Annotated in this window: 61 protein-coding genes and 4 pseudogenes (1 of these 65 only partly in view); 26 read left to right on the top strand and 39 right to left on the bottom strand. The window is 73.9% G+C overall.

Annotation, left to right across the window (positions count from 1 at the left end):
* The 6 genes from ACIQ8B_RS22765 to ACIQ8B_RS22740 all read right to left on the bottom strand — a co-directional run.
* On the bottom strand, positions 1–724 hold the 5' portion of the coding sequence (locus ACIQ8B_RS22765) for a GH12 family glycosyl hydrolase domain-containing protein (protein WP_290010520.1). It extends 410 nt beyond the left edge of the window; only the first 724 of its 1,134 coding nucleotides appear in the window; its start codon is at positions 722–724; its stop codon lies beyond the left edge, outside the window.
* Between the two features lie 265 nt (positions 725–989).
* The gene (locus tag ACIQ8B_RS22760) at positions 990–2,012 is read right to left on the bottom strand and encodes a LacI family DNA-binding transcriptional regulator (protein WP_403549239.1); all 1,023 of its coding nucleotides are present in this window, start codon (positions 2,010–2,012) and stop codon (positions 990–992) included.
* Between the two features lie 278 nt (positions 2,013–2,290).
* Complete coding sequence (locus ACIQ8B_RS22755; RefSeq protein ID WP_403549118.1) at positions 2,291–3,298, bottom strand: TIGR01777 family oxidoreductase; 1,008 nt, start codon at positions 3,296–3,298, stop codon at positions 2,291–2,293.
* Between the two features lie 104 nt (positions 3,299–3,402).
* Positions 3,403–3,795: a VOC family protein gene (locus ACIQ8B_RS22750; protein ID WP_403549116.1), complete on the bottom strand. Its 393-nt coding sequence runs from the start codon at positions 3,793–3,795 to the stop codon at positions 3,403–3,405.
* A complete protein-coding gene (locus ACIQ8B_RS22745; RefSeq protein WP_106416103.1) occupies positions 3,792–4,094 on the bottom strand; it encodes a helix-turn-helix transcriptional regulator in 303 nt (100 codons plus the stop codon). The genes ACIQ8B_RS22750 and ACIQ8B_RS22745 overlap by 4 nt, the downstream gene beginning before the upstream one ends.
* 104 nt (positions 4,095–4,198) lie before the next feature.
* Positions 4,199–4,621: a DoxX family protein gene (locus ACIQ8B_RS22740; RefSeq protein ID WP_403549114.1), complete on the bottom strand. Its 423-nt coding sequence runs from the start codon at positions 4,619–4,621 to the stop codon at positions 4,199–4,201.
* Positions 4,622–4,791: 170 nt separating this feature from the next.
* Between ACIQ8B_RS22740 and ACIQ8B_RS22735 the strand changes: the two genes are divergently transcribed.
* Positions 4,792–5,238, top strand: coding sequence for a DUF2809 domain-containing protein (locus tag ACIQ8B_RS22735; RefSeq protein WP_403549112.1), 447 nt, complete (start codon positions 4,792–4,794; stop codon positions 5,236–5,238).
* Positions 5,239–5,285: 47 nt separating this feature from the next.
* On the opposite strand, the gene abc-f is transcribed toward ACIQ8B_RS22735, so the two are convergent.
* From abc-f to ACIQ8B_RS22705, 6 genes are all read right to left on the bottom strand, one after another.
* A complete protein-coding gene (gene abc-f, locus ACIQ8B_RS22730) occupies positions 5,286–6,935 on the bottom strand; it encodes a ribosomal protection-like ABC-F family protein (protein WP_403549110.1) in 1,650 nt (549 codons plus the stop codon).
* A gap of 444 nt (positions 6,936–7,379) precedes the next feature.
* Entirely contained in the window at positions 7,380–8,897 is a 1,518-nt protein-coding gene (locus ACIQ8B_RS22725) for an FAD-dependent oxidoreductase (RefSeq protein ID WP_403549108.1), read from the bottom strand.
* A gap of 45 nt (positions 8,898–8,942) precedes the next feature.
* Complete coding sequence (locus ACIQ8B_RS22720) at positions 8,943–9,857, bottom strand: diiron oxygenase (RefSeq protein WP_290010506.1); 915 nt, start codon at positions 9,855–9,857, stop codon at positions 8,943–8,945.
* A 176-nt stretch (positions 9,858–10,033) separates the two neighbouring features.
* The gene (locus ACIQ8B_RS22715; protein WP_403549106.1) at positions 10,034–11,602 is read right to left on the bottom strand and encodes a mucoidy inhibitor MuiA family protein; all 1,569 of its coding nucleotides are present in this window, start codon (positions 11,600–11,602) and stop codon (positions 10,034–10,036) included.
* A 7-nt stretch (positions 11,603–11,609) separates the two neighbouring features.
* Positions 11,610–13,715: a DUF4139 domain-containing protein gene (locus ACIQ8B_RS22710; protein ID WP_403549104.1), complete on the bottom strand. Its 2,106-nt coding sequence runs from the start codon at positions 13,713–13,715 to the stop codon at positions 11,610–11,612.
* Positions 13,716–13,778: 63 nt separating this feature from the next.
* Positions 13,779–14,051: a hypothetical protein gene (locus ACIQ8B_RS22705; RefSeq protein ID WP_403549102.1), complete on the bottom strand. Its 273-nt coding sequence runs from the start codon at positions 14,049–14,051 to the stop codon at positions 13,779–13,781.
* A 1,031-nt stretch (positions 14,052–15,082) separates the two neighbouring features.
* On the opposite strand from ACIQ8B_RS22705, the gene ACIQ8B_RS22700 reads away from it, so the two are divergent.
* Together ACIQ8B_RS22700 and ACIQ8B_RS22695 are read left to right on the top strand one after the other, a co-directional pair.
* A complete protein-coding gene (locus ACIQ8B_RS22700) occupies positions 15,083–15,433 on the top strand; it encodes a DUF1330 domain-containing protein (RefSeq protein WP_403549100.1) in 351 nt (116 codons plus the stop codon).
* 137 nt (positions 15,434–15,570) lie between these two features.
* Positions 15,571–15,789, top strand: coding sequence for a hypothetical protein (locus ACIQ8B_RS22695; protein ID WP_403549098.1), 219 nt, complete (start codon positions 15,571–15,573; stop codon positions 15,787–15,789).
* Positions 15,790–15,822: 33 nt separating this feature from the next.
* Here the strand turns inward: ACIQ8B_RS22695 and ACIQ8B_RS22690 are convergent, their stop codons facing one another.
* On the bottom strand, positions 15,823–15,978 hold the full coding sequence (locus ACIQ8B_RS22690; protein WP_403549096.1) for a hypothetical protein: 156 nt from the start codon (positions 15,976–15,978) through the stop codon (positions 15,823–15,825).
* 194 nt (positions 15,979–16,172) lie between these two features.
* Between ACIQ8B_RS22690 and ACIQ8B_RS22685 the strand changes: the two genes are divergently transcribed.
* Positions 16,173–16,502 carry a transglycosylase family protein gene (locus ACIQ8B_RS22685; RefSeq protein WP_403549237.1) on the top strand — a complete coding sequence of 110 codons (330 nt, stop codon included), beginning with the start codon at positions 16,173–16,175 and terminating at the stop codon, positions 16,500–16,502.
* A 73-nt stretch (positions 16,503–16,575) separates the two neighbouring features.
* Here ACIQ8B_RS22685 and ACIQ8B_RS22680 read toward each other — a convergent pair whose 3' ends face one another.
* Complete coding sequence (locus tag ACIQ8B_RS22680; RefSeq protein ID WP_403549094.1) at positions 16,576–17,322, bottom strand: DUF4328 domain-containing protein; 747 nt, start codon at positions 17,320–17,322, stop codon at positions 16,576–16,578.
* Between the two features lie 220 nt (positions 17,323–17,542).
* On the opposite strand from ACIQ8B_RS22680, the gene ACIQ8B_RS22675 reads away from it, so the two are divergent.
* From ACIQ8B_RS22675 to ACIQ8B_RS22660, 4 genes and pseudogenes are all read left to right on the top strand, one after another.
* The gene (locus ACIQ8B_RS22675) at positions 17,543–18,316 is read left to right on the top strand and encodes an SDR family oxidoreductase (RefSeq protein ID WP_106410969.1); all 774 of its coding nucleotides are present in this window, start codon (positions 17,543–17,545) and stop codon (positions 18,314–18,316) included.
* A 38-nt stretch (positions 18,317–18,354) separates the two neighbouring features.
* Positions 18,355–18,702, top strand: coding sequence for a nuclear transport factor 2 family protein (locus ACIQ8B_RS22670; RefSeq protein ID WP_403549092.1), 348 nt, complete (start codon positions 18,355–18,357; stop codon positions 18,700–18,702).
* Between the two features lie 75 nt (positions 18,703–18,777).
* Entirely contained in the window at positions 18,778–19,614 is an 837-nt protein-coding gene (locus ACIQ8B_RS22665) for a MerR family transcriptional regulator (RefSeq protein ID WP_403549090.1), read from the top strand.
* 73 nt (positions 19,615–19,687) lie between these two features.
* Positions 19,688–20,086: pseudogene (locus ACIQ8B_RS22660) on the top strand (cytidine deaminase family protein); the annotation flags it as partial.
* Positions 20,087–20,255: 169 nt separating this feature from the next.
* Here ACIQ8B_RS22660 and ACIQ8B_RS22655 read toward each other — a convergent pair.
* The 3 genes from ACIQ8B_RS22655 to ACIQ8B_RS22645 form a co-directional block, all read right to left on the bottom strand.
* Positions 20,256–20,474 (bottom strand): hypothetical protein, encoded by a 219-nt coding sequence (locus ACIQ8B_RS22655; RefSeq protein ID WP_403549254.1) that lies wholly within the window; start codon positions 20,472–20,474, stop codon positions 20,256–20,258.
* Positions 20,475–20,540: 66 nt separating this feature from the next.
* Positions 20,541–20,681 (bottom strand): hypothetical protein, encoded by a 141-nt coding sequence (locus ACIQ8B_RS22650; protein WP_403549252.1) that lies wholly within the window; start codon positions 20,679–20,681, stop codon positions 20,541–20,543.
* A 9-nt stretch (positions 20,682–20,690) separates the two neighbouring features.
* Entirely contained in the window at positions 20,691–21,704 is a 1,014-nt protein-coding gene (locus tag ACIQ8B_RS22645) for a LacI family DNA-binding transcriptional regulator (RefSeq protein ID WP_290010464.1), read from the bottom strand.
* A 302-nt stretch (positions 21,705–22,006) separates the two neighbouring features.
* On the opposite strand from ACIQ8B_RS22645, the gene ACIQ8B_RS22640 reads away from it, so the two are divergent.
* The 4 genes from ACIQ8B_RS22640 (at position 22,007) to ACIQ8B_RS22625 (ending at position 26,854) form a co-directional block, all read left to right on the top strand.
* Positions 22,007–23,314 carry an ABC transporter substrate-binding protein gene (locus tag ACIQ8B_RS22640; RefSeq protein ID WP_403549088.1) on the top strand — a complete coding sequence of 436 codons (1,308 nt, stop codon included), beginning with the start codon at positions 22,007–22,009 and terminating at the stop codon, positions 23,312–23,314.
* A gap of 82 nt (positions 23,315–23,396) precedes the next feature.
* Positions 23,397–24,392, top strand: coding sequence for a carbohydrate ABC transporter permease (locus ACIQ8B_RS22635; protein WP_403549086.1), 996 nt, complete (start codon positions 23,397–23,399; stop codon positions 24,390–24,392).
* 12 nt (positions 24,393–24,404) lie between these two features.
* Positions 24,405–25,328 carry a carbohydrate ABC transporter permease gene (locus tag ACIQ8B_RS22630; protein WP_290010459.1) on the top strand — a complete coding sequence of 308 codons (924 nt, stop codon included), beginning with the start codon at positions 24,405–24,407 and terminating at the stop codon, positions 25,326–25,328.
* 86 nt (positions 25,329–25,414) lie between these two features.
* A complete protein-coding gene (locus ACIQ8B_RS22625) occupies positions 25,415–26,854 on the top strand; it encodes a GH1 family beta-glucosidase (protein ID WP_290010458.1) in 1,440 nt (479 codons plus the stop codon).
* Positions 26,855–26,915: 61 nt separating this feature from the next.
* Here ACIQ8B_RS22625 and ACIQ8B_RS22620 read toward each other — a convergent pair whose 3' ends face one another.
* Positions 26,916–27,587, bottom strand: coding sequence for a maleylpyruvate isomerase family mycothiol-dependent enzyme (locus tag ACIQ8B_RS22620; protein WP_403549084.1), 672 nt, complete (start codon positions 27,585–27,587; stop codon positions 26,916–26,918).
* Positions 27,588–27,769: 182 nt separating this feature from the next.
* Here ACIQ8B_RS22620 and ACIQ8B_RS22615 point away from each other — a divergent pair, with 182 nt between their 5' ends.
* Complete coding sequence (locus tag ACIQ8B_RS22615) at positions 27,770–27,904, top strand: hypothetical protein (RefSeq protein ID WP_403549082.1); 135 nt, start codon at positions 27,770–27,772, stop codon at positions 27,902–27,904.
* Positions 27,905–27,922: 18 nt separating this feature from the next.
* Here ACIQ8B_RS22615 and ACIQ8B_RS22610 read toward each other — a convergent pair whose 3' ends face one another.
* The 3 genes from ACIQ8B_RS22610 to ACIQ8B_RS22600 form a co-directional block, all read right to left on the bottom strand.
* Positions 27,923–28,663 carry a class I SAM-dependent DNA methyltransferase gene (locus ACIQ8B_RS22610; RefSeq protein WP_403549080.1) on the bottom strand — a complete coding sequence of 247 codons (741 nt, stop codon included), beginning with the start codon at positions 28,661–28,663 and terminating at the stop codon, positions 27,923–27,925.
* Between the two features lie 88 nt (positions 28,664–28,751).
* Entirely contained in the window at positions 28,752–29,351 is a 600-nt protein-coding gene (locus ACIQ8B_RS22605; RefSeq protein ID WP_403549078.1) for a DUF4291 domain-containing protein, read from the bottom strand.
* A gap of 40 nt (positions 29,352–29,391) precedes the next feature.
* Positions 29,392–29,916 (bottom strand): GNAT family N-acetyltransferase, encoded by a 525-nt coding sequence (locus ACIQ8B_RS22600; RefSeq protein WP_403549076.1) that lies wholly within the window; start codon positions 29,914–29,916, stop codon positions 29,392–29,394.
* A 176-nt stretch (positions 29,917–30,092) separates the two neighbouring features.
* Here ACIQ8B_RS22600 and ACIQ8B_RS22595 point away from each other — a divergent pair, with 176 nt between their 5' ends.
* From ACIQ8B_RS22595 to ACIQ8B_RS22585, 3 genes are all read left to right on the top strand, one after another.
* Positions 30,093–31,496 carry an amidohydrolase family protein gene (locus tag ACIQ8B_RS22595; RefSeq protein ID WP_403549074.1) on the top strand — a complete coding sequence of 468 codons (1,404 nt, stop codon included), beginning with the start codon at positions 30,093–30,095 and terminating at the stop codon, positions 31,494–31,496.
* Between the two features lie 100 nt (positions 31,497–31,596).
* The gene (locus ACIQ8B_RS22590) at positions 31,597–32,466 is read left to right on the top strand and encodes a helix-turn-helix transcriptional regulator (protein ID WP_403549072.1); all 870 of its coding nucleotides are present in this window, start codon (positions 31,597–31,599) and stop codon (positions 32,464–32,466) included.
* Between the two features lie 76 nt (positions 32,467–32,542).
* Positions 32,543–33,400, top strand: a complete 858-nt coding sequence (locus ACIQ8B_RS22585) for a helix-turn-helix domain-containing protein (protein WP_290010450.1) — start codon at positions 32,543–32,545, stop codon at positions 33,398–33,400.
* A 54-nt stretch (positions 33,401–33,454) separates the two neighbouring features.
* Here the strand turns inward: ACIQ8B_RS22585 and ACIQ8B_RS22580 are convergent, their stop codons facing one another.
* Positions 33,455–33,754, bottom strand: coding sequence for an Atu4866 domain-containing protein (locus ACIQ8B_RS22580; protein WP_106410954.1), 300 nt, complete (start codon positions 33,752–33,754; stop codon positions 33,455–33,457).
* Positions 33,755–33,936: 182 nt separating this feature from the next.
* On the opposite strand from ACIQ8B_RS22580, the gene ACIQ8B_RS22575 reads away from it, so the two are divergent.
* Complete coding sequence (locus ACIQ8B_RS22575; RefSeq protein WP_365415196.1) at positions 33,937–34,704, top strand: Atu4866 domain-containing protein; 768 nt, start codon at positions 33,937–33,939, stop codon at positions 34,702–34,704.
* Between the two features lie 137 nt (positions 34,705–34,841).
* Here the strand turns inward: ACIQ8B_RS22575 and ACIQ8B_RS22570 are convergent, their stop codons facing one another.
* From ACIQ8B_RS22570 to ACIQ8B_RS22550, 5 genes are all read right to left on the bottom strand, one after another.
* The gene (locus ACIQ8B_RS22570) at positions 34,842–35,282 is read right to left on the bottom strand and encodes a hypothetical protein (protein WP_403549069.1); all 441 of its coding nucleotides are present in this window, start codon (positions 35,280–35,282) and stop codon (positions 34,842–34,844) included.
* The gene (locus ACIQ8B_RS22565; RefSeq protein ID WP_403549067.1) at positions 35,266–35,757 is read right to left on the bottom strand and encodes an RNA polymerase sigma factor; all 492 of its coding nucleotides are present in this window, start codon (positions 35,755–35,757) and stop codon (positions 35,266–35,268) included. Before ACIQ8B_RS22565 ends, ACIQ8B_RS22570 begins: the two co-directional genes overlap by 17 nt.
* Positions 35,758–35,898: 141 nt before the next feature.
* Positions 35,899–36,522, bottom strand: a complete 624-nt coding sequence (locus tag ACIQ8B_RS22560) for a class F sortase (RefSeq protein ID WP_403549065.1) — start codon at positions 36,520–36,522, stop codon at positions 35,899–35,901.
* Complete coding sequence (locus tag ACIQ8B_RS22555; RefSeq protein WP_403549063.1) at positions 36,519–36,893, bottom strand: sortase-dependent protein; 375 nt, start codon at positions 36,891–36,893, stop codon at positions 36,519–36,521. The genes ACIQ8B_RS22560 and ACIQ8B_RS22555 overlap by 4 nt, the downstream gene beginning before the upstream one ends.
* A gap of 130 nt (positions 36,894–37,023) precedes the next feature.
* The gene (locus tag ACIQ8B_RS22550) at positions 37,024–37,434 is read right to left on the bottom strand and encodes a Rid family hydrolase (protein WP_290010441.1); all 411 of its coding nucleotides are present in this window, start codon (positions 37,432–37,434) and stop codon (positions 37,024–37,026) included.
* 79 nt (positions 37,435–37,513) lie between these two features.
* On the opposite strand from ACIQ8B_RS22550, the gene ACIQ8B_RS22545 reads away from it, so the two are divergent.
* Together ACIQ8B_RS22545 and ACIQ8B_RS22540 are read left to right on the top strand one after the other, a co-directional pair.
* Positions 37,514–37,894, top strand: a complete 381-nt coding sequence (locus ACIQ8B_RS22545) for a winged helix-turn-helix transcriptional regulator (protein ID WP_403549060.1) — start codon at positions 37,514–37,516, stop codon at positions 37,892–37,894.
* Between the two features lie 424 nt (positions 37,895–38,318).
* Complete coding sequence (locus ACIQ8B_RS22540; protein ID WP_290010438.1) at positions 38,319–38,807, top strand: VOC family protein; 489 nt, start codon at positions 38,319–38,321, stop codon at positions 38,805–38,807.
* A 21-nt stretch (positions 38,808–38,828) separates the two neighbouring features.
* Here the strand turns inward: ACIQ8B_RS22540 and ACIQ8B_RS22535 are convergent, their stop codons facing one another.
* Together ACIQ8B_RS22535 and ACIQ8B_RS22530 are read right to left on the bottom strand one after the other, a co-directional pair.
* Positions 38,829–39,728, bottom strand: a complete 900-nt coding sequence (locus tag ACIQ8B_RS22535) for an NAD-dependent protein deacetylase (RefSeq protein WP_403549058.1) — start codon at positions 39,726–39,728, stop codon at positions 38,829–38,831.
* 216 nt (positions 39,729–39,944) lie between these two features.
* A complete protein-coding gene (locus ACIQ8B_RS22530; protein ID WP_403549056.1) occupies positions 39,945–40,556 on the bottom strand; it encodes a TetR/AcrR family transcriptional regulator in 612 nt (203 codons plus the stop codon).
* Positions 40,557–40,654: 98 nt separating this feature from the next.
* On the opposite strand from ACIQ8B_RS22530, the gene ACIQ8B_RS22525 reads away from it, so the two are divergent.
* Positions 40,655–41,563, top strand: coding sequence for an alpha/beta fold hydrolase (locus tag ACIQ8B_RS22525; RefSeq protein WP_403549054.1), 909 nt, complete (start codon positions 40,655–40,657; stop codon positions 41,561–41,563).
* Positions 41,564–41,566: 3 nt separating this feature from the next.
* Here ACIQ8B_RS22525 and ACIQ8B_RS22520 read toward each other — a convergent pair whose 3' ends face one another.
* Positions 41,567–42,061 carry a DinB family protein gene (locus ACIQ8B_RS22520; protein WP_403549052.1) on the bottom strand — a complete coding sequence of 165 codons (495 nt, stop codon included), beginning with the start codon at positions 42,059–42,061 and terminating at the stop codon, positions 41,567–41,569.
* 11 nt (positions 42,062–42,072) lie between these two features.
* Between ACIQ8B_RS22520 and ACIQ8B_RS22515 the strand changes: the two are divergent.
* A pseudogene (locus tag ACIQ8B_RS22515) lies at positions 42,073–42,261 on the top strand (XRE family transcriptional regulator); the annotation flags it as partial.
* A gap of 94 nt (positions 42,262–42,355) precedes the next feature.
* Here the strand turns inward: ACIQ8B_RS22515 and ACIQ8B_RS22510 are convergent.
* The 3 genes and pseudogenes from ACIQ8B_RS22510 to ACIQ8B_RS22500 all read right to left on the bottom strand — a co-directional run.
* A complete protein-coding gene (locus tag ACIQ8B_RS22510) occupies positions 42,356–42,640 on the bottom strand; it encodes a GlsB/YeaQ/YmgE family stress response membrane protein (protein ID WP_290010432.1) in 285 nt (94 codons plus the stop codon).
* A 62-nt stretch (positions 42,641–42,702) separates the two neighbouring features.
* Complete coding sequence (locus tag ACIQ8B_RS22505) at positions 42,703–43,539, bottom strand: endonuclease/exonuclease/phosphatase family protein (protein ID WP_290010431.1); 837 nt, start codon at positions 43,537–43,539, stop codon at positions 42,703–42,705.
* Between the two features lie 144 nt (positions 43,540–43,683).
* Positions 43,684–44,105 (bottom strand): annotated as a pseudogene (locus ACIQ8B_RS22500) (serine hydrolase); the annotation flags it as partial.
* Between ACIQ8B_RS22500 and ACIQ8B_RS22495 the strand changes: the two are divergent.
* The 3 genes and pseudogenes from ACIQ8B_RS22495 to ACIQ8B_RS22485 form a co-directional block, all read left to right on the top strand.
* Positions 44,097–44,549 (top strand): annotated as a pseudogene (locus ACIQ8B_RS22495) (TetR/AcrR family transcriptional regulator C-terminal domain-containing protein); the annotation flags it as partial. The pseudogenes ACIQ8B_RS22500 and ACIQ8B_RS22495 sit on opposite strands and share 9 nt — an antisense overlap.
* Before the next feature lie 272 nt (positions 44,550–44,821).
* The gene (locus tag ACIQ8B_RS22490) at positions 44,822–46,231 is read left to right on the top strand and encodes an amino acid permease (RefSeq protein ID WP_403549049.1); all 1,410 of its coding nucleotides are present in this window, start codon (positions 44,822–44,824) and stop codon (positions 46,229–46,231) included.
* A 222-nt stretch (positions 46,232–46,453) separates the two neighbouring features.
* Positions 46,454–46,741: a hypothetical protein gene (locus tag ACIQ8B_RS22485; RefSeq protein ID WP_403549047.1), complete on the top strand. Its 288-nt coding sequence runs from the start codon at positions 46,454–46,456 to the stop codon at positions 46,739–46,741.
* A gap of 264 nt (positions 46,742–47,005) precedes the next feature.
* Here ACIQ8B_RS22485 and ACIQ8B_RS22480 read toward each other — a convergent pair whose 3' ends face one another.
* Both ACIQ8B_RS22480 and ACIQ8B_RS22475 read right to left on the bottom strand, forming a co-directional pair.
* Entirely contained in the window at positions 47,006–47,524 is a 519-nt protein-coding gene (locus ACIQ8B_RS22480; RefSeq protein ID WP_403549045.1) for a molybdenum cofactor biosysynthesis protein, read from the bottom strand.
* 41 nt (positions 47,525–47,565) lie between these two features.
* Entirely contained in the window at positions 47,566–48,699 is a 1,134-nt protein-coding gene (locus ACIQ8B_RS22475) for a hypothetical protein (RefSeq protein WP_403549043.1), read from the bottom strand.
* 233 nt (positions 48,700–48,932) lie between these two features.
* On the opposite strand from ACIQ8B_RS22475, the gene ACIQ8B_RS22470 reads away from it, so the two are divergent.
* Positions 48,933–49,175, top strand: a complete 243-nt coding sequence (locus ACIQ8B_RS22470) for a DUF6411 family protein (RefSeq protein WP_106416098.1) — start codon at positions 48,933–48,935, stop codon at positions 49,173–49,175.
* A gap of 19 nt (positions 49,176–49,194) precedes the next feature.
* On the opposite strand, the gene ACIQ8B_RS22465 is transcribed toward ACIQ8B_RS22470, so the two are convergent.
* Positions 49,195–49,380 (bottom strand): hypothetical protein, encoded by a 186-nt coding sequence (locus ACIQ8B_RS22465; RefSeq protein WP_403549041.1) that lies wholly within the window; start codon positions 49,378–49,380, stop codon positions 49,195–49,197.
* Positions 49,381–49,775: 395 nt separating this feature from the next.
* Between ACIQ8B_RS22465 and ACIQ8B_RS22460 the strand changes: the two genes are divergently transcribed.
* Positions 49,776–51,017: a PP2C family protein-serine/threonine phosphatase gene (locus ACIQ8B_RS22460; RefSeq protein ID WP_403549039.1), complete on the top strand. Its 1,242-nt coding sequence runs from the start codon at positions 49,776–49,778 to the stop codon at positions 51,015–51,017.
* A gap of 13 nt (positions 51,018–51,030) precedes the next feature.
* Here ACIQ8B_RS22460 and ACIQ8B_RS22455 read toward each other — a convergent pair whose 3' ends face one another.
* From ACIQ8B_RS22455 to ACIQ8B_RS22445, 3 genes are all read right to left on the bottom strand, one after another.
* Positions 51,031–51,828 (bottom strand): cytochrome c oxidase assembly protein, encoded by a 798-nt coding sequence (locus ACIQ8B_RS22455; RefSeq protein WP_403549037.1) that lies wholly within the window; start codon positions 51,826–51,828, stop codon positions 51,031–51,033.
* Positions 51,825–52,316 carry a DUF2243 domain-containing protein gene (locus ACIQ8B_RS22450; RefSeq protein WP_403549035.1) on the bottom strand — a complete coding sequence of 164 codons (492 nt, stop codon included), beginning with the start codon at positions 52,314–52,316 and terminating at the stop codon, positions 51,825–51,827. Before ACIQ8B_RS22450 ends, ACIQ8B_RS22455 begins: the two co-directional genes overlap by 4 nt.
* Positions 52,317–52,409: 93 nt before the next feature.
* The gene (locus ACIQ8B_RS22445) at positions 52,410–53,000 is read right to left on the bottom strand and encodes a hemerythrin domain-containing protein (protein ID WP_403549033.1); all 591 of its coding nucleotides are present in this window, start codon (positions 52,998–53,000) and stop codon (positions 52,410–52,412) included.
* Positions 53,001–53,109: the final 109 nt, after the last annotated feature.

The raw sequence follows: 53,109 nt of genomic DNA, 5'->3' as shown, positions 1-53,109 counted from the left end.
ACGGCTCGAAACCGGCCTGGACGCTCGTCAGGTACCAGTCGTTGCCCGCCATGCCGCGCGCGACGGTCTCCCGGACGAAGTCCATCACGTCGAAGCTCCAGCTGCTGATCGCCGACGGCGCGACGAACGACAGCACGTCGTTGGTGCCGTTGCCGCCGGACCACACCTCCCAGGTGCGCCCGGCCACGGTGGCCGTGCCGACCCGCGAGCCGATCGGCTGGATCGGACCCACCCGGTTGAACCAGATCATGATCTCGGTCCGGTTCACCCCGTCGGTCCGGGGCGTCGGGTCCAGCCAGATGTCGTACGAGGCGTTGTACACGGCGTTGTCGACATAGCTGTACGAGATGCTGCTGGGTGCGGAGGAGATCCCGCTGATGCGCGCGGGGAGAGCGGTGCCCGGCGAACAGTTCGTGTAGTGACAGCCGTTGAAGAGCGACGGGTACGACTTCGGCGCGCCGTTGGTCGGCACCGAGCCGTCGGCCCGGCTGACCCGGAAGCCGGAGTCGGTGGCGGTGACGCACTGGGGGGCGGTGGTGCCCCAGCGGTTGTTCTGGACGACGTAGCGTCCCTGGACGACCGCCGTTCCGTACTGTTCGCAGATCTCGGTGTCGGCCTGGGCCGGCGCGGTCGCGGTCAGCAGCGCCGCCAGTGCGGCCAGGGCGGTGAGGAGCGCCATCAGGGCGGCGCGCAGGGTGCGGGGGTGGTGCCGTAACCGTGGCATATGGGGGACCTCTCGGGAGGAGGGCGCGGGATACCGGCGGGAGCGCTCCCGCCTCCCCATGAATGGGAGCGCTCCCAATGGTGTTCCGGAAGGGGACTGTAGAAGGCGTCCATGTCCCTGACAACCCTGTGCGCGGCAACCCGTCGAATGTCTTTCGAAGCCGCAGGTCAGAGGAATGATCCACACGGACCTCGGGTGGCGGGAGCGCTCCCGAAACATTCGACGCACACGGGTCCGGACACGGCGGCCCGGGATTCCGGACCGGTCAGGCGGAGCCGCGCAGCACCAGTTCGGTGCGGTGGATGACGTGCCGCCAGGCCGCCGACGGCTCCTCCATCTCCTCCAGCAGCAGCCGCACCATCGTGTGCCCGATCTCCTCGAGCGGCTGACGGACCGTCGTCAGCCGCGGATCGGTGTGCTGGGCGAGCGGGAAGTCGTCGAACCCGATCACCGCCACGTCGTCCGGCACCCGCCGGCCCGCCGCGCGGAGCGCTCCCAGCGCGCCCGCCGCCATGGTGTCCGACGCGGCGAACACCCCGTCGATCTCCGGCGCCCGCTCGATCAGTTCGGCCATCGCGCGGTGCCCGCTGTCCGCGGAGAAGTCGCCCTCGACGATCCAGGACTCCCTGCCCTCGACGCCCGCCCGCTCCAGCGCCTCCCGGTAACCGCGCAGCCGGCACCGGGCCACGTACATGTCGGGCGGCCCGGTGATGGTCGCGATCGCGCGGTGCCCGGTGTCCAGCAGGTGCGACACGGCGGCGCGCGCCCCGCCGACGTTGTCCGCGTCGACGTAGGTCACGCTCTCGTCGCCGGAACGCCGTCCCAACAGCACGGTGGGCAGGCCCACGTGGGCCAGCATGTCGGGCAGCGGGTCCGTGGCGTGCACGGACATCAGCATCACGCCGTCCACCCGGCCGCCGCGCGCGTACTCCACGAGCCGCTGCCGCTCGGCGTCCGTGCGCACCAGGGTGAGCAGCAGCTGCACCTCGGTCTCGGTCAGGGCGTCCCCGACGGACCGCACGATCTCGGAGAAGAACGGCTCGCCGAACTGCCGCCAGTCCGGCTCCGTCATGACCAGCGCGACCGCGTCGGCACGCCGTCCCGCCAGCGTACGGGCCGCCAGATTGGGGACGTACCCCAGTTCCGCGATGGCGCGCTGCACGGCACGGCGGGTCGTGTCCTTCACGCCCGCCGCGTTGTTGACGACGCGGGAGACGGTGCCCCGCCCGACACCGGCGAGCGCGGCCACCTCCTCGAGCGTCGGTGTGCCCGGACGCCGCCTGAGCATGACCACCCCCACGAGATCACTCGATCCTACGGCCCCAGTCATGCCCGTATCGGCCGTTCCCGCAACACCGCCCGCCGTGTGGGGCGGTTCGCACCCCTGGCCGGCCGTGCACGGCGTGCCCGTGGGCCTCGCGCCGTCGTGCGGGCCGAACGGCGGGGTCCGGCCCGACGGACGGCCGGCCAGCGTGCCCCGAGGGGCGCGGGGAACCACGCGACCAGCTCCCACCCGCACCCGGCGGCGAACCGGACTCGCCCCTCCGCCGTCCTTGTCGGCCTGGCTCAGGGCCGCCCCGGCCCCGCGCCGCCCCGCGCCCGCGCGGCCCGGGCACGCAGCCCGCCGCCCCCACGCGCGGCCCGCACCCGCCGCACCAGGTCCGCCGCCGCCCCCTCCCACCCGGGCCGGGTGAACTCGAACCCGGCCTCCCGCAGCCGGCCCGGTACCACCCGCCGGCTCTTGAGCAGCAGCTCCGTGTCCGAGCGCAGCGCGAAGGCTCCCAGTTCGGCCATCCAGCGGGTGGCAGGCAGCCCCACCGGCAGCCCCCAGGCGGCCCGCAGCACCCGCATGAAGTCCCGCTGGGGGAGCGGGCCGGGCGCCGCGAGGTTCACCGGACCCTCCATGTCCTCCCGCGCGATCAGGAACTCCACCGCGCGCACGAAGTCCTCGTCGTGGATCCACGACACGTACTGCGCGCCGCCCGCGACCGGGCCGCCCAGCCCCAGCCGGGCAAGCCGCAGCAGCACGTCGAACACCCCGCCCCGGTCCGGGCTCATCACCATCGCCGCCCGCAGGGCCACCTTCCGGGTGTCCGGCGTCGGCGCTTCGGCCTGCGTCCGTTCCCAGTTCCTGGCGATCTCCACGCTGTACGCCCAGTAGTCCGGCACGCCGCTCTCCGTGCCGCCGATGACGCCCGTCGCCTCGTCGTTCGCCGCGTCGAAGCGGTGCGCGTAGACGGTCGCGGTGCTCATCTGGAGCCAGACCTTCGGTGGTCGGCGGGCCGCCGCGATCGCCTCGCCCACGACCCGCGTCGAGTCCACGCGGGAGTCCATCATGGCGCGCAGGTTCTCCGGGGTGTACCGGCAGGAGACGCTGCGGCCCGCGAGGTTGACCACGACGTCCGAGCCGTCGACCGCCCCGGCCCACGGGCCCAGGGTCGCTCCGTCCCACGCGACGTCCTGGGGGCGCCTCGGCTGCCTGGTCGGCACGACGACCTCGTGCCCGGCCGCGCTCAGCGCACGGTCCAGGACCGTGCCCACCTGTCCGGTCCCCCCGGGCAGAACGATCTTCATCGGACCCCTCCGGCCTCTTCGAGTGCCCTCACCCTAACCCGCCTTTTTGAACATGTTCAACAGTGGGTCGCGGTGAGGCGGGTGAGGGCCGAAGAGGGGCGGGGCTACGCCGCCCGGGTGGCGATCTGGATGAGGTTGCCGCAGGTGTCGTCGAAGACGGCGGTGGTGACGGGCCCCGTCTCCAGGGGTTCCTGGGTGAAGCGGACGCCGTGCTCCCGCAGCCGCTCGTACTCCGCCCGCACGTCGTCCACGGCGAACTGGGTGAGGGGGATGCCGTCCGCCGCGAGGGCCTCCCGGTAGGCCTTGGCCGCGGGGTGGCCGGCCGGTTCCAGGAGCAGTTCGGTGCCGTCCGGGTCCTCGGGCGAGACGACGGTGAGCCACCGGTCCTTCTCGCCCACGGGCACGTCGTGCTTCTTCACGAAGCCGAGGACGTCGGTGTAGAAGCGCAGGGCCTGCGCCTGGTCGTCGACGAGGACGCTGGTCAGGTGGATCTTCATGAGGGGTCCTTCTCCGGTGCGGGGGTGCTGGGGTCGAGCCAGCGCTCGGTGATGTGCCGCAGTGGCGCGACGTTCAGCTCGTGGAACTTGTACCGGCCCTCCCGCCGGGTCTCGACGAGCCCTGCGGCCTCCAGGACGGCCAGATGCTGGGACACCGCCTGACGTGAGATGCCGAGCCCGTGCTTCATGCTCAGGCGCGCACAGATCTCGAACAGGGTCTGCCCGGACTTCTCCGTGAGCTCGTCGAGGATCGTGCGGCGGGTACCGTCCGCCAGGGCTTTGAAGAGGTCGTCGGCCACACCCCCACTATAGGCAAGTGTCCACTTGCCTATCAAGGTGAGAGACACTCCCGTCGACGCGTCGACGGGAGTGTCTCTGGCGGCGGGGGCGGCGGCTCGTGGGGTCATCCGCGGCCCCGGCCCCCGGACGAGGCGTCACGGCGGACGAGGCCCGGCAGGGACGGGGCCCCGGGTCCGAAGAACACCAGCAGCAGGAAGCCCCAGCAGAACAGCGCCGGCGACAGGCCGCCGTTCTGCAGGGGGAGCGGACCGTCCGGCTGGTGCTCGGTGAAGTAGGCGAAGGCCATGGCGCCCGAGCTGAGGAACGCGGCGGCCCGGGTGAGGACCCCGAGCAGGACGAGCGCGCCGCAGACCAGCTCGATCACCCCCGCGTGCCAGAACGGCCAGTCCCCCGCGGGGGCGGCCTCCCGGTCCAGGACGCCGAAGAGGGTGGCCGCGCCCTCGCTGGTGAACAGCAGCCCGATGACGATGCGGAACAGACCCAGGACCAGCGGCTGGTGACGGTCGAGCCGGTCGGTGGCGCCCATGGTGGAACTCCTCGCGATGTGGCCGGTGCGCAGGGCAGGGAAAGGAGCGGCACGGAGGCCGTCCGCCCTCCAGTAACGTGCGCGCCGGGCCCGCCGTTCAGCCGCTTCGGCCCCCGTGGGACACAGGTCGGCAACGGTCCCCCGGGCGCGGGCCGGCAGACTCGTCCCTCATGAGCGACAGAGCTGTCCGAACGGCCCGCCCCGCAGGCGGGAGCGGACCGCCCGCACCGGACGGGACGGGACGGACGCGGCTCCTGGCGGCAGCGGCGGCACTGCTGACCGTCGGCGCGGGACTGGGTCTGCGGGCCGTGGCGACAGGCGACGTCGCCAAGTACGGCGGGGACGCGCTGTACACGCTGCTGGTCCTCGCCCTCGTCGTCCTGCTCGCCCCGCGCTCGACCCCGGTACGGGCGGCGGGTGTCGCGCTCGCGGTGAGCTGGGCGGTGGAGCTGCTCCAGCTCACCGGACTGCCCGCCGCGCTGTCCGCCCGCAGCACCGCCGCCCGCCTGGTCCTCGGCTCCACCTTCAACGCACCGGACCTGTTCTGGTACGCCGTCGGCGCGTGCGCCGGCTGGCTCGTCCTCCGCGCGGTCGCCCGCCGCCGTCCGCCGGCGTGACCCCGTGCGGGGCGTCCAGGACGCACGGGCGCCCCGCACGGGGACGGTCAGACCCGGCGGCCGTCGCGCAGCCGGAGCCGTTCGCCCGGGAAGCGCGCGCGGAAGCCGCGGTCGTGGGAGACGGCCACCACCGCGCCCGGATACGCGGCGAGCGCCGTCTCCAGGTCCTCGACGAGGTCGAGTGCCACGTGGTTGGTCGGCTCGTCGAGCACCAGCAGGTCCGCCGGCCGGGTCACCAGCCTCGCGATCTGCAACCGCCGTTGCTGCCCCGCCGACAGCACCGCGACCGGCACCGCCAGGTCCTCCTCGCGGAACAGGCCCAGCGACAGCAGCGTGTCGCGGTGTTCCTCGAGCGGCCCCGGCCGCCGCGCGGCGAAGGCGGCGAGCAGGGGGAGCCGCCCCGCGCGGACGGGCAGCTCCTGCGGCAGGTGACCGACGGCGGCTGGGCGGCGCACCGATCCCGTGTCCGGTTCCAGGTCGCCCGCCAGGACCCGCAGCAGGGTCGACTTGCCGGCCCCGTTCTCGCCGGTGACCAGCAGTCGCTGCCCGGGCTCCACGGTCAGCCTCCCGTCCAGCCGCAGCCGTTCACCGACGGTCACCCCCTCCAGCTCGGCGAGTGCGGGTGCGGCGGGAGGCCGATCGCCGTCGGCCGTCGCCGGGGCGGCGGTGAACCGCAGCGGCTCGGGCGGCGCGGGCACCGGCGCGCGGCGCAGCCGGGCGAGCCGTTCGCGCACGGCTCGCACCTGGCCGCCGAGTTTCGCCTCGTGCGAGCGGCGGTGCTTGCCGAAGCCCTGCCGCGGGTCGCCACCGGTGGTGGACAGCCGCCTGTCCGCCGCCTCCAGCAACTCCTCGGTGCGGGCGACCTCTTCGAGCCATTCCGTGTGGGCCTGCTCGGCGCGGCGCCGCGCGGCCGCCTTCGCCGCCCGGTATCCGTCCCAGCCGTCCCCGTACCGGTGGACCGAGCGGGTGTCCCGGTCGACCTCCAGGATCGTGGTGGCGATCCGTTCGATGAACGGGCGGTCGTGGGTGACGGCGACGACGGTGCCGCGGTGCGCGCGCAGCCGTTCCTCCAGCCAGTGCACCGCGGCCGCGTCGAGGTGGTTCGTCGGCTCGTCCAGCAGCAGCAGTTCGGGATCCGCGGCCAGGACGCAGGCGAGCGCCAGCCGGGACTGCTCGCCGCCGGAGAGCGAGCCGAGCAGCCGGTCACGGGTGACGCCGGTCAGCCCCAGCCCGTGCATCGCCGCGTCCACCCGCGCGTCGGCCCGGTAGCCGTCGCGCTGCTCGTACGCGGTCAACAGGTCGCCGTAGGCGGCGAGTCCGGCCTCGGACGCCTCGCCGAGGCGCTCCTCCGCCGCGCGCAGCCCGCGCTCGACGGCGCGCAGTGGTGCGAGCGCGTGGTCGACGGCGTCCTGCACGGTGCGGTCGGGTTCGAGCACCGGCGTCTGGGCGAGGTGCCCGGACCCGCCGGGGAAGACGACGGTGATCTCCCCGTCGTCCGGCGTCTCGGCCCCGGCGAGGAGCCGCAGCAGGGTGGACTTCCCGGCGCCGTTCTCCCCGATGACAGCCGCCCGCTCGCCGGGGCGGACGGTGAAGGAGACCTGGTCGAGGAGGGTGCGGGGGCCGTAGGACTTGGTGACGTCCTTGACGGACAGCTGCGCCGCGAGGGCGGGCGCAAGCGTGTGGGCGCGTTCGCGCATGAGACTTTCCCTGAGGTGAGAGAGGTGACGGCGGGCGATGACGGCGGCGTCGGCCGCGCCCGGACTCAGAGAAAGTGGTAGTGGCGCATGACCCCACCCTAGCAAGACGACCCGTCTCGTCTCAATCGTGGGTCCGGCCCCCGGCTGTCGCGGCCCCGCGTCGCCGGCGCGCCGCCGCCTTGGCGTTGCCGCCGTGCACGGCGAGGACCACGGCCTTCCGGAACGCCGTCCACCCGTCGTGCGTCGCCCGCCCGCCGGACGGTCCGCCGCAGCAGCGGGCACTCTCCCTTCTCCCTCGCCCCGTTCGGACGACGGATCCGGCTCCCGTGCCCCTCCCGGCGACGGCGACCTCGGTGACGCGCGCATCCCGCACGTCCACCGATCACCGGTACGGCGTCACACGCGCACCGCCCCGGAAACCCGGAGGCCGGGTCACCGCGCGCGTCAGCGCCCGCTGCGCCGTGCCAGTCGGCGGAACGCCCGTGCGCTGCCCGTCGGCGTGGGCAGCCTGCCCGCCACCGCGTCGGCGAGCAGGGAGCCCACCGTCTCGGTCGCGCAGACGCGGTTGGCGCCGATGCCGCCGGTGGCGCCTCGCTTGATCCAGCCGACGACGTAGGCGCCCGGTCGGCCGGTCACCCTGCCCCGGTCGTTCGGCACGGTGCCCGTGGACTCGTCGAACGGGAGGCCGGCGAGAGGCGCCCCGCGATGGCCGACCGCGCGGAGGACCAGGCCGGCCGGGATCTCCGTCTCACCCGTGGCGCCGGTGACCCGCACGGCGCGGACCGACTCCTCCCCGCACACCTCGACGGGCGCGGACAGGAAGCGGAACACGATGCGCCGGGGGCCGTCCGCCGCCGGCGGCAGGGACCAGTCGACGGCCTCCCGCCGTACGTCCTTCAGCACCGCGGCCTTGCCGTGCGGCGCCGCCGCGTCGATCGCCGCACCCACGGCGGGGTCGTGGTCGTCGACGAGCAGCTCGACGCCGGCCAGGTGCTTGAGGGCGCTCGACTCGGTGCGCGTGTAGGCCGCGTGCTCGGGGCCGCGGCGGCCCAGCACCACCACCTCGCGCACCTTGCTGCGCCGCAGCTCCCTCAGTGCGTGCGGGGCGATCGCGGTCCCTTCGAGCGTCGCCGGGCCGGACACCAGCAGGCGTGCGGCGTCCAGCGCGACATTGCCGTTGCCCACCACGACGACCCGTCCGGCCGACAGGCCGAAGGCGTCCGGGGCGACGTCGGGGTGCCCGTTGCACCAGGCGACGAACTCGGTGGCGGCGACACTGCCCGGCCGGTCCTCACCCGGGACGCCGAGCCGCCGGGACTCCGGCGCGCCGACGGCGTAGACCACCGCGTCGTGATGGGCGGCGAGTTCGTCCGCGGTGACACCGTCGCCCACCTCCAGGCCCAGGCACAGCCGCACCCGCGGGTGGGTGAGGAAGCGGGCGAAGCTCTCGCCGACCTTCTTGGTGGACGGGTGGTCGGGCGCGACCCCGTACCGCACCAGACCGCCGGCGACCGGCAGCCGGTCGATCAGCGTCACCTCGGCGGGGGTGTGCAGCAGCAGGTCCCGCGCCGCGTACATCCCGGCCGGACCGGTGCCCACGACCGCGACCCGCAGTGGCCCGAAGTCCGGTGGCAGCACCCGGTCGAACGACGGCGCGCCCCACGGGTGGAACACGGGCCCCCGGTCGGCCCGCTCCGGCCGGTGCTCCTCGGTCTCGAAGTAGGCCGCGTTGATGCGGGCGTACTCCCGCTGCGCCCCGGTCAGCCGGTCGACCGGGAAGACGGCGTCCACCGGGCAGGCGTCCGCGCAGGCGCCGCAGTCGATGCAGCTCTTCGGGTCGATGTGCAGCATCTCCGTGCTGCCGAAGGCGCGTTCCTCCGGCGTCGGGTGGATGCAGTTGACCGGGCAGACGGACACGCACGTGGCGTCGTTGCAGCAGGTCTGGGTGATCGCGAAGGCCATGGTCGTCCGCTCCGCTGAGGGCCCGGTGGGGCAGGCTGTACGTGGTCAGATGAGGTGGGCGCGCCGGTAGAAGAAGAGCGCGGGCCGGGTGAGCAGCCCGCACGAGGACAGGAACTCCATCAGGCCCGAACAGCTCGCCCGCACCATGGACTTGTGGTGCTCGTTGGCGCGGGCCTCGCGCAGCGCGCGCTTCCCGTCCAGGCCGGCGTTGGCGTACACCTCGGGGTTCACCATGCTGGTGACGATGACGTACGCGGCGATCGCGATCATCACCGCGTGGACGCGGCGGCGCACGCGCCCCGCACGGGCGAGGTGCTTGCGGGTCTCCTCGCGCGCGAACATCATGTGCCGCGACTCCTCGACGACATGGATGTTGTTGATGGTGCGGACGAAGGGGACGACCCGCTCGTCGCGCATCCAGTCGCGCTGCATGACGTCGAGGACCTCCTCGGCGACCAGGATCGCCGCGTAGGCGGCCTCGCCGAAGGCGGTGGTCTTGAACAGCCGGCCCAGCTCGACCGCGACCCGCTGCGGGCGGTAGGCCGGAGCCCCGAGCTTCTTCGCGCCGCGGGCGAACATGATCGAGTGCCGGCACTCGTCGGCTATCTCGGTGAGCGCCCACTGGAACGTGTCGTCCGTGGGGTCCTTGGAGTAGACGTCCCGCAGGATCATCTGCTGGAGGATCATCTCGAACCATATGCCGGTGCAGGCGACGGACGCCGCCTCCTGCCGCGTCAGCTCCTTGCGCTGGGCGTCGCTCATCTCGTCCCAGTACGCCGTGCCGTAGAGCGTGCTCCACTCCGGGCTGGCGCCGTGGAAGTCCTTGTCCAGCGGGGTGTCCCAGTCGACCTCGGTGAGCGGGTCGTAGGAGAGCCGCGCGGACGAGTCGAGCAGCCGGCGGGCCACGTCGTCGTCCGAGGGCTGGTCCGGGCGCTGTGCCCGGGAGGTGGTCAGGGCCATGCCGGGGCCTCCTCGAGTCGAGTCCGTACGCCATTACCGCGGGTAACCCACCCGCTTGCTGACGAACTGTATAGCAAGAGCTCCCGTCTTCCTAGACCTGTACGTGTCAAGCTCATGTGAAGGCCCGCACGGCGTGTACGCCGTGCGGGCCGGGGTGAGACGGAGCGAGCGTCCGGTCAGAGACCGGTGACCTTGCTGCTCGCCGAGACCTCGTAGACGAGGGTGAGCGTGCGGTGCCCGCCCGGAGGGAGCCGCACGTCCCAGCGGGCGATGCCGTCCGGGTCCACCGAGCCAGGAGCGGGCGAGCAGTCGTCGCGCCGGACACGCACCTCCACCGCCGAGACCTCGGAGACCGGGACGCGCTCCCGGACGACGACCACCCGCTCGTCCTGCTCGTCCGGCGCGGAGAACCGGGACAGACGCAGCCGCACGGTCCGGGTGAGCACGGTCCGCTGGGTGAGCCCCGCGGTGTCACGGGTCTCCTCCGTCTCGCGTACGACACGGTGGTCGTCCCGGCTGCCGAAGGCCAGCTCGACCGCGGCCCCCGGAGCGGTGAAGTCCAGCGTGCCGCGTCCGGCGAACCCGCTGCCGCGGATCAGGTCCACCGGCCCGGCCAGCAGCGCGTGCCCGGACCGGTTGTCGCACCGCACCACCTGCGTGACCAGCGGGGAGAGCTCCGGGGCGCAGGCGTACTCGCTGCGCGCGGCCGTGGTGAAGGACGACACCGGCACCCGGTGGGCGCGCCCGTCGGCCGGCACGGAGACCGGGCCGGGGGCGTGCAGGACGCGCACCTCGCCGCCGTCGTCCACGCCCGGCAGCCCGAGCACGGGGGCGGGGCCGAGGTCCGCGACGTCCTCCTCCCGCAGGTCCACGCGGACGGTGCGGCGCTCCTCGGGGGAGCGGTCCTGCAGCGTCAGCCGGTCCTCACCCAGCACCGGCGGCTCCGTGGCCGCCGAGGAGCGCGCCGTGGACAGGGTCAGCCGTACGCCGGACCAGTCCTCGCCGGTGCGCTGCCAGACCATCGCCTCCGTCTCCAGGGTGAGCGTCTCCCCGTCCAGCGTGGCCCGGTAGGCAGGCCGCCACAGCGCGCACGGGGTGAGATGGCCCAGCCGCAGCTCCGCCGGTCCCGCGCCGGACGCCTCCACGGTCAGCTCGACGTGCCCGGCCAGTCCGGCGGGCTCCGTCTCGGCCTCGACGAGAGCCTGTTCGGCCTCGCGCAGGTCGTCGGAGAGGGCCGACAGCCGCGCCTCCGCCGCGCGCAGCCGCTCGGCCTGCTGCTCGCGCTCCTCGTCCACCCGGTCCAGCTCGCGGGCCCAGCGGTCCCGTTCGGCCTCGCCGAACCCGGCGCCCTCGCCGATCTCCCGCAGCAGATCGGCGGCGAGCCGGCCGAGCGCGTCCCCGCGCGCCTTCAGCCGGTCCCGCCGCTGCTCCAGCACCAGCCGCTCCTCCTTCAGCGAGGCCACGCGGCGGCGCAGCGGCGAGTCGTCGTCGGAGGGCTCCGGCCCGCGCGGCGTCCACGCGCGCACGATCCGCACGTCCAGCACGGTCGCCGGGAAACCGGCGGTCAGCTCGGCGTGCAGGGTCCGGTCGACGGCCAGGGCGCTCACCGGTCCCAGCGTCAACCGCTGCGTGCCGGTACGCAGTTCGAGCGCCGCGGTGCGTTCGACGTGCGCGCGGTCCTCGGTGCAGGTGACGGCGGTGACGGGGAGGGGGGTCAGGGCGATCGGCTCCGATGACGTGGTCATCTCTGTGTCAGCTCCTGCGGTTGCCGCCGGTCAGGGCCTTGCCGGCCGGGATCCTGATCTCGTAGCCGCCGTCGAGGGCGGTGGTGCCGCCGGCCGGCAGGTCGACCCGCCAGATCCGGGTGCCCGGGGCGTGCCGCTCCCGGTCCGCGGTGTCCTCGGGCGCGGTCCAGCCGGCCCGTTCCTCGATCCGCACGTCCGCCTCGGAGGTGACCGGCACGCGTTCGCGCACCTCCACGCGGACCGGCGCCGGGAGCCGGTTGGCCAGCTCCACGTGGACGCGGTGGTCGAGCACGGTGACGTTGCTGCGCAGGCCCGCGGTCGACTCGGTGAGGTGCGTCCGCCGGGTCACGCCGATGGCCTCCGCCGGACCCAGCCCCAGCCGGCGCGCACCGCCCGGAGCGAGGGTGGGCAGCGCGGCGGTCAGCTGGTACTCCCCGTCGACGCTCACCTCGACCGGGCCGGCCAGCAGCGCCTGGTCCGTGGCGTTGGACAGCACCAGCGTCGCGTACACGGTCTGCTCCACCGCCGGCACGCAGACGTACTCGGTGCGCAGGCCCACCGGGATCTCGCCGACGGTGACGGTGTGCCAGGCGCCGTCCGAGGGGATGTCGGCGGGCGCCGCGGCGTCGTAACGGTGGTCGAAGGAGCCCGCCGACTCGCGGGGCCGCACGGCGTGCCCGGGCAGCGGCAGCGCGGCCGGCCTCTCGGCGCGCCGCCGGTACTCGGCGGTCACCAGGTCGGGGCCCGAGCCGGGGAAGAGCCGGCCCCGGCGGTCCCACGGCTCGTCCGGGCCGCTCAACACCAGTGCCGCGTAGTCGAGTTCGGCGTCGTCCGGCCGGGGCGGCCCCGGTACGGGCGCGGGCGCGAAGAGGGCCCCACCCGCGGCCTCCGGCGTGGCCGCACGAGCCTCTCCGCCCGCGCGGGGCGCGGCGGCCGCGCGGGCGCCGGAACCGGTGCGCGCCCGGGGCCGCGGCCGGTCCGGGACGGGCGCGGAACCCGGCGCGGCCGGGCCGCCGAAGCCCTGGGGTGCCGCGCCGTACGCGGCGCCGGGGCCGGGCAGGGCGGAGGGCGCCGGCGGAGGCGGGGGAGGAGGCGGAGCACCGTAGGCGGCCCCGACGCAGGTGTCCTCGACGGCACCGCCCGCGCCGATCCGGCCCGCCGCCGCCCCGCCGGACACATCCGGTTCCGGCCGGGGACCCGCCGCGTCGTACCCGGCGAACAGGTCGGTCAGCCCCGCCGGGGGCTCCCGCCACCCGGACGGAGCGGGCGCGGGCTGGCTGCGGCCGATGCGCACCGACCGCAGCCGCGGCAGACCGGTACGGCGGCGCAGGTCGGCGGTGGCGAAGGCGATCCGCACGCCCGTCCAGTCCTCGCCGGACCGCTGGGCGACCGAGGCACGCAGCACCAGCCGTCCGCCGTCCTCGCCCTGACGGCGGATCAGGCGGTACGTCGGCACCCATACGGCGCCGGGCACCCCGTACTCGATCTCGACCTCGGCCTGCGCCTCACCCGCGCCCCGCAGGGTCAGCACCGCCGTGTACGAAGTGGCCACCCCGGACGCCGGCGCGTCGGTGCTCGCGCGCTCGACCCGGTCGTGAGCGAGCTCCAACTCGTGCTCGACGCGGCGGAGTTCGTCCTCCAGCTCGCGGAGCCGGCCGTGCAGGGCCGTCAGGCGCTCGTCGACGAAGTCGGCCAGCTCCAGCCAGGCGTCCACCGGGGTGCGGCGGTGCGGGTCGTCCCGCTTGCGGCCGGGCGGCACCGGACGCAGCCCGCCGACCTCCTCGATCCTCGTCAGCTGCCGGTCGCGCCGGGTCCGCGCGACGTCGTACGCCTCGCGCAGCCGGTCCACCTCACGCCGTGCCTCGTCCTCCGCGTCCGCGTCCACGGGCTCGGCGTCGATCTCCGCCCGCGCCTCGGTGACGCGCGCACCCGGCGCACCGAGGACGCGGGCGCGCAGCGAGTGGGGGTCGAGCGAGCGCGGCAGTCCCGTCACCCGTACCTGTCCGCCCGCCGGGACCGTGCCCCGGGCGACGCGGCGGCACAGCGCGCCCTGCGCGTACACCGTCACCGCTTCGAGTGCCGACTCCCACCTCGGTGCCGTCCCAGCCGTCATGAGCTCCCCCGCGCAGCCGTGTTCGTACCGGGGGCAGCCTACGCGCTGACGGCCCGGTCCGTATCACCAGACGAGGCACCAGTACGTGCCGTGGCGACCGATCCCGATCCGGCTCTCGTGCGGCACCAGAGCGGGGTCGGGCCGGCCCACGGCCGCCATGGCGCAGACGGGGTCCCCGACCGTGCCCGCGGCGGCCATGCGCCGGGCGGCGTCGGTCGCGGCGGGGGAGGTGTGCCAGGTGGTCGTCGCGGTGGCGGGGGCGCCGGTCGGCTTCGGGGCGGCCGAGGGGCCCCGCTCGGTGGCGGGGGCGGGCTTGGCGGTCGGCTTCGCGGTCACCCCCGTCGACGTGGGTTCGGGTGCGGCCTTCCCGGTCGGCCGCTCCGGCGCGGAGGGGGCCGACGGGTGAGCCGTGCCGGAGGGCCGGGGGGCACGCGTCTCAGTCCCTGACGGCGCAGGAGGAACACGCGTCCCGGAACCCGGCGGCGGAGGGATACGCGGTCCGGACGGCGTCGTCGTGGTCCGGGGGGCGGCTCCCGGGGGCGTGGAGGGCGCGGCCGGTTCGGGAGCCGCCGACCGGCGCGGGGCCTCGGGTGCCGCGGACCGTGCCGGGGCCTGGGGCGCGTCCGGCGTGCCGGTGCCCGTCCCCGCCCCGCCCGTGGAGGCGGGCGGCGGAGGCACGAGCCCCGGCCCTCGGCTGGACGGCGCGGCCTCGGAGGTGTCCTGCCCCGGCGGAGGTTCCGGCCGGGTGCTCGCACCGCCGTCCGGCACGGCCGGTCCGGTCCCGGCCCCCTGGTCCGGCACACCCGGCGGCTGCGTCCGCCCCTGCCCCGGCGACGGCCGCGTCGCCGGTCCTCCGCTCGGCTCGGCCGCCCCGCCGGGACGGGACGCCGTCGGAACGGGCGCCCCCGTGCCCGTCGGAGTCGCCTCCGCCGTGGACGGCGGGGAGGTCTCGGAGGTCGGCGTCGGCAGCGGGCCCAGCGTCGGGAGGGTCAGATCGGTCGAGGCGGACGGCCGCGGGCTCGGAGTGCCGTCGTCCTGCGCCACCCACACCCACACGCCGACGCCGCCCAGGACCAGAGCGGCGGCGCCGCCGGCGATCCACGGGGCGCGCCGGGGCGGGCGACGGTGACGGTTCATGGTCCCCACTGTCCTATGCACCCCGACGCGCCGCCTGTCGCACGGCCCCGCTGTCGCCCCACCCGTCCGCCCGGTGCGCTCGTACGGGTGACGGACACCGCCGACCGGCCGTCCCCGCACGGTCGGCACGCGTACCCCGCTCCCTTACCTCCGAGGTCATCGACCCCGCCCCCGGTCCGGTGCCACGATCACCGCGTACCACGACCGACCGACGCACCGTGGAGGACACCATGACCGCCTACGCCATCGCCCACCTGCGGCCGGCCGCACCGCACCCCGACATCGCGGAGTACATGGAGCGCCTCCCCGCCACGCTGGAGCCGTACGGAGGCCGCTTCCTGGTGCACGCCACCGGGCACGAGGTGAAGGAGGGCGCCTGGCCCGGACACGTGGTGATGATCGCCTTCCCCGGGCTCACCGAGGCGCGGGACTGGTGGGACTCGCCCGCCTACCGGGAGATCGCACCGCTGCGCTCCCGGCACATCGAGGGCGACATCATTCTGATCGACGGCGTCCCGGACGGTTACGACCCCGCGTCCACGGCGGCCGCGATACGGAAGGAACACGCCGCCACCGGCTGACCCCGGCGCACCTGCGCATCCACGACGACGACCGCACGCCTGCCGCATCCGGGCACGGTGTTCCACAGCACGGTGAAGGACGCCGGGACGCGCTCCCGGCACGACTTCCGGATCAGTGAGCCGACCGCACCACGCGCGTGCGCCGGCACGAGGTGTCGCACCACTCCGTCACCGCGCAGGGAGGCGGGTACGGCCTCGGACCCACGCCGGAGGGCGGCACCAGGGTGCGCCTGTCCGACGTGCTCGAAGGGCACGGCGTCGGCAAGACGCTGCTCCCGCCGGCGACGGGAGCAGCGCGCCGGGGCGTCCCCGCGTTCGGCCGCCGTGTCGAGGAAGCCGCCGAGGCCGCGGCCTGACCGGGCAGCCGGACCGCCGCATCCTGCCGGGGGTCAGGAGACCAGCACCCGGACCGCCCTCATCAGCAGGAGGACGCCCAGGGCCGGCGCCGGAAGTCCCAGGACCGCCGTCACCACGCCCCAGCGCGTCCGTCCGCGCGGCGCCTGTGCGCCGCCGGCCCCTGCCATGCCGCCTTGTGCCGCGTCCACGAACTCACCTTCCGGTCAAGGGAATGACAGGCAGGCTGGTCCCTTCCGCGCTCACCCGGACGCGGACACCGCGTCCCCCGGCCGGCGTAGCGAGCCGGCGGCCGGCATGCCGTCACGGCCCCGGGTGACATAACAGTGGGCCTATGACATCGAGACGAACCGTCCCTCAGGTCACCGAGCGCCGTGCGTCCGGGATGCGTGTCCGGGCCGCTCTGATGGTCCTGGCCGCCGCGACCGCCCTCGGCACGACCACGACCGAGGCCGCCGCCTCCCCCTCCGCCCGCCCCGGAACCGACTGGGACGCCATCGCCCAGTGCGAGTCGGGCGGCGACTGGAAGGCCAACACGGGCAACGGCCACTACGGCGGACTGCAGTTCTCGCAGTCGAGCTGGGTCGCGGCCGGCGGACTCACGTACGCCCCGCGCGCCGACCTCGCCACGCGCAAGGAGCAGATCGCGGTGGCCGAACGCCTCGCGCGGATCCAGGGCATGTCCGCGTGGGCGTGCGCACACGCGGGGCGTTAGACGCGCGGCGCGCGTCGGACACCCGCGGCGCGCGTCGGACGTACGCGGCGCGCCATGAGCCCGACGCCGGCCCTCACGCGCCCGGGACCGGGCCCCCGGCGGCGGGGACCGGGCCCCCGGCGGCCGGGTGCTGCGGCGCGGGCGGGAACGCGGGCCCCGCCATCGCCTTGGCGTTCTGAGCCGCCGTCAGCCTGCGGACGAACAGCAGGGCCAGCACCGCGGAGACGAGGTCGAGGACCGACCCGGCCATCAGCCACCCCGCGGCGTCGTGGACCGCCTGCGGGTCCTCGGCCGCGTCGTACTTCTCCGAGGCGAGCCGGTCGAAGAGGTTCGACGCGATCCACATGCCCCACCAGGCGTTGAGCAGGCGGTGGTGCCGCAGCTCGGACGCGTAGGGGTCGGGCTGGCTGGCCCGCAGGACGTCCTGGGCGATGCCGCGCGGGATCCACAGGTTGGCCAACGGGATGAACCAGCCGCCGATCGCCCAGCCCGGCGTGCGGCGCTGCGTGTCCGGCGCGAACACCTCCGCGTTGTGACGCACCCGGTGGAACCAGATGATGAACAGCGTCGCCGTCCCGACCACGCCGATCAGGTACAGCAGGCTGGACGAGGCGACCGCCGTGTCCGCCCGGTCGACCGCGCCCATGTCGACGTCGCCCGCGCCGCCGGAGGCCACGTCACCCATGACCGACCGCATGTACGCCGCCGCCCCGAAGTGCGTCACGTCGGCGACGATCACGACGGCCAGCAGCGCGGTCACGGCGTGCGCGAGACCCAGCGGTGAGCGCAGCACCGGTCCGGGCCCGGGCATCGGTTTCATGGGCACGGGTGAAAAAGCCATGAAGGCCCCCTGGGAATGCGGTGGAGTTGCGGCGCTCCCTCCCCGGGAACGCCGCGAGATGATCACAAACGAGTGATCGGCTTCCGGACCCTACCCCATCGCCGGTGCAGCGTGTCCATGACTATTGCGCGCGACGGCACGAGGCCGCCGTCGAAGCGCGCTTGAGTCTCCCCCCGGGGGAGGCCCCACGGTGGCGGACATGAACGACACCGAACTCGAAGGACGCGTCGCCGTGGTCGCCGGCGGCAGCAAGGGCGCCGGACTGGCGACGGCACAACGGCTCCGGCAGGCGGGAGCCCAGGTCGTCACCATCGCCCGTACGAAGCCGGAGGCGGGCGACGCCCTCTTCGTCCAGGGCGACCTGGGCACCGCCGAGGGTGTGGCCGCGTCCGCCGCGGCCGTCGCCGGACATGTCGGCGTCCCCGACGTCCTCGTGCACATCGTGGGCGGCTCCGACTCCCCGGCCGGGGGCTTCGCGGCTCTCGACGACACGCTGTGGGAGCGCGAACTGGAACTCAACCTCCTGTCCGCCGTCCGCCTCGACCGGGCCCTGCTCCCCGGCATGGTGGCCCGCGGCTCGGGCGCCGTCGTCCACGTCACCTCCATCCAGCGCCGGATGCCGCTGCACGACTCGACCCTGGCCTACGCCGCCGCCAAGGGCGCCCTGACCACCTACAGCAAGGGGCTCGCCAACGAGGTGGCCCCGGCGGGCGTACGGGTCAACTCTGTCGCACCCGGCTTCATCCGCACCGACGGCGCCGAGCAGCTGCTCGCCCGCCGGATGAGGGAGGGCGGCATCACCCGCGAGGCCGCCCTCGACGACCTGATGAGCGTTCTCGGCGGCATCCCCCTCGGCCGGCCCGCCGAGCCGGAGGAGGTGGCCGAGGTGATCGCCTTCCTCGCCTCACCCCGCGCCGCCGCGGTCGCCGGTGCCGAGTACACCGTCGACGGCGGCACCGTCCGCACCGTATGAGCCGGACGCGAACGGCCGCCGGCACGGAGGAGGGAACCATGCGCAGCACCCCGCGGACCGGGACCACCGGCGAGGCCCGGTCCTTCGTCGAGGAGTACGTCGCCGCGGCCACGGCCGCCGGCCACGCGCGGTACCTCGCGCTCTTCGACGACAATGCCGTCGTACGCGACGAAGGCCGCACCCACCGGGGACTCACGGAGGTGCGCCGCTGGCGGGACCAGGTCCCGCCCGTGGAGTACGACGTACGGGAGGTCACCGGCACGGCGGCCGCCTGCCGTGTTGTCGCCGAGGTGTCGGGGGACTTCCCCGGCAGCCCGGTGACGCTCCGCTTCGCGTTCGAACGTGACGCGCGGGGAAGGATCACCCGGCTGGAGATCACCCCCTGACCACGCACCGCCACCCCGGGACCGGACCCGTACCGGCCGGTCCCGGGACCGGACCCGGCCGCCAGGAGCATCACCATGACGGAGCGACTCACCATCGGGGAGTTCTCCCGCATCACCCACCTCAGCATCCGCACGCTCCGCCGCTACCACGAGCAGGGCCTGCTGGTCCCCGCCGAGGTCGACCCGGTGACGGGCTACCGCTACTACTCGCCCGAGCAGGTCCGCCCGGCCCAGACCGTCCGGCGGTTCCGCGACCTCGACCTGCCCCTGGCGGACCTCCGGCGCTTCCTCGAGGCGGAGGCCGGCGCCCGCGGCGGGGCGGCGGACCGGGAGACGGCCCGGCAGGTCGTGACCGCCCACCTGCGCCGGCTCGAGGACCGGCTCGGCCGCACCCAGCGCGCCGTCGAAGCGCTCCGCGAACTCCTCGACCCCGGCGCGGAACGGACGGTGATCCTGGAAGTCCTCCCGCCCCAGCGGGTCCACGCCGTGTCCCTCGACGTCCCCGAGGGAGCCGGCCTGGACTGGTACGACACGGCGATGCGTGACCTCGACGCCGCCGTCGGACACCGCCCGGTGCTCCCGCCGGGCGGCCGCTACGCGCACGAGCTGTTCACCGAGGGGCACGGCCACGCCACCGTCTACCTCCCCGCCGAGACACCCCTGCCCCCGGGAGCCCCGGCCACCGTGCGCGAGCTGGACCTGCCGAGCAGGACGGCCGTCGTCGCCACCCACTGCGGCCCGCACGACGACCTCGACCTCACCTACGGCGCCGTGGGCTCCTTCGCCGCGCGCCACGGCCTGCGCGCGCAGAACCTCGTCGAAGAGGTGTACCTGGTGGGGCCGCGCGACACGGACCAGCCGGAGCGCTGGCGCACCCTCGTGGCCTGGCTGACCGACCCCGGCCACACCTGACACCGACACCGGCTTGCGGTCCCCGGTTCAAGGGCCCCGTACCCCACAGGAACGACGGAAGGCACGCCGGGCCATGCACACCCACGACGTCGGCCAGGAACTCGTGGCGGCCGCGACGCACGTCGCCCGCACCCGCTGCCGGGGCGACAACCACACCATGGCCGCGGCGGCCCGCGCCACGGACGGCCGGACCGTCACCGCCGTGAACGCCTGTCACTTCACCGGCGGTCCCTGCGCCGAACCGGTCGTCGTCGGAACGGCCGCCGCACAGGACGCCTACGACCTGGAGACGATCGCCGCCGTCGGCGACCGCGACCGGGGAGTCGTCCCGCCGTGCGGCCGCTGCCGCCAGGTCCTCCTCGACTACTTCCCGGCCCTGAAGGTCGTCGTGGGCACGGCCGACGGCCTCCTCGCCGTCCCGGTCGCCGACCTCCTCCCGCACACCTGCGTCTGGGCCGACCACCAGCTCGACCCCGCGTCGTGGTCCGAGCCGAACATCGGCGACCCGCGCGGTGTCCCCGAAGGCCGCGGCGTCACCGGGGTGGAGGTCAAGGACGTCCACGCCGTCGGGGACCCGGACCCGACGGAGACGGGGGACGGCCCGCACCGACGAGCCCGGCGGCCACCGACGCCCCCGCCCGTCACAACCGCTCGCGCACCCATTCCGGGTCAGGATCCACGTACGCCTCCCCGTCCGGCAGGACGACCGTCGGCACCGTCCCGTTCCCGTCCGCGACCGCCCTCACCGCCGCGGCGGCCGGGCCGCGCCGGATGTCGGCCCAGTGCCCCCGGCGCGCGTCCCGGCCCGGCCGGAAACGCAGCCGCCTGCAGTACCGGCACCCCGGCCGCCAGTAGATCACCGGACGCCTGTCCTCCCGGCTGCGGCGCCGCGCCTCCTCCGTGCCGAGGGCGGCCGGGAAGAGCAGCTATGAGTTCACCACCGCGAACACCAGGCACGCCGGCGGGGCCGCGACCGCCGGGACGGTGCTCCCGTGGGCGAGCAGGCCCGCCGCACCCAGTACCCCGGCCGCCGTGAGCAGCAGCGGCGGCAGCCGGCCCCGTGACACCTCGCGCCCCTAGGACGACTCGCGGACGACCAGCTCCGTGGGCAGGGTGATCTGCTGCCGGGGCCCGTCGTTCAGGGTGATGTCGGTGAGGATGCGGGCCATCGTGCGGCCCAGTTCCTCCACCGGCTGGCGCACCGTCGTCAGCGGCGGGTTGGTGTGCCGGGCGAGCACCGAGTCCTCGAAGCCGACCACGGCGACGTCGTCCGGCACCCGGCGCTTCCGCCGGCGCAATTCGGCCAGCGCGCCGACCGCCATGAGGTCGGAGGCGGCGAACACGGCGTCCAGATCCGGAGCGCGTTCAAGAAGCAAACGCATGGCGCGACCGCCGCTGTCCTCGGAGAAGTCACCCGTCTCGATCAGCGACTCGTCCGCCGGAACGCCCGCTTCCTGGTGGGCCGTTCGCCACCCCGCGAGGCGGGCGCGGCCGACGTCCATGTCCTGCGGGCCGGTGATCGTCGCGATCCGCCTGCGGCCGCGGCCCAGCAGATGCCGTACGGCTTCAACGGCGCCCCCGGCGTTGTCGGAGTCGACGTAGCTCAGCTGCTCGCCCGCGTCGCGGCGGCCGGCGAGCACCGTGGGCAGTCCCATCTCCTCGAGGATGCCGGGCAGCCGGTCCTCGGCGTGGACGGAGACCAGCAGCACGCCGTCCACCCTGCGGGTGGCCACCGACTCGGTGAGCTGGTCGCGTTCGGCCTGGTCGCGCACCAGCATGAGCTGCAGCTGGGTGCCGCTCTCGCCGAGCGCGCCGCTCACGCCGCGGATCAGCGCGGCGAAGAACGGCTCCGAGCCGAGCCGGCTCTCCGACTCGGGGATCACCAGGGCCACGGCGTCGGTGCGGTTGGTGACCAGGCCCCGGGCGACCGAGTTGGGGACGTAGTTCAGTTCTTTGATCGCCGCGAGGACCCGGGCCCGCGCGTCGGCGCTGACCAGGTCGGAGCCGTTGACGACGCGGGAGACCGTGGTGCGACCCACGCCGGCGCGGGCGGCGACGGTTTTGATCGTGGGACGGCGGTTGCCGGTCATGCACTCCCCCCTCAGCGGCCGCGGCGGCGTTCTCTGCCGCGGAGGTGACCTGCGGCAATTCTTGCAGACGCCTGCCCCGGCGGATCACCCCCCAGGGTCCGGAAGACGAACGGAGGGCCCGTCCGGCATACGGAAGTTGCTTTCAAGTTATTGACAGATTGCGCCGCTGCTACAAGTCTTCGTCACGCGGTGGGAACGTGCCCACCCGGAGTTGGGCACGTTCCCACCTCGACCAAGATCCGCTGTAGTCATCGCAGACCTCGTCACTCCGATGTGTCAGCGCCGTCGCTAGGAGGAGATCCATGGGCACTCTCGGTTCGTTGCGCAGGAAGGCGGTGGCGACAGCCGCGGCCGTCGGCGCGCTCTCGCTCGTCGTCGGCTGCAGCGGCGACAGCGACTCGGTCACGGGTGGCAGCAAGGACGGCGACAAGGTCACCATCACCATGGGCATGTTCGGCGTCATGGGGATCAAGGAAACCGGCCTGCTGGAGGAGTACGAGAAGAACAACCCCGGCGTCACGATCAAGGCCGAGATAGCCGGTGACGAGCAGACCTACTACACCGCGCTGCAGACCAAGCTCGCCGCCGGCAAGGGCCTGAAGGACATCCAGGGCATCGAGATCGGCCGCGCCAAGGAGATCACCGAGACCCGGGCCGACATGTTCGCCGACTTCGCGGGCATGGCGGGCACCGACCACTTCCTGCCCTGGAAGCAGTCCCAGATCACCACCGAGGACGGCAAGGTGCTGGGCCTCGGCACCGACATCGGCCCGATGGCCGTCTGCTACCGCAAGGACTACTTCGAGAAGGCCGGCCTGCCCACCGACCGCGAAGAGGTCGGCAAGCTGTGGGCGGGCGACTGGCAGAAGTACGTCGAGGTCGGCCGCACCTTCAAGAAGAACTTCAAGGGCGACGGCGTCGCCTACACCGACTCGGCCAGCGGCCTGTTCAACGCCATGGTCTACGGCTACCCCGAGCAGTACTACAACGAGCAGGGCGAGCTGATCCACGACAAGAACCCGGCCGTGAAGGAGGCCTGGGAGCTGGCGTCTGACGCCGCCGACGAGGACCTGACCGCCAAGCTGCGCCAGTTCCAGCCCGGCTGGGACCCCGGTCTGGCCAACGGCACGTTCGCGACCGCGGTGTGCCCGGCCTGGATGCTGAGCCACATCAGCGAGAAGGCCGGTGAGGTCAACAAGGGCAAGTGGGACGTCGCCCGCGCTCCGAAGGGCGCCAACTGGGGCGGTTCCTTCCTCGGCGTGATCGAGAAGAGCCCGGTGAAGGAGGAGGCGCAGAAGCTCGTCGCCTGGCTGACCGCGCCCGAGCAGCAGGCCCGCATCTTCAAGGACCTCGGCAACATCCCGTCCTCGCAGAAGGCCCTCGAGGACCCGTCCGTGAAGGCCGTGAAGAACGAGTACTTCAGCGGCGCGCCGCTCGGCCAGATCTTCGGCGCCGCGGCGCAGGAGATCCCGGACAAGCAGGTCCTCGGCCGCAAGGACGGCACCATCAAGGACACCTTCTCCCAGGGCCTGGCCCTGGTGGAGCAGGGAACGCCGCGCGACGAGGCCTGGAAGACCACCGCGGAGCGCATCGAGAAGGCGGTCCGCTGACCGTCGCCCCGCGGCCGTCCCGGGCCCGCTGCCCCCAGCGGGCCCGGGACGGCTCCCCATTCGCTCTCAGGAAGGAAGTCCGGTGGCCACCTCCACCACCAAGGCCCTGGCCGGCGAGGAGCCGCCGGGCCCGTCCCGCTCGCGGGACGGCAAGGAGACCTCACGGCGGCGCGGCGCCTGGCTGCACCGTCTTGACGTCAAGGGCGCCCCGTACGCGTTCGTCGCCCCGTTCTTCGTCGTCTTCGCCGCGTTCAGCTTCTACCCGCTCGTCTACACCTCGTGGATCTCCCTGCACGACGTGGAACTGGCCACGCTCGACGTCATGGAGTGGGTGGCGTTCGACAACTACGTCGACCTGTGGGGCGATTCGCGGTTCTGGAACGCCGTTCAGAACACCATCACCATCGGCGTCATCTCCACGGTGCCGCAGCTTCTGATGGCCCTGGGCATGGCGCACCTGCTCAACTACCGCATGCGCGCCTCGCTGTTCTTCCGCGTCGCGTCGCTGGTGCCGTACGCCACGTCCGTCGGCGCCGCCGCGCTCGTCTTCACCATGATCTTCGAGCGCGACTTCGGCATGATCAACTGGGGACTCGGCCTGATCGGCGTCGACCCGGTGAACTGGGAGGCCGACAAGTGGCCCGCCCAGGTCGCGATCTCCACCATCGTCATCTGGCGCTGGACCGGCTACAACGCCCTGCTCTACCTGGCCGCCATGCAGGCCATCCCCGCCGACCGCTATGAGGCCGCCTCCCTGGACGGCGCGTCCCGCTGGCAGCAGTTCCGGCACGTCACCGTGCCCGGCATCCGCTCCACCATCGTCTTCACCATCGTGCTCTCCACGATCGGCGCCACCCAGCTGTTCGGCGAGCCGCTGATCTTCGGCCAGGGTCCCAACGGCGTCACCGGCGGCGCGGACAACCAGTACCAGACGCTGGGCCTGCTGCTGTACGAGGAGGGCTGGAAGAACTACCAGATGGGCCGCTCGGCGACCGTCGCCTGGGCGATGTTCATGCTGCTGGTCCTCGCCTTCGTGGCGCAGCGACTGATCAAGCGCCTGCGCTCCCGCACGTCCTGACCTGGAGACGCCATGACCATCCACAGCCTCCCGGCCCGGACGGACGCACCGGCCCGGACCGAACCCGAGAAGCCGGCCGGCCGCGGCGGCCGCCGCCTGCTGCGCGAACGCGCCGGGCGCACCCACCACGCCGGACCGCTCGCCTACATCCTGCTCGCCATCATGGCGATCCTGTCCATCTTCCCGCTGTACTGGACGATGGTGGCGGCCTCCACCGACAACACCCGGGTCAGCCAGACCCCGCCGCCGTTCCTGCCCGGCCCGAACCTGTTCAGCAACCTCGCCCGTGCCTGGGACGAGGCGGCCATGGGCAAGGCGATGATCAACAGCACGATCGTGGCCGGTGTGATCGCCCTGTCCACGGTGTTCTTCGCGACGCTCGCCGGGTTCGCCTTCGCCAAACTGCGGTTCAAGGGCCGCAACGTCCTGCTCATGCTGGTGATCGGCACCATGATGGTGCCGCCGCAGCTCGGTGTCGTCCCGCTGTTCATGATGATGTCGGAGCTCGGCTGGTCGCAGCAGCTGCCCGCCGTCATCTTCCCCACCCTGGTCAGCGCCGTCGGCGTGTTCTTCATGCGGCAGTACCTCTCCGAGGCGCTGCCCGACGAACTCGTCGAGGCCGGCCGGGTCGACGGGGCGCACTCGCTGCGCATCTTCTGGAGCATCGTGCTGCCCGTCGCACGGCCCGCCATGGCCGTGATCTTCATGATCACGTTCGTGCACGCCTGGAACGACTTCTTCTGGCCGTTCGTGGTGCTCGACATGACCAACCCGACCGTCCCCGTCGCGCTCACCCAGCTCAGCGCGGGCTACGTCCGCGACCAGTCGCTCATCATGGCCGGCGCGCTGCTCGGCACCCTGCCGCTGCTGGCGATGTTCATCGTCTTCGGCCGCCAGATCGTCAGCGGCATCATGGCCGGCGCCGTCAAGGGCTGACCGCTCCCCGCAGGCCCCGCTCCGACCCCCTCACCGGGCTCTTCGCACACCCCGCGAACGACCCCCGCCACCCCGAAAGGACTCACGTGGTCACCGCAGCACAGCAGACCGCGTCCGCCCCGGACGCCGCCCGCACCTTCCCCAAGGGCTTCCTCTGGGGTTCGGCCACCGCCTCCTACCAGATCGAGGGCGCCGCCTCCGAGGACGGACGCACCCCGTCCATCTGGGACACCTACGCCCGCACGCCGGGCCGGGTCCGCAACGGCGACACCGGTGACATCGCCACCGACCACTACCACCGCTGGCGCGAGGACGTCGCCCTCATGGCCGAACTCGGCCTGGGCGCCTACCGGTTCTCCCTCGCCTGGCCCCGCATCCAGCCCACCGGACGCGGTCCCGCCGTGCAGAAGGGCCTCGACTTCTACCGGCGGCTGGCCGACGAGCTGCTGGAGAAGGGCATCCAGCCCGTCGCCACCCTCTACCACTGGGACCTGCCCCAGGAGCTGGAGGACGCCGGCGGCTGGCCCGAGCGCGCCACCGCCGAACGCTTCGCCGAGTACGCCGCCCTCGCCGCCGACGCCCTCGGCGACCGCGTGCGGACCTGGACCACCCTCAACGAGCCCTGGTGCAGCGCCTTCCTCGGCTACGGCTCCGGCGTGCACGCCCCCGGCCGCACCGACCCGGTCGCCGCGCTGCGCGCCGCCCACCACCTCAATCTCGGCCACGGACTGGCCGTCCAGGCCCTGCGCGACCGCCTCCCGGCCGCCGCCCAGTGCTCGGTCACCCTCAACATCCACCACGTCCGCCCGCTCACCGGCACCGAGGGCGACGCGGACGCGGTCCGCCGTATCGACGCGCTCGCCAACCGCGTCTTCACCGGTCCGATGCTGCAGGGCGCCTACCCGGAGGACCTCCTCAAGGACACCGCCGGCCTGACCGACTGGTCCTTCGTGAGGGACGGCGACCTGGAGCAGATCAACCAGCCGCTCGACTTCCTCGGCGTCAACTACTACACGCCCACGGTCGTCTCCGAGACCGACGGCAGCGGCACCCACACCTCCGACGGCCATGGCAACAGCCCGCACAGCCCCTGGCCGGCCGCCGACAAGGTCGCCTTCCACCAGCCCCCCGGCGAGCGCACCGCCATGGGCTGGGCCGTCGACGCCACCGGCCTGTACGACCTGCTGCGCAGGCTGTCGCACGACTTCCCGAAGCTGCCGCTGGTCATCACCGAGAACGGCGCCGCCTTCGACGACTACGCCGACCCCGACGGCAACGTCAACGACCCCGCCCGCATCGCGTACGTCCGCGACCACCTGGCCGCCGTCCACCGCGCCATCCTCGACGGCTCCGACGTCCGCGGCTACTTCCTGTGGTCCCTGCTCGACAACTTCGAGTGGGCGCACGGCTACAGCAAGCGGTTCGGCGCCGTGTACGTCGACTACCCGACGGGCACCCGCATCCCGAAGGCCAGCGCCCGCTGGTACGCGGAGGTCGCCCGCACGGGCGTCCTGCCGGCGGCCTGACCTCGGCTCCGTGAGCCCGACTCCCTGCCCGTGGGGGGACAGGGAGTCGGGCTCGCGGGTGTCATCTCGCGCCCGAGCGGCTCCGGAGCACCTCGACACCGTCGCCGTCGAGGTCGTCGCAGTACGCCGCGCGTCCGGTCATCGCCATGACGAGGGCCACGGTCCGCCCGGACACGAGGGGCCCGTCCCCGGCCCTGAACGGCCCGTCGTCGGCGACGAGCCGCAGTCCGCCGACGCGCCCCTTGGCGACGACCACCAGGTCCGTGCCCCGGTAGTACTCCGCGACAGCCGTCACGGTCCCGACCGGGTAGGCCCGCCGTATGCCGAGCGGGCGCCGGACGTCCTCCCCGTGGACGACGGTCTCGCCGAGCATGGCGATGGCGGGCAGGGGAGGCTTGGTCGTACTCGGCACCGTGCGCCTGAAGCGCTCGAGGGTGTCCGCCGGACCCGAACCGAGCTGCTCCGCCAGCCGCATGGCCACCTGCCTGTCGAAGTCGAACCGGCAGCGGAGGACGCCGGCCAGCCACCTGAGCGTGCCGAGACTGGCCCCCGCGGTGAGATGCGCGAGCACCTCACGCACTGACAGCCCGTCACAGAGCGAGGGCGTCGCCCACTGCTCGGCGCCGATCCCCCCGAGATCGTCGGCGAGCGCGGCCCGCTCGGCACGGATCATGGACCACACGGCGGTGTCGGGAAGGCGGCGGCCGGTCGCCGGGCCCGGACGAGTCGTCATGGGGGCGGTGCTCCTGTCGGTGAGGGCGTTCACGCGTTCCAGGGGGTGACTCCCGCCCCGGACGGAACTCATCGCCGCCGGAACAGCGGAATGCGCCACACGGACGTCGTGACCCGCCCGCGTGCACCCTCACGCCGGCGACGGCACCGTGGCACCCGGACGGCGAGGCCGAGGTCCCCGTCATGGACGAAGGGACCCGCTTCGCCGGGGAGTACGTGCTGTCCGCCGACCACGCCCAGGAGCTCGTCCGCGGCTTCGTCCGCGGCTTCGTCCGCACAGGGACCCCGGACGCACCGGGACAGTGGCACGTGAGGTGAGGACGTGGCCGGTCGGTCTCAGGCCGGCTTGCGCCACACGGAGATGTGCTTCGGGGAGTCCTGGGTGAACGGTGTGCCGTCCCAGTCGGCGACGCGGCGCTCCGGCGCCAGACCGGCGATGCGGGCCATGAGGTCGAGCTCCGCCGGCCACGCGTAGCGGTGGCGGGAGGCGTCGCGGCGGTAGTGGTCACCGTCTCCGTCGCGGGAGAAGTGGTGCGAGACGAGGATCTGCTCGACGGGGTCGACGGTGTCGAACCCGAGATGCCGCTCGGACACGTCGAACGGTACGGCGACCTGCCCGGGCGGCAGGAACCGCAGGGGCGGTACGCCCAGCTCGATGACGAACCGGCCACCGGGCTTCAGATGACGCGCGGCGTTGCGGAAGCACGCGACCTGCTCGTCCTGCGTGAGCAGGTTCGAGATCGTGTTGTAGACGAGGTACACCAGGGAGAACTCGCCCGGCACGACGGTTGTGGCCATGTCCCCGATGACCACCGGGAGCGTGTCCTCGTCGACCTTGCGGCGCAACACGGCCGCCATGTGCTCGGACAGCTCAATGCCCGCCACCGGCACACCGCGTCCACGGAGCGGCACGCCCACGCGCCCGGTCCCGATGGCGAACTCCAGTGCCCTGCCCTCGCCGGCCAGCTCGGCGAGGAAGTCGACGGTCGCTCCGAGGACGGCGGCCGAGGTCATCTCGGTCTCTTCGGCGTCATAGCGTTCGGCGGCCTCGCGGCCCCACATCTCACTGCTCGTCACGGTCGGCCACTCTGCCGCGCGCCGGGAGGCGCTGTCGACACAGTTACGTGCGCCGGGCCGGCGTGCCGCCGTGCGGCGGACGGTTCGGTCAGGCGTCTCCGCGCAGGTGAGCCAGTGCCTCGTCCCCTGCCGGGTACGGGCGTTCGCGGGGCAGGAGCTGCCGGGCGAGGTCCAGTTCCCCGTCACGTACGTGGGCGTGGACCGTGTGGGCCAACGGCGTGACGTCGGCCATGGAGACGATCCACTCGTCGGCGTAGAGACGGGCCGCTTCGCCGGAGAGGCCGAGCTGGAGGGACCGGTAAGGGAGCGGCTGGAGACGCAGATCGCGCTCCGGGTCCCACTGCACCCGGGCCGGCGCCCGTTCCAACGCGCGTCGCCACGCGGCGCGGTCGGTGTGGAGCCCTGGCTCGTAGTGGGACAGGCAGGCGTGACGCAGTGCCCACTCGAAACCGTCGCGGGTGATCTCGACGGCGAGGACGGTCCCCTGGCCTTCCTTCATGCCCCACCCGCACCGGTACATCATCCAGAGGAACGACGGCTTGATCCACGTCATCCGGTCCCGCTTCCACGCGGCCGGGAAACGGCCGTCACGCGCCGCCGGCACCCCGATCTCCGGCGGGTACGCCTGATAGACCGTGACCGTGCGGTCCGTGTACGCGGCTCGTATCCGATGTCTCGGCTCTGTCACCCGGCCAAGGATGATCGCACCGCTGCGCGCGTGCCAGTGATTAACGGCCGCGCATCCCGAGCCACTGATCGGCGTCCCACGCCCGGAACCGCTCCACCTCCGTGAAGCCGAGCTCGGCCGCGAGGCGGAGCGAGCGGGTGTTGGCGGTCTGGGTGGCCAGGACCACCGGCCCGCCCGGGAGCACGCCATCGAGCCACGCGAGTGCCGCCCCGCACGCCTCCGCCGCGTACCCGAAGCCCCACGCCCGCGGCAGGAAGAGGTACCCGAGATCGACCTTGCCCACGGCAGCCGGGCGCAGGTGCCCGGTCGCTCTCCTGAGCAGCACCTGCCCGGTCATCGTCCCGTCGAGCTCGACGACGAAACTCCCCGGCGCCCGCCCGGGCACCTCGGGCATCTCGCGTTCCAGCTCACCCCGCGGCCTGGCGCCGCCGAGGTACCTGTGCACCTCCTGCGACGCGTACAACTCGACGAACACCGCCCGGTCCCGGGCCTCCGCCGCGCGCAGCACCAGCCGCTCGGTGCGGATCGGTGCGGGCGGCCAGGGGACGGGTCCGAGATCTGTCATGCCGGCCAGCCAAGCAGCGCGCTGGGCCGAGATCAAGATGTCCGTGCCCTCACCACAGCCCCAAGCAGGGTGCGTGACACCTGGGAAGACGCCGGTCTGGCTGCCGTGGCCGGGAGGACCGAGGGTGAGAGCCGGTCGACAGACACCCACGCCCGATCCACGAAAGCAGACCCGACATGCACATCGACGACACCACCAGCGCCGCCGTCCTGGAACAGCTCCGGCGCCGTCCCGCCGCGGACCGGCGCATCCTGTTCACCGGCGCCACCCTCGTCACCATGGACCCCGCCCTCGGCGTCCTCGACCGAGGCGACCTCCTCGTCGAGGGCGACACCGTCACCGCCGTGGGACCGCGGCTCAGCGCCGGCGACGCCGTCGTCGTCGACGTGACCGGCTGCGTCCTCAGCCCCGGCTTCGTCGACACCCACCGGCACGCCTGGGAGACCCAGCTGCGCCGGATCATGCCCGACGTCGACGACCTCGGCGGCTACGTCATGTCCACCCTGGCCGGCTACGCCACGGTGTACCGGCCGGAGGACATGTACACCGGCACCCGGCTCGCCGCCCTCACCGCTCTCGACAGCGGCATCACCACCATGCTCGACTTCTCCCACAACTCCCGCACCCCCGCCCACTCCGACGCCGCGATCGAGGCTCTCCGCGACACCGGCGTCCGAGGCGTGCACGCCTCCATGGGGCCGCACTTCGGGGAGTGGGACCGGCAGTGGCCCGGCGACCTGACGCGCCTGAGGGACCAGTACTTCCGCAGCGACGACCACCTGCTCACCCTCCGCCTGGCGACGCTCGCCACCGACGAGGTCGCCGGACCGGCCCTCGCCTACGGCCCCGAACTCGCCCGTGTCGCCCAGGAACTGAACATCGGCGTGAGCGTGGACGCCGTCTTCGGCACCGCCTCCTCGGAGGCGATCCTGCGCTGGGCGGAGGACGGCGTCCTCGGCCCCGACGTGACGTTGATCCACGCCACCGGGCTCACACCGCAGGCGTGGAAGGTGATGGGGGAGACCGGCGCCACCGTCGCGCTCGCCCCCACCTCCGACGCCCAGATCGGACTGGAGACCGCGATCCCCGCCGTGGACGAGGCCCTGTCCGCCGGCATCCGTCCCGGGCTGAGCATCGACGTCGAAGTCGCGCTCGCCAGCGACATGTTCACGCAGATGCGGGCCCTGCACACCATCCAGCGCATGCGCGCCGTCAACGCCGCCTACGGCACCGGCCGGCAGCCCCGCCGCATCACCACCCACGACGTCCTCGACTTCGCCACCCTCCAGGGCGCCCGCACCAACGGCCTCGCCGGCGTCACCGGTTCACTCACCCCGGGCAAGAAGGCCGACCTCCTGGTCATCAGGGCCGAGGACCTCAACAACATGCCGCTCAACGACCCGATCGGCACCGTCGTCCTGGGCTCCGACGCGCGCAACATCAGCGCCGTCCTCGTCAACGGCGAGCCCCGCAAGTGGGACGGCCGCGTCCTCGACGTCGACCTGACCGCCTTGCGCGACGAGGTCCACGCCTCCCGCGCGTACGTACGGAACGCCTTCAGGGACACCGTCACCGCCTGAGGAATCCCGGATCGCGACGACCCAGGGTCCCCCTTCCCTGGGTGCGACCCACCCCCCTTCGGCCCCGCCACGACACCCTCCCGAGCCCTAGCCTCGACCCATGAGCACGCACGACGATCCCGTCGCCGAGAACACGTTGGGCGGTTTCCTCCGCGCACGGCGCGCCCGGCTGCGCCCCGAAGACACGGGCATCCCCTCTTCGGGGCGCCGCCGGGTGCCCGGTCTGCGCCGTGAGGAGGTCGCCACGCTCGCCGAGGTGAGCACCGACTACTACACGCGTCTGGAACAGGGCCGCGAACGACACCCGTCACCGCAGGTGCTCGACGCCGTGGGGCGGGCCCTGCGGCTGGACGACGAAGCGGTGGCCCACCTGCACCGGGTCGCCGGCCCGGCGACCCGCCGTACCCGCCCCGCGCAGCGCGCCGAACGCGTCGCACCGCACCTGCGGCGCCTGCTCGACTCGTGGAGCGTCACGCCCGCCTTCGTCCTGGGCGCCGCCCTCGACGTCCTGGCCCGCAACCGCCTCGCGGACGCGCTCTTCTCCGGCTTCACCCACCCCGACAACCTGCTGCGCATGACGTTCCTGGACCCGGCAGCGCGCCGTTTCCACCGCGACTGGAACCGGGCCGCCGAGTCGGCCGTCGCCGCACTGCGGCGGGCCGCCGGCACCGGCCCCGACCACCGGGCACTGAGCACGCTCGTGGGTGAACTGTCCATCAAGAGCCCGGAGTTCCGCACCCTGTGGGCGCGTCACGACGTACGCGGCAAGACCCGTGAGACCAAGCTGCTCCACCACGCCGAGGTCGGCGACCTGGAGCTGCACTACGAGTCGTTCACCGTCAACAGCGCCCCCACCCAGCAGCTCGTCGTCTACCAGGCCGAACCGGGCACCCCCTCCGCCGATGCCCTCACCCTGCTCGGGTCCCTCAGGGCCGAACCCGCGCCCGTTCCGGACACGGCCCGTGACTGAGGGCCCGCCGGCCCGGCGACCGAGCCCGCACACGCGGCGCGTGCCCGCACCTCCGGGCCACCAGTAGGTTGGAACCATGAGCGACAGCACTCCGCTGGGAGACTTCCTCCGAGCGCGACGCGAAGCCGTCAAGCCGCAGGACGTGGGGCTTCCGGAGCACGGCCGCCGACGGGTCAAGGGGCTGCGCCGCGAGGAGGTCGCCCTGCTCGCGGGCGTGAGCTCCGACTACTACATGCGCCTGGAACAGGGACGGGAGTCCAGCCCGTCGCCCCAGGTGCTCGACGCGCTCGCCGCCGCCCTCCGCCTCGACGACGAGGCCCACGACCACCTGCGCCGGCTCACCCGCTCGCCCCAGGAACGCCGCGGCGCCCCCGGGCGGCACGACCGGGTCAGCCCCCAGCTCCTCCGGCTGATCGACAGCTGGCCCGACACCCCCGCCTTCATCCTGGGACCGGCCCTGGACGTCCTGGCGCACAACGCGCTCGCCACGGCCCTGCACAGCGGGTTCCAGCGGTTCGACAACCTGGCCCGCATGGTCTTCCTGGATCCGGCCGGGCGCACCTTCTACCGGGACCGGGACAGGGCCGCGGACTCCTGCGTGGCCGAACTGCGCGCGGCCTACGGACACGACCCCGGCTCGCCGCGGATCACCGAGGTCGTCGACACGCTCCGCGCCAGAAGCCCCGAGTTCGCGCAGTTGTGGGCGCGGCACGAGGTGAAGCGGAAGACGCAGCAGGCGAAGAACCTCGTCCACCCGGACGTCGGCGCCCTGGAGATCCGGTTCCAGGCCTTCAGCGTGAACGACGCCCCGCACCAGCAGCTCGTCGTCTACCAGGCCGAGCCGGCCAGTGCCACCGCCGCGGCCTTCGCCGCACTCCGGTCCCGCACCGGCCACGGCGCCGAGGAGTCCCCGCGCGCGCACAGCGACACCTGACCACGCGGGCCGCCCTGTGGCGCCCCGCGCGGTCAGGTGTGCTCCCGCGCGCTGTCAGCCGCGCGGCCGGCGTCCGTCCTCCCGGGCACGCTCGTCGCCCTCGCGGTAGAGCACCAGGTGCTCGTGGAAGAGGACGCCGTCACGGACGTCGCCCGTGGCGGTGAAGCCGGTGTCGTCGACGTAGTCGATGTGGCTGCCGGTGACGGTGTAGCGCCCGGTGTAGGCGCTCTCGCGGGTGCCGCGGGCCTCGTCGTACCGCCCGTCCGGCAGCAGTTCCTGGCGGATGTGTCCGTCCGCGGTCACCCACATCCCGACGTACGGGTGCGGGGCGCGGGTGGTGTCGTTGCTGGTCATGACTCCAGCGTCGACCGGGCCGCCGACGGCAGCCAGGCCGCCGTTCCCCTGGGTGCGGCACACCCACCCCCGCGATCGTGGGTGCTCCGCACCCGGGCACACGGCGGCCTGGTTCCGGTTCCGCCGCGCGACGAACCTGGTGGTCGTACGGACCGATCACCCGACACCACCCGAGGTGCACCATGACCACCACCGCTCCCGCTCCCGCGACCTGGAACCGGAAGGCGCTCGACGACATCCTCGCCGATGACGCCCACGACGGCGGCGGCCGTCCCGTCCTGTTCACCAACGCCCGCGTCATGACCCTGGACCCGCTGATCGGGACCATGACCGGCGCCGACCTCCTGGTCGTCGGCCCGCTGATCGTCGGCGTCGGTCCCGGCATCGTCACCGCGGCGGAGGACGACAACGCCATCGTCGTCGACTGCACGGGCACGACCGTCGTCCCCGCCGTCGTGGACACCGTCGCGCTGGCCGGCGGGCGCGGCGCCCGCTCCGAGCACGTGGCGACGCTGGTCCCGGGCAACACCGCCGACTTCCTGGCGGTGCCCGACGAACTCGCCGACGACGTCCCCGGCGCGGTGGCCGCCCTTCTGTCCCGGCGTGCGCAGGTCCGCGCCCTGGTCGCGGCCGGCCGCCCCGTCCTGTGGTCGGGCGCCGACGTCCCCGGCCGCGCCACCGTCCCCCGAGCGGGCGTCCCCGCCGCTCCCGACCTGACCGGCAGTCCGCGGCTCGGCGTCTGGATCGACCGGAACGACTTCCTGCACCAGGAGCTCACCGCCGACGGCCGCTACGACGAGACCCGCGGCGGCCGCCCGCACGCCTACCAGGGCCGGTTCTGGATCGACGGCGACCGCATCGACTACCTGGACGACCTCGGGTTCTGGGCCTACGGAGAGTTCAGGGGCGACGAACTGCACCACGCGGGCTACGTCATGAAGCGGGGCTGACCCGCCGTCGGCGCGGAGGGCGACGACGGCAGGGAACGCCCTCGGCCCGCCTGTCGTACGAACAGGCGGGCCGAGGGGGCCGCGGCGGGCGCGGCACGCGACATGCCGAGGCCGCGCTTCTCCCGGGCGTGCGACTCCTACTCGGGCCCGGCCGCCTCCGGCACCACAGGCTGTGGCGTCGGCACGACGTGACCCCGTGGCGTCGCCGACGTCGCCGACGCACCGACGTCGGGGGCGGGGCGGGTGTCCACGACGGACTCGGAGGGCCGCGGTGGGACGGTGGGGCCCGTCGTGGGCGAGGGGGAGCCGGTCAGGGGCGGCGGTGCCAGCGGGACCGTCGGCGAGACCGGCCGGTCGGAGGTCGTCACGTTCTGCAGGGGCAGCGCGACCAGCACGGCGACGGCGCAGGTGAGACCGGCGCCGACCGTCGTACGGAGCAGCCGTCGCCGTGCCGCACGGCGGCGGACCGCCTCGAACCGGCCGGGAGGCGGGCCGAGGTGGTCGGACGCGGGCCGCAGGAGTTCGGCGAGCGGGTCGTCCGGCTCGAACTCGGGACCCTCGTCAGCGTGAGTGATCAAGGTTTCTCCTCAGGTGGGCACGGAGCAGCTCCCTGGCCGCGTGAAGATCGGCCTTGATGGTTCCCTCCTTGCGTCCGGTCACCGCGGACACCTCCCGGACCGGCAGGTCAGCGTAGTAGTGCAGCAGGATCGGCACCCGCAGCCGCTCCGGCAGCGCCTGCACCAGCAGCCGCACCGACGGGTCGGACGGCTCCGAGTGCGGACGTACGGCCGCCTCGGTGCCGACCCGGCGCACGGTCGTGCGCTCGCGTTCGAGTCTGCGCCAGTGGTCGCGCACCAGGTTGGCCGCGGTGACGTACAGGAAACCCCGTGGTTCCGTCACCGAGGTCCAGCGCGACCAGAGCCGGGTGAACGCCTCCGAGGCGATCTCGTGGGCCGTCTCGTCGTCGTCGACCAGACGGCGGCACCAGCCGGCGAGGCGCGGGTAGAGGGCGGCGAAGAGCTCGGACGCTGCCTGCTCACGGGACCGTTTCAATGCTCTCCATGGTCGGAGCGGCCCCGGTGACGGGGTACCGCTCGCGGACGGGACGACGGGACGACGGGACGACGGGACGACGGGGAACGGGGCGGCCGGATGCCGGGCCGCCGGTGTGGCGGCCCGGCACGTCGTGCGGGGTCAGGGGGCGGTGGCGCGGAGTGCCGCGAAGACGATCACGTTGTCGCGGTACTCGCCGTCCTCCAGCGGGCCGCCGCACGTGATGAGCCGCAGCTCCGGCCGCGCGGTGTCGCCGTAGACGTCCTCCGTCGGGAAGTCGGCCTTGGCGACCGTGCGGACCGAGGTGACGGCGAACTCCGCCGCCGAGCCGTTCTCCAGTCGCACCGTGACCCCGTCGTCCCGCCGCAGCCGGGCCAGGTCACGGAAGACCCCGTCGCCGTGGGCGCCGACCGTGACGTGGCCCAGGATCACCGAGGGACCCGGCCGGCCCGGCGTGGGGGAGTGCCGGTACCAGCCGGCCGGGTCGTCCGCCGTGACCGGGGGGACCTCCACCGTGCGGTCCGGGGCCAGCCCCAGCCGTACGACCCGGGTGTCGACCCCGATGGCGGGGATCTCCAGACCGACCGGGACCGAACGCGCCAGGGGACGCGGTCCGGAGGCGGGGGAGACCGCCGCCGGCGCCCGGATCCCCGGCGGTTCCGTCGTGGCAGGCCGGTCGGCGGCGGGGCCGGCCCCGCCGCCGCAGCCCGCGACCAGGCAGGCCGCGGCCACGGTGACGACGGCACGCCTGGAGAACGGCGTCATGCCCCGGACGCCCGCCGGCGCACGACGAGGACCGCCGCGCCGCCCGCGGCGAGCACCGCGGCGGCGCCTCCGCCGATCAGCAGGCCGTCGCCGCCGGGCTGCGCGGCGACCGGGGCGTCACCGGTGTCCGGGGCTCCGCTCGGCACCACGGTGACCCCGCCGGCCTCCTCCGCCGGGGCCTGGGTCGGCTCGGCGGCACCGGGCTCGGCCGGCACCGGGCTCGGGTCCTCGGACACCCGGTCGCCGGAGCCGGCGGAGGCCGTCGCACCGGTGTCGGGGACGGGGGAGGGGTCGTCGGCGAACGCCGGCATCGCGGTGGCCAGCACGGCGGTGCAGGCGAGTGCCGCTCCGCTCAGGACGTTTCGGCGCATGGAACGCTCTCTTTCCTGGGTCCGCCCGCACGGTCGCCCGGCGGGCTGGGGGATGGATCGTGCGGAGAGACGAGGGAGCGGAGGCCCAGGTTGCAAAGAGAAGGTAAAGGCGCGAACGGCGGTGGCGGGCTCAGTCGAGGATCGCCGTCGCCTCCACTTCGACCAGCACGTCGGGCTCGAAGAGGTGGTCGACGCCGATGAGGGACGCGGGCGGGAGCGGCAGCGGCAGGCCGATCTCCTCGGCGACCTCCTCGACCCCCGCCATGAACGGGCCGATCTTCTCCGGCGCCCAGTCGGTGACGTAGAAGGTCAGACGCAGGACGTCGTCGAAGGAGGCGCCCGCGCCGCGCAGGCCGCGCGCCGTGCCCCGGAGCGCGTGGGCGACCTGCCCGGCGAGGTCCCCCGGGGCGAGCGGAGCCCCGTCGGCGGTGCGGGCGATCTGCCCGCTGACGTGCACGTGACGGGTGCCCGTCCCCACGGCGACGTGCTCGTACGGGGTGGGCTGCAGCATGCCTTCGGGCGTGAAACGGCGGACGGCCACGGGGGACTCCTCGTGTCGGAACGATAGGTATACCTTTGATACTTGGTGGAAGAAGGACACTTCAAGGAGACCAGGTATCGTGCCGGAAACCGAAGGCGGCCGCGGCAACGGCGAGTTGAGGATCGAGACCGTGCACCGCGAGCTGCTCGACCAGGTGCTGGACAAGTGGTCGCTGAGCGTCCTCAACGAACTCTGCGAGCGGCCCTGCCGGTTCAACGACCTGCGCCGCGCCATCCCCGCGGTGACCCAGAAGTCCCTCACCGCGACCCTGCGCCGGCTCGAACGCAACGGCATCGTCGAGCGCGAGGTCGTCAGCTCCCGTCCCGTCGCCGTCGAGTACCGCATCACCCCGCTCGGCAAGACCATGCGGCGCCCGGTCGACGTGCTGCTGGAGTGGGCCACGGCCCACCTGCCCGAGATCGAGCGGGCCCGCCGCGCCTTCGACCTCGACCTCGAGTGAGGCCGAGGACTCCCGCGACACGCGCCGGTGCCGAGAACAGGGCACGGGCCGCGTCCCGGGCACTGGCCGCGGAACGCGGCGCGCGACGCGTGAAGGAGCGATGCGTGGCGATCCAGCGGACGGACGACGTGGCCGTCGTCGTCGACGACCTGGACGACACGATCACCCGCCTGCGCCGCCGCGGAGCCGGACTCCTCGGCGAGGTGTTCCGGTACGGGAACGCCTACCGCCTCCGCGACCTGCGCGGCCCGCGGGCGTCATCGTCGCGCTGGCGGAACGGATCGGCTGACCGCCCCGCGCGCCGAGGGCGCCCCACCGGCCGCCGCCCTCGCCGAAGCACCTTGACCTCAACCGAAGTCGAGTTCCTACGGTCGCCCTCGAGAGCCGCGGCATCCGGTCGCAGCACCGCACGAGGAGGTCTGTCATGGACGAGCGCACGGCCGAGGCGGAGATCCCCGACCGCTACCACTACGCGGTGGTCCCGCACATCATGGTCGACGACGCCGCTGCCGCGATCGACTTCTACCGGCGGGCGTTCGGCGCGCGCGAGGACTTCCGGCTGGAGGCGCCGGGCGGGGGAGTGCTGCACGCCGAGATCACCGTGGGACGGTCGGTGCTGATGCTGGGCGACGCGAGCGTGAAGGAGGCGGAGGACGCGTCCTTCACCGCGCCCGCCTTCCTCGGCGGCGCCACCTCCGTCACGCTGCACGTGTTCGTGCCGGACGTCGACGCGCTGGCCGCGCGGGCGGAGGCGGAGGGCGCGGAGATCCTCCAGCCGCCGACGGACATGTTCCACGGGGACCGCACGGTGATCCTCCGCGATCCCTCGGGACACCTGTGGGTGTTCCTGACCCACCTCGAGGACGTGAGCGAGGACGAACTCCGGCGACGCCTGGCCGCCGCCGGAGTGTGACCGCGGCGGCGGGGCCGCCGTTCAGGCGGCCGCCGCGTTCTCGACCGGCACGCCCAGCCGCTCGGCCGCGGTGGTGAGCGCCGAGCCCAGCGGCAGCCCGACCCGCGCCAGGGCGTGCCGGTCACCACGGGTCGGGTCCCGGTTGACGATCAGCACGGGCTTGCCGCTCTCCGCCGCCAGCCGGACGAACCTCAGCCCCGACATCACCGTCAGCGACGAGCCCAGGACCAGCAGGGAGGACGACTCCCGCACCATCCGCCGGCACAGCTCGACCCGCTGCGGCGGCACGGTCTCCCCGAAGAACACCACGTCCGGCTTGAGGACGCCGCCGCACACCGCGCACGGCACCACGCGGAAGCCGACGACCTGGTCGTCGGTGAGGTCGGCGTCGCCGTCGGGGTTGATCCCCGCGGCCACCGGCGAGAAGCCGGGGTTGGCCGCCTCCAGCCGCTCCGCGAGGTCACTGCGCGGACTCATCCGCCCGCACGAGAGGCAGACCACCCGGTCCAGACTCCCGTGCAGTTCCACCACGCCCTCGCTGCCGGCGGCCTGGTGCAGCCCGTCGACGTTCTGGGTGATCACACCCGACACCAGGCCGTGGCGGGCGAACGCCGCCACGGCCCGGTGCCCGGCGTTGGGCCGGGCGCGTCCGAAGGTGCGCCAGCCGAGATGGCTGCGCGCCCAGTACCGGCGCCGGGCGGCGGCCCCGCCGACGAACTCCTGGAACGTCATCGGGGTGTGCCGGCTCAGGCTCCCGCCCTCGCCGCGGTAGTCGGGGATGCCGGACTCGGTGGAGATGCCGGCCCCGGTGAGCACCAGCACGCCGCGGGCGCGCAGCGCGTCGACGACGGGGTCCAGGTTCGTGGTGGCCGGCGGCAGGTCTCCCGCCGGGGTCCAGCTCAAAGTGGGGCGCACGCGCATGTCACCCAGGGTACGGAACCGCTGCAACCCCTCCGCCGGTCCTGTGATCCGTGGCCTGCTGGCGCATACGGAGGGCCCGGGTGACGAGCGGGAGCCGAGGGCGCCGAGCGGAACGGCGACATACCACTCGGCGTCCCAGGCCACCGCGGGCGGCGCGGGATCCGCCCGCGAGTCACCGCGGGCGGACCAGCGGCCGTCCCCGCCGGAGCCGGACGGTCAGGCCTGGTCCAGCAGCCGCTCCGCCATCGCGCGGGCGTCCCGCAGGCAGCGGCTGTCGCCCTCCAGACCCGCCCGCACCATCGCCCCCTCCAGCAGGAAGGCGATCTGCCGTGCCGTGGTCCGGGCGGCGTCGGGACGGCCGGGCAGCAGCGCCGTGACGTGCTCCGCGATCATCCGCTCCACCACCTCCTTCTGCCGGCGCACCTGCGCCCGCCCCTCGTGTCCGGCGGGCATCTCCGCGGCCGCGTTGAGCAGTCCGCACCCCCGGAAGTCGCCGGTGGCGGGGGAGTCGGCACCGGCGATGTAGGTGTCGAAGACGGCCAGCACGCCGTCGCGGGGATCAGGCTCCGGCCCCACGCGCTCCCGGTACCGCGCCAGCCAGTCCTCGTGCCGGTCGTCCAGATAGGCGCGGACGAGATCGGCCTTGGAGGAGAAGTTGTTGTAGAGGCTCATCTTGGCCACGCCGGCCTCGGCGGTGATGGTGTCGATGCCCGTGGCCGTCACGCCCTCCTGGTAGAAGCGCCGTGCGGCGGCCCGCAGAATCCGCTCACGCGCGGGCCGTCGCCTCTCCGGCCTCGCCGTTCCCGCCGGCTGCCGCCGTTCCGTCATGACGCACCCTTCCCTATGTAGACTGGTCTACCTAGTCTACAGGGTGAGGCGACGGCGATCCCCGCCGTCCCACCGCCCCGGCCTCCGAGGAGGGCATGATGACGACCCTGACCGACCACCTCGTCGTCGACGGAGTACGGCTGGCCTACCGCGACAGCGGCAGCGGCGAGCCGGTGGTCTTCCTCCACGGCACGCCCTCCCACTCCTACGAGTGGCGCGACGTCGTCCCCCGCGTCGAAGCGGCCGGCCACCGCACCATCACCTACGACCTGCTCGGGTACGGCCTCTCCGAACGCCCCGCGCACCGGGACACCTCGGTCGCCGGCCAGACCGGCCTCCTCGGGCACCTCCTCGACGCCCTCGACGTCGACCGGGTCAACCTGGTGGCGCACGACATCGGCGGCGCCATCGCCCTGCGCTTCGCCCTCGCGCACCCCGGCCGGGTACGCCGACTGATGATCATGGACTCCGTGAGCTACGACTCGTGGCCCTCGCCCACCTGGCGCCGCGTCATCGACGAGGAGCTGGACGCGTACGCGGCCATGGCACAGGAGGACTTCGACGCCCTGCTGACCCGCCAGCTCACCATGACGGTCGCCGACAAGTCGCTGATGACCGGCGACGTCCTGCGCGCGTACCTGGCGCCCCACGGGTCGCGGCTCGGCCGCACCTCCTTCTTCGAGCACCAGGTACGCCACTACGACGCGCGCTACACCCAGGAGATCACCGGCCGGCTCGGGGAGCTGTCCATGCCCGTGCGCATCCTGTGGGGCGCGGAGGACGAGTGGCAGCCCGTGCACTACGCCGAGCGGCTGCGGGACGACATCCCCGGTGCGGAACTCGTCGTCGTGCCCGCCGCCGGACACTTCCTCATGGAGGACGCCCCGGACCGCGTCGTCCACGAGATCCGCGAGTTCCTCGCCGAAGCCGAAGCCGAAGCCGAAGCCGAAGCCGAAGCCGAAACAGGGGCCGGGGCCGAAGCAGAGGCCGACGTACGGGCGTCATGACGCTCACCGTCCCGTTGCCCCGTCGACCAGTTCGCGCAGGATGCCCGCGTGCCCCGCGTGCCGCCCGGTCTCCTCGATCATGTGGGTGAGGGCCCAGCGGACGCTGGGGGCGGGGCGCCCCGGCCACGACCGGGGGTGGGGAGCGGCGGGGTCCGCGCACCCGTCGAGGACGCCGTCGGCCCGCTCGACCGCCGCGCGGTACCGGGCCACGACGTCGGCGACACCGTCCTCGGGGCCGGTGTGGGACGTGGACGGCCAGTCCGTCACCGTCTCCCCGAGGAACAGCGACCGCTCCACCCACGTCAGGTGGTTGAGCAGGCCCAGCAGATTCGTCCCCGAGGGCACCATGGCGGTGCGTACCCGGGGTTCCGGCGCGTCCTCGGCCTTCGCGGCGACGGACGTCCGCAGGTGGTCGAGGAAGGCGCGCAGCACCTCGGTCTCGCCGCCGTCCGTCCGGGGCGGGGGAGTGTCGCGGCGGCGGTGTGCGGGGGCGGGCATGACGTTCTCCTTTGCGGCTCCTCGTCGGGGAGCGCGACCTGACGCTGTCGCCGGGCGAGGCGGCCGAGTTCGACACCTCCCTGCCGCACTGGCTGGGCACCGCCGACGGCAAGACGGTCGAACTCCTCGTCCTCTTCGGCCTCCAGGGCGTCCGCGCCCCTCTCCGCACCGGCCCGCGCACCGGACGCGACGAAGCGTGAGAGAGCGTGCGGAAGGCCCCCGTCCTCGGACGGGGGCCTTCCGCGAGTGCAGGCCGGTGCCTGCGGGTGTCACCTCACACCGTCGAATACGCCTTTAGGCGTGGGCGTGACCGCCTCGGTGGCTGCGACCGGTGAACATCCGGTACAGGGCGAGGAGAATGACGGAGCCGATGATGGCCGCGATCCAGGTCGACAGGTCGAAGAAGCCGTCGATCGAGTCGACTCCGAAAATCACCTTGCCGAGGAAACCGCCGAGCAGACCACCGGCGATACCGATGAGCATGGTGATGATGATGCCGCCCGGGTCCTTGCCCGGCATGAGCGCCTTGGCGATGGCGCCGGCGATCAGACCGATGAAAATCCAAGCGATAATGCCCATCACTGACTCCTTTGACGTCGGTTCGCCGAACGTGTATCCGCGAATCGAGCGTCCTAACAAAATCAGTTCGCGGTGACGTCGGTGTGCAGCAGATGGTGATCGGAATACCGGCTGGGCCGCACCTCGTGCCCCAGCGCCGAAATGCCGCGCAGAAACACGTAGTCGAACTTGCTCTGCCAGTCCGTCGTCGGCTCGCAGGCGCCGGCGGACGGCGGCCGGCACCCGGCGTCCGTGTCCTCGGCGAGCGCCCACATCGGAGCGAGCTCGGGGGAGTCCGGCACGGCGTTGAAGTCCCCGAGCACGACGGCCCGCGGGTACCGGGCGACCTGCGGGGCGAGCACCGCGGTCTGCTTCTCGCGCACCGCCTCCTGACGCCGTTGCGCCAGATGCGTGTTGAAGACCCGTACGGTCTGCCCGGCGACCTCCGTGGTGACGGCGAGGTAGCCGCGGTCCTCCGAGCCGCCGTCCGGGTACTCCTCCGCGACGACGTCGGTCATCGGGGCCGCCGACAGCAGCGCCTGCCCGTAACCGCCCGGCTTCCACGGAGCGCCGCCGCACCGGCTCCAGTTGCGCAGCACCGGGCCGTACTCGACGTGGTAGTCCAGCCCGTGCAGGTTGGCCAGGTGGTCCCTGATCCGCTCGACGTCCCGGACGCACGCCTCCTGGAGGCCGACGACCTGGGGCGCGTACGCGGCGATCTCCGCCGCCCGGTCGACAGCGCTCTCCTCGCAGGGGTTGCAGAGGTTCCACGTCATGACCCGGTTGGGCACCACGTCCTTCGCGGCGTCGACCGGCACCGTCCTGGCGAAGGGGGCGCCGGCGGGCGTGCTGGGGCCGAGCAGCATCATGCAGGCCACGACGACGGCGCCCGCGAGCAGCCACACACCTCTACCGAGCACCCCCGCCTCCTCGACGCGGCCCGGCACCGCTGTCCGGTGCCTCCTGCACCGAGGGTAGGCGACGGGGGCGTCAACAGCGTGTGAGGGCCGGCAGGCCGCCCGCCGGCCGGGAGTTGACAGGCCTTGAGCGCGGCCGACGCGACGTCACACGCCAGGCCGGCCGTTCGCCGCCAGGCGGTGGAAGGCCACCAGAACCGCGTCGATGGCGTGGGGTGCCGGGCGGCCGGAGGGGCCGAGCTCGTTCCACCGCTGGAGGTTGACGCGACACACCACTGCCGGCCGCCGTCGGCACGCGCCATCGCCAGCGTCCCGCCGCCCCACACCGTGCCGCCGTGCCGCCAGCAGGGGTCCTGTCCCGGGCTCAGGGACTCCAGCGGGTGCAGACCGAGGCCGTGGTCGATCGTCCTTCCCTCCTGGGAGATCACGGGCACGGTGCGCCGCATCTCGGCCAGCGAGGACGGGGCGACGATCTCCCCGGCCGGCAGCATCGCGTAGAAGCGGTTGAGGTCCGCGGCCGTCGAGACCAGCGACGCCGCGGGGCCCGCCCACGGCATGTGGGCTACCGCCCCGAGGGCGACTGGCGCCGCCGTCTCACGGCCCTCGCCCTGCGCATCAGGGACGCCTTCGCCCGGCAGCCCCAGCTCGCCGCGGTGTGGGGCCGCCACGCCTCCGGCGGCGCCGGATCCCGGCTGATCGTGGAGGAGGTGCTGCAGGCACTGCGCGCGGGGGCCTGCCCGACGAGGAGATCCCGGCGCGCTACCCCCGCCTCGCGGTGCTCCTCGTCGCGCTGATCTCCTCCGACGCCGGGATCGACACCGTCACGCCCGAGGAGCGGGAGCGGGGTCTGGAGCTGTTCCGCGTCGCGGTCCTGGGCGCCGACCCCGCGCTTCCCGGCGCTGGCACACTTCGCGCGCGACGTGCGCCCCCTCGGCGCGGACCGGCGTGCCGCCTTCGAGGACGTCATCCACGCCCACCTCGACCACATCGAGGCGGCCGTCGGGCGCGGCTGACCCCGTGCGGGGCGGGCGCCGCCTCCGCAGCGCCCGGGAACGGGCTCGCGCCTCACGCCACCGCCGGGGCGCGACCGGCGCAGAGGTCCGCGACGGCCGCGCGCACCGCCGGACGATTCGGCGTCCATATGCCTTCACAGTGCACCTTTTCCTGCGCCGGGCGGTCCCCGACAGGATGATTACGCCCGATTTGGAGCGTTCCGCGGCCATGCCCGACCATGTCTCCGGTCCGGCGATCCCGGGCATCCGTTCGACGAGAGGCGCACCACCCCATGCACGTCACCGGAACCGTCCCCCCACCGGCTCCGGCCCCGCAGGACACGTCCGGCGGCCCCGCCCGCCCCGACGGCACGGGACGGCGCACCCGCCGCTTCGGACTGCCCGTCGCCACCGCGCTGGTCATGGGCAACATCATCGGCGGCGGCATCTTCCTGCTCCCCGCGTCCATCGCCCCGTACGGCACCATCAGCCTCCTCGCCTTCGGTGTGCTGACCGTCGGGGCGATCGCGCTGGCCCTGGTCTTCGGACGCCTCGCCGAACGGGACCCCCGCACCGGCGGCCCGTACATCTACGCCCGCGAGGCCTTCGGCGACTTCGCCGGGTTCCTCGCCGCCTGGGCGTACTGGATCACGACCTGGGTGTCCAACGCGGCCCTCGCCGTGGCCGCCGTCGGCTACCTCGACGTGCTGATCCCGGTGAACGAGCACCGGTGGACCGCCTGCCTCGCCGCGCTCGTCGTGCAGTGGCTGCCCGCCCTCGCCAACGTCGCCGGCACCCGCTGCGTCGGGGCCGTGCAGGTGGTGTCCACGGTGCTCAAGCTGGTGCCGCTGCTGCTCGTCGCCGTCGGCGGACTGTTCGCCTTCGACGCGGACAACCTCGGCCCCTTCCAGGCGGGCGGGGAGAGCGCGATGGGCGCGGTCTCCGCCGCGGCCGCCATCCTGCTCTTCTCCTACCTCGGCGTGGAGTCCGCCGCCGTCAGCGCGGGCGAGGTGCGCGACGCCCGGCGCACCGTGGGCCGCGCCACCGTCATCGGCACCGCCGGAGCGGCCGTCGTCTACCTGCTGGGCACACTCGCCGTCTTCGGCACGGTCGCCCACGACCGGCTCGTCGAGTCCGGCGCGCCGTTCTCGGACGCCGTCAACGCCATGTTCGGCGGCGCCTGGGGCGGCTGGGCGGTGGCGCTCGCCGCGCTCGTGTCGATGACCGGCTGCCTCAACGGCTGGACCCTGCTCAGCGCCCAGACCTCCTACGCCGCCGCCGAGGACGGGCTGTTCCCGCGCGCCCTGGCCCGGAAGCGGCGCGGCGTGCCGACGGTCGGCGTCGGCGTCACCGTGCTCCTCGCCTCGCTGCTCACCGTGTACAACTACGCCTCCGGCACGGCCCGGGTGTTCGAGACGCTGGTCCTGGTGACCACCTTCACCGCGACCGTGCCCTACCTGCTCGCCACGGCCGCGCAGCTCTTCCACCTCGTCTCCGGGCGGCGGGACCGCGTCGACCGCGGGCGCCTGGTCCGCGACCTGGTGGTCGCCTCGGTCGCCGCCGCGTTCTCGCTGTGGCTGGTCGCCGGCGCCGGACACCAGGCCGTCTACCAGGGCGTGCTGTTCCTCTTCGGCGGCGTGCTGGTCCACGCCGTCATGGCCGCCCGGAGGCAGCGGGCAGCGAACGGTACGGCCGGGCAGTGACCGGCAGGTGCGCGGGCTCCCGGTAGCGGACTCGGACGAACCGGGCGGCTTCCGCGCGAGGGCGTCGCCTCCGGGCGGTCCTGCGGTTGATCCGGAACACGGCAGCGTGAGGCGGCCGTTCCTCCCGGCCGCCTCACGCGCTGCCGTGCCGGCCGTTCCTCCCGGCCGCCTCACGCGCTGCCGTGCCGGCCGTTCCCGCCCTCCCGCCGGAGGCCGCCGGCGATGCACGAACCCGCCCGCCCGCGGTCCCAGCCGGACGCCCCGCGGACCGGCGAGCGGCGCCTGCCGGAACCCCGCCTGCTCAGCGGCGTCCACGGGCTGGTCCTGGCCGGCGCCCTGGCGGCCGCCCTCGACTTCCCGGACGAGCAGGCCATCCCTGGCTCGGACGCCCTGTGGGTGCTCCTCACCGCCGTCGTCGCCGCGCACGGCTACGCGCACGTCCTCTCCCGCCGCATGTCCGCCGAGCGCGGCGGGCCGGCGGCCGGACTGCGCGCCATGACCGCGGAGTGACCGGTGGCCGCCGCGACGCTCCCCACGGTCGTCCTGCTGCTGTGCGCGGTCCCCGACCGGTGGCCGGAGGCCGGCGCCGTCGAGGTCGCCCTGGTGATCGACACGCTCGTCCTCGGAGGGGGCGTGTGGACCGCGCGGCACGCCGGCCGGAACCGGCCGGCCCCGCTGCGGGCCGGGGCGGGGGACATGCTGATCGGCCTGGTGATCGTCGGGGCCGACGCCGTGACCAAGCAGCGCGCTGTGCCGCGGGCCGGCGCCCCTCGGTCACGCGGGGCGGCGTCGCGGGGCGGGTTCCGACAGGATCGTGAACCGGGCCGGTCCGACGAGCAGGACGCCGTCGTCGAGCGGCGCGCAGCGGACCCCGCCCTTGTCCCGGAGCGCACGCTGCGCGCCCGGCCCGACGGTGACGTCCATCCACGCGCAGGGCCGCGCCGGACGGTTCACCGAGAACCGCACCGGTCCCTCCCCGCAGTCCAGGCTCACCGTCGCGCCCACCAGCGCGTCGACGTCCACGCCCCGCAGCAGCACGTTGCGCCGGGTCCGACGCAGGTCGACGGCGGGGTCGACGTCCGTGGGGAGGTTCTCCACGGACATCATGGTCACGGAGGCGTCCCGGTGCGCCGCCCGCGCGAAGTAGCGGTCGCCCACCAGCCCCAGGTTCGCCCGCACCTCGGCGCGCGGGACGCGCTCGTCGTCCGGTCCGGGCGCGGGCCCCTCCGAGGGACGCCCGGCCAGCCGGTGCGAGGGCGACACCAGGAGCTGCACCACCTCGATGTCGATCATGCGCTTCCTCGTCGGCTCCGGCGGACACACCGGCACCGACCCTACCCGTCGGACTCCGCGCCGGCCGTCGACGACGGCGCGGGCGCCGCCGTACGCCGCCGCGCGATCCGCAGCACCACGGTGGCCGTGACGCCCGCGAGCGTGCCCCACAGCACCGCCGCGCTCGTCCCGTCACCGAGGCCGGACGCCGCCCGGAGCAGGTGCCCGTACGTCGTCCCGCCGTCGACGGCCACGCGCCACAGGTGCCGCACGAGCAGCCCGAGGACGACGGCGCACACCGCGCCCGCCGCCATCGCCGGGACCGAGACCCGGGTGAGCGTCCCCGGCAGCCACCGCAGCGCGCACCACACCACCACGAGCAGCAGCACGTCCCCGAACCGCGCCGACAGCCAGTCCCCGAAGCCGGCCCCGGACGGACCCGACCAGGCGCTCAGCAGCAGCCACTGGCGCAGCAGGTCCCCCGGCTCGCCGAGGAGCCCGTCACCCGTGAACACCGTCTGGAGGCGCGCCGCGTTCGCCTGGTACGACAGCACGACCACGGACACCGCGACCACCAGGGTCCCCGCGGTCGCGGCGACGACGGCGGCCCGCGCCGGGACGTCCCGGCGGGGCTGCGGCCCGGTGTTCCCCAGCGCCAGCCGGGTCACGCACACCGTCCACGCCGCCGCGGCGAGCGCCAGCGGCACCAGCACCGTCCGCCCGGACGCGGAGAGCGCGGCGAGCTGCGGCAGGAACCGGTGACTCCCGCGCCCGCCGGACGCGATCATCCAGGGAGCCGACACCGTCACCGCCAGGGTCCCCGCCACCACGCCCCAGGCCCACAGCGCGAGCAGCGCCTGCCAGACCCGGCCGCGCTCCGCCGGGAGCCGCCGGACCAGCAGCAGGGCCCCGGCGGCGTAGAACAGGAACACGGCGACGAAGCGGATCTGCATCGCCGTGTCGTGCAGGGCGAGGTGGCTGGGGCCGTCGGCGGTCACCGCGACCGAACCGCCGGGCTGCGAGTCGTACGCCCACGGCGACAGCCAGGTCCGCAGCGCGGCGGCCGTCTCGACGCCCAGCGCGCCGGTGGCGCCGTCCAGGTCCAGCGCGTCGGCGCTCGCCCCCGCCCACCACAGCAGCAGCGTCAGCATCAGCCCGCCCGCCACGGCCGGTACCGCCGCATACCGGTACTCCATCTCCCGCCCCCGTACCCCGTGTTGCTCACCGGCGCCACGAACTCCTCGTGGCCCGGGGGACCTTACGCGCCCACGATCACGTGGGGATCACGGTGCTCCCGTGAAGCCCGGTGCACGGCCCGGCACGAGACACGGGTCCGGAAGCGTGTTCGCGCCGGGAGCGGGAACGAGTGGACGCACGGACCGCCCGGTCCGCGGTACACCGCCTCACCGGAACACCCCTGGAGGTCTCCATGATGGTCGTCGGCATCATCGCCGTCTGCGTGGTCATCGCCCTGCTCGCCTTTCTCGTCCCACGCCTGTCCCGCCACCCGCAGAACGGCACGCAACGCACCCTGGGCTTCGGCTCGCGCGCCGGTTCCAAGGCCCCGGGCCCGCTCGGCCGGCTCCTCAGCAAGCCCTTCAGCTCCAGCTCCCGCGCCGTCGGCCGCAGCGGCTCCGCCGGCCGCCGGGCGCGCGGCAAGATGCCGTTCTGACCCGGTGCGGCAGCCCACGTCACGACGTCCGGTCCGGTACCTCCGCGGCGTACCGCGGCCGGGCCGGCGGGCCGGTGGAGACCGGGAGCGTCACCCCGCCCGGCACGGCCCGCGAGCCCACCGGCTCCAGCGCGCCGTCCGGACCGCCGGCCGGGAACAGCCGCGTGCCCCGGCCCACGACCACGAGGTGGACGAGCAGGACCATCTCGTCGGTCGGCCCCCCGGCGGCCGGCCGCCGGGCACCCGGAGCTCACCGGGCGTCCGCTCCCTGCGTCACCGCACGGCTGCGGAGGGGTCCCGGGCCGGACGGTCGTGCGTGCTGAGCCCGGATCGGTGAGCGTCTTCACCGGGGACCCTTCGTCCGCCGGACCGAGGCCCCGCACGACCTCGCCGACGGAGACGTCGGTGACGGTGGTCAGCGTCATGGCGCCCGCTCCCGGTCGCCGGGCGGTGCCGTCGCCGCGTCCCCCGAGGGGACTCCGCCGGCCCGCGGCACTCCTGCGCGGAGCCCGTGCCCCCTCCGGCGCCGGGAGACCCGACGGACCGGAGCTTGGCGGCGCATACTGACGGTGACGCGCCGGCGCCGACGGGAGACCGGACATGAGCCTATCGCGGGTCGACCACCAGACCCTCTTCTCCGTCCTGCCCAGTCCGTACCTGGTGCTGGACGCGGACCTCATGGTCGTCGACGTCAACGAGATGTATCTCAGAGTGACCGGCCGTACCCGCGACGAGCTGATCGGCCAGTACCTCTTCGACATCTACCCGGACAACCCCGAGGACCCGGCGGCGGACGGCATCCGCAATCTGAGCGCCTCCCTGCAGCGCGTCCTGCGGTCCAAGGAACCCGACGCCCTCGCCGCGCAGCGGTACGACCTGGCGGTGCCCGGCCGGCCCGGAGCCTTCGAGGAACGCTGGTGGTCGCCGGTCAACACGCCCGTTCTCGGCCCCGACGGCGAGATCGAGTGGATCGTCCACCGCATCGAGGACATGACCGAGTTCCTGCTGTCCCGCCCCGTCCACGACACGCCGACGGGCCGGGTGCGAGTCCGGGCGGTGACGGAGGCGGAGCTGTACGCGAAGGCGCGGCAACTGCAGGAGACCAACGAAAAGCTCCGCGCCGCCCACGACTGGGAACGCCGCACCGCCCTGGCCCTCCAGGACGTCATGCTGCACGCCCCGGACCTGGCCGCGCACCGCGGCATAGCGGTGCGCTACATGCCGGCCACCCGCTCCCTCAATGTGTGCGGCGACTGGTACGACGTGGTGGACCTGGCCGACGACAGCTTCACGGTGGCGGTCGGCGACGTCGTCGGCCACGGCCTGGAGGCGGCGGCCGTCATGGGCATGCTGCGCAGCGCCCTGTCCGCCGCCGTGCGCGCCATGCACGAACCCGGCGCGGCGATGGACCTCCTCAGCCGGTACGCCCAGACCTTCGAGGGCGCGCTGGCGACCACCGCGGCCAAGGCCGTCGTCGACACCCGCGGCCGACGCATCACCTACACCTGCGCCGGCCACCCGCCGCCGGTGCTGGGACGACGGGACGGCGCCGTGATCCTGCTCGACCAGGCCACCGACCCGCCGCTGGGAGTCCTCACCGGGGAGACCCGGCGCCCGCAGGCCACCGTCCCCTACTCGCCCGGCGACACCCTGGTGCTCTACACCGACGGGCTGATCGAGCGCCGGGGCGAGGACATCGACGCGGGTCTGCTGCGCCTCACCGACACGCTCGCCCGCCACGTGGACCTCGACCCGGAGCCCCTCGCCGACACCCTGCTCACCCGGCTGGGCGTGGCCGACGGCGGCCGCGACGACATCGCCCTGATCGTCGTACGCCTGTAGACCGGAGGCCGAGTCAGCGCGCACCCGCGGGGACGCTCCCCCGCGCCGTCCGGGCCGCCTGCCGGGCCCTGCGCCGTCCGGTCGCCGCGTACCACTGCGCGGCGACGACCAGTGCGAGGAACACCTCCACGGCGTCCCCGCCGTAGTACATGAGCTGCGCCCCCGCCTCCAGATCGGCCGCCGCGAACGCGGTCCCCGGCGGCCCGGCGACGTACAGGCTCTTGGCCAGCACGGCGTGCGCCGCCCCCGCCGCCAGCAGCGTCACCGCCCGCAGCGGCAGACCGCACCGTCCGCGCACCGGGTCGAGCCGGCAGACGGCCATCGCGAGGAGCAGACCGGCCAGCAGCATGTGCAGCTCCAGCAGACCGCCCAGGAGAGGGTGCCGGTGGGCGACCGCCCACAGGTCCGTGCGGTACAGCAGCCACAGCCCGCCGATGTCGACGGCCGCGGCGACCGGGGGGAACATCAGCCACCCGGCGACGGGGGAGTGCGCCACCCGCAGCAGACCCCGGCGCGGTACGCCGGGCGGCAGCAGTCGCAGGAGCAGAGTGAGCGGACGGCCGACCACCAGCAGCGCGGGCCCCGCCATGGCCACCAGCAGATGACGGCCGACGTGCCCGGTGAACGGCCCGCCCGGCACCGGACCCGCCAGCCCCCACACCGCCGCCGCACAGCCGGCGGCGAAGACGCAGTCCCGCCGCCACGGCCAGGCGTCACCGCGCCGCCGCAGCCGGGCGGCGCCCCTTGCGTACACGACGGCTGCGAGCACACAGGCGAGCGCCAGGGGCGCCGCGAGCGGACCGGCCGTCACGACGGCCGCCGCCTCCCTGCCCGCCGGGCACGCACCAGCAGGAAGCCTCCGGCCAGCAACAGCAGCAGCCCCGCCAGGTTCCACGCCCAGTCGTACGGGGTGACGTCGACGCCGTAGCGGACCTGGTGCACGCGCAGCACCTTGTGGTCCACGATCCCGTCGAACAGCTGGAAGGCGCCCGCGCCCAGGAAGGCCCCGCTCCACGCGTGCCCCGGCGCCAGCGCCCGGCGCCGCCGCAGATCCGCGAAGAGGAAGAACCCGGCGACGAGCGCCAGCAGCGAGGCCGTGTGCAGCAGCCCGTCCGACATCAGGGCCACATCCGACGTGGAGCGGTCGTAGAAGTGGTGCCAGTGCAGGATCTGATGGAAGACGATCTCGTCCACGGCCGCCATGACGGCGGCCCCGATGACCGCGCACACCAGCAGCGATCGTCGGGGCCCGGTGCGTCGTGCGGTGGCCGCGCCGGGCCACGGGTCAGGGGTGCTCACGGTGCAATCCGTCCTTCCGAACGATCGGCTGCCGCTCGCCGTCTACCCCGCGCGGCGCCGGTCAGCCCGGCCGGCCGGCGCCCGTCGTGGGGTTCAGCTCCTGCCCATCGCCTTGCGCACGGTGTCCTTGGTGCGGTCCATGAGGGCGGCCACCGGACCGAGCGCCATGTTCTTCACGCCGGACTCGACACCCGGGTGGGGCCGGGTGGGCGCCATCGCCTCGGCGGCCTTGATGGCCTTGGCCATGGCGGCGAGGCCGGTGACGTCGGTGCTGCGCCGGATGTGGGTGAACTCGTAGCGCTCCTCCGCCCGGGCGTGCATCTGCACGTCCCGCCGCAACGTGATGAGCTGCGGCAGGAAGTCGGGGCCGTCGGGGTCCATCTCGTCCAGGGCGGCCAGCATCTCCTTGGCCTCCCGTTCCTCGGCGAGCCGGTCCTCGACGATCTGCTGGCCGCCGTCGACCGACCGCCGGACGAAGGGGTGGACGACCTCCTCCTCGGCGGTCTCGTGCACGGCCAGCAGCCGCACCAACCGCCGGAAGGCGTCCCGCCGTTCCTCGCCGCTGGTGGCCTCGACCTCGTCGAACAGGTTGCGGATGTCGCCGTGCTGGCGCATCAGCAGGGAGACGACGTCGTCGTCCCGGGAACGGTCGTCCCCGGCCTGCGGAGTCTGCAAGTCGGACATGCGATCCCCTCCCTACTTCTCGCGCTGGGCGGGGTCGGGGTGCTCGCCCTCGGTCTGGAGGCGGTACTCGCGGCCGAACATCTCGTGGTGCTCGTGCATCACCCGGTCG

Origin of the sequence: Streptomyces sp. NPDC096105, assembly GCF_044763335.1 — a bacterium.
GTDB lineage: Bacteria > Actinomycetota > Actinomycetes > Streptomycetales > Streptomycetaceae > Streptomyces.
This window is presented reverse-complemented; position numbering and strand designations above follow the sequence as displayed.

Bases quoted from the DNA above. Each gene is read 5' to 3' on its own strand.
- ACIQ8B_RS22760 (WP_403549239.1), bottom strand. From the start codon at position 2,012: ATGCTCAGGCGGCGTCCGGGCACACCGACGCTCGAGGAGGTGGCCGCG.
- ACIQ8B_RS22755 (WP_403549118.1), bottom strand. From the start codon at position 3,298: ATGAAGATCGTTCTGCCCGGGGGGACCGGACAGGTGGGCACGGTCCTG.
- ACIQ8B_RS22750 (WP_403549116.1), bottom strand. From the start codon at position 3,795: ATGAAGATCCACCTGACCAGCGTCCTCGTCGACGACCAGGCGCAGGCC.
- ACIQ8B_RS22740 (WP_403549114.1), bottom strand. From the start codon at position 4,621: ATGGGCGCCACCGACCGGCTCGACCGTCACCAGCCGCTGGTCCTGGGT.
- ACIQ8B_RS22735 (WP_403549112.1), top strand. From the start codon at position 4,792: ATGAGCGACAGAGCTGTCCGAACGGCCCGCCCCGCAGGCGGGAGCGGA.
- abc-f (WP_403549110.1), bottom strand. From the start codon at position 6,935: ATGCGCGAACGCGCCCACACGCTTGCGCCCGCCCTCGCGGCGCAGCTG.
- ACIQ8B_RS22725 (WP_403549108.1), bottom strand. From the start codon at position 8,897: ATGGCCTTCGCGATCACCCAGACCTGCTGCAACGACGCCACGTGCGTG.
- ACIQ8B_RS22720 (WP_290010506.1), bottom strand. From the start codon at position 9,857: ATGGCCCTGACCACCTCCCGGGCACAGCGCCCGGACCAGCCCTCGGAC.
- ACIQ8B_RS22715 (WP_403549106.1), bottom strand. From the start codon at position 11,602: ATGACCACGTCATCGGAGCCGATCGCCCTGACCCCCCTCCCCGTCACC.
- ACIQ8B_RS22710 (WP_403549104.1), bottom strand. From the start codon at position 13,715: ATGACGGCTGGGACGGCACCGAGGTGGGAGTCGGCACTCGAAGCGGTG.
- ACIQ8B_RS22700 (WP_403549100.1), top strand. From the start codon at position 15,083: ATGACCGCCTACGCCATCGCCCACCTGCGGCCGGCCGCACCGCACCCC.
- ACIQ8B_RS22685 (WP_403549237.1), top strand. From the start codon at position 16,173: ATGCGTGTCCGGGCCGCTCTGATGGTCCTGGCCGCCGCGACCGCCCTC.
- ACIQ8B_RS22680 (WP_403549094.1), bottom strand. From the start codon at position 17,322: ATGAAACCGATGCCCGGGCCCGGACCGGTGCTGCGCTCACCGCTGGGT.
- ACIQ8B_RS22675 (WP_106410969.1), top strand. From the start codon at position 17,543: ATGAACGACACCGAACTCGAAGGACGCGTCGCCGTGGTCGCCGGCGGC.
- ACIQ8B_RS22670 (WP_403549092.1), top strand. From the start codon at position 18,355: ATGCGCAGCACCCCGCGGACCGGGACCACCGGCGAGGCCCGGTCCTTC.
- ACIQ8B_RS22665 (WP_403549090.1), top strand. From the start codon at position 18,778: ATGACGGAGCGACTCACCATCGGGGAGTTCTCCCGCATCACCCACCTC.
- ACIQ8B_RS22645 (WP_290010464.1), bottom strand. From the start codon at position 21,704: ATGACCGGCAACCGCCGTCCCACGATCAAAACCGTCGCCGCCCGCGCC.
- ACIQ8B_RS22640 (WP_403549088.1), top strand. From the start codon at position 22,007: ATGGGCACTCTCGGTTCGTTGCGCAGGAAGGCGGTGGCGACAGCCGCG.
- ACIQ8B_RS22630 (WP_290010459.1), top strand. From the start codon at position 24,405: ATGACCATCCACAGCCTCCCGGCCCGGACGGACGCACCGGCCCGGACC.
- ACIQ8B_RS22620 (WP_403549084.1), bottom strand. From the start codon at position 27,587: ATGACGACTCGTCCGGGCCCGGCGACCGGCCGCCGCCTTCCCGACACC.
- ACIQ8B_RS22615 (WP_403549082.1), top strand. From the start codon at position 27,770: ATGGACGAAGGGACCCGCTTCGCCGGGGAGTACGTGCTGTCCGCCGAC.
- ACIQ8B_RS22600 (WP_403549076.1), bottom strand. From the start codon at position 29,916: ATGACAGATCTCGGACCCGTCCCCTGGCCGCCCGCACCGATCCGCACC.
- ACIQ8B_RS22595 (WP_403549074.1), top strand. From the start codon at position 30,093: ATGCACATCGACGACACCACCAGCGCCGCCGTCCTGGAACAGCTCCGG.
- ACIQ8B_RS22590 (WP_403549072.1), top strand. From the start codon at position 31,597: ATGAGCACGCACGACGATCCCGTCGCCGAGAACACGTTGGGCGGTTTC.
- ACIQ8B_RS22585 (WP_290010450.1), top strand. From the start codon at position 32,543: ATGAGCGACAGCACTCCGCTGGGAGACTTCCTCCGAGCGCGACGCGAA.
- ACIQ8B_RS22580 (WP_106410954.1), bottom strand. From the start codon at position 33,754: ATGACCAGCAACGACACCACCCGCGCCCCGCACCCGTACGTCGGGATG.
- ACIQ8B_RS22575 (WP_365415196.1), top strand. From the start codon at position 33,937: ATGACCACCACCGCTCCCGCTCCCGCGACCTGGAACCGGAAGGCGCTC.
- ACIQ8B_RS22560 (WP_403549065.1), bottom strand. From the start codon at position 36,522: ATGACGCCGTTCTCCAGGCGTGCCGTCGTCACCGTGGCCGCGGCCTGC.
- ACIQ8B_RS22555 (WP_403549063.1), bottom strand. From the start codon at position 36,893: ATGCGCCGAAACGTCCTGAGCGGAGCGGCACTCGCCTGCACCGCCGTG.
- ACIQ8B_RS22540 (WP_290010438.1), top strand. From the start codon at position 38,319: ATGGACGAGCGCACGGCCGAGGCGGAGATCCCCGACCGCTACCACTAC.
- ACIQ8B_RS22535 (WP_403549058.1), bottom strand. From the start codon at position 39,728: ATGCGCGTGCGCCCCACTTTGAGCTGGACCCCGGCGGGAGACCTGCCG.
- ACIQ8B_RS22530 (WP_403549056.1), bottom strand. From the start codon at position 40,556: ATGACGGAACGGCGGCAGCCGGCGGGAACGGCGAGGCCGGAGAGGCGA.
- ACIQ8B_RS22525 (WP_403549054.1), top strand. From the start codon at position 40,655: ATGACGACCCTGACCGACCACCTCGTCGTCGACGGAGTACGGCTGGCC.
- ACIQ8B_RS22520 (WP_403549052.1), bottom strand. From the start codon at position 42,061: ATGCCCGCCCCCGCACACCGCCGCCGCGACACTCCCCCGCCCCGGACG.
- ACIQ8B_RS22510 (WP_290010432.1), bottom strand. From the start codon at position 42,640: ATGGGCATTATCGCTTGGATTTTCATCGGTCTGATCGCCGGCGCCATC.
- ACIQ8B_RS22490 (WP_403549049.1), top strand. From the start codon at position 44,822: ATGCACGTCACCGGAACCGTCCCCCCACCGGCTCCGGCCCCGCAGGAC.
- ACIQ8B_RS22485 (WP_403549047.1), top strand. From the start codon at position 46,454: ATGCACGAACCCGCCCGCCCGCGGTCCCAGCCGGACGCCCCGCGGACC.
- ACIQ8B_RS22480 (WP_403549045.1), bottom strand. From the start codon at position 47,524: ATGATCGACATCGAGGTGGTGCAGCTCCTGGTGTCGCCCTCGCACCGG.
- ACIQ8B_RS22475 (WP_403549043.1), bottom strand. From the start codon at position 48,699: ATGGAGTACCGGTATGCGGCGGTACCGGCCGTGGCGGGCGGGCTGATG.
- ACIQ8B_RS22470 (WP_106416098.1), top strand. From the start codon at position 48,933: ATGATGGTCGTCGGCATCATCGCCGTCTGCGTGGTCATCGCCCTGCTC.
- ACIQ8B_RS22465 (WP_403549041.1), bottom strand. From the start codon at position 49,380: ATGGTCCTGCTCGTCCACCTCGTGGTCGTGGGCCGGGGCACGCGGCTG.
- ACIQ8B_RS22460 (WP_403549039.1), top strand. From the start codon at position 49,776: ATGAGCCTATCGCGGGTCGACCACCAGACCCTCTTCTCCGTCCTGCCC.
- ACIQ8B_RS22445 (WP_403549033.1), bottom strand. From the start codon at position 53,000: ATGTCCGACTTGCAGACTCCGCAGGCCGGGGACGACCGTTCCCGGGAC.